The 57,671-nt window shown below is 41.2% G+C and carries 43 protein-coding genes, 2 tRNA genes, 2 rRNA genes, 1 pseudogene and 3 riboswitches (1 of these 51 running past the window's edge); of the genes and pseudogenes, 16 read left to right on the top strand and 32 right to left on the bottom strand.

The genetic code is table 11. From position 1 onward, the window contains the following. The 5 genes from ACIQXQ_RS18875 to ACIQXQ_RS18855 form a co-directional block, all read right to left on the bottom strand. On the bottom strand, positions 1-211 hold the 5' portion of the coding sequence (locus ACIQXQ_RS18875; protein WP_402875544.1) for an NCS2 family permease. The gene continues 1,121 nt to the left of window position 1, outside the view; 211 of the gene's 1,332 nt are visible here — the first part of the coding sequence; its start codon is at positions 209-211; its stop codon lies beyond the left edge, outside the window. A 109-nt stretch (positions 212-320) separates the two neighbouring features. After that, positions 321-422, bottom strand: a riboswitch (purine riboswitch). A gap of 206 nt (positions 423-628) precedes the next feature. Then, positions 629-2,185 (bottom strand): glutamine-hydrolyzing GMP synthase, encoded by a 1,557-nt coding sequence (gene guaA / locus ACIQXQ_RS18870; protein WP_402875551.1) that lies wholly within the window; start codon positions 2,183-2,185, stop codon positions 629-631. 140 nt (positions 2,186-2,325) lie between these two features. Further along, positions 2,326-2,427, bottom strand: a riboswitch (purine riboswitch). Between the two features lie 27 nt (positions 2,428-2,454). After that, complete coding sequence (locus ACIQXQ_RS18865) at positions 2,455-4,662, bottom strand: transglutaminaseTgpA domain-containing protein (RefSeq protein ID WP_402959486.1); 2,208 nt, start codon at positions 4,660-4,662, stop codon at positions 2,455-2,457. After that, a complete protein-coding gene (locus ACIQXQ_RS18860; protein WP_402875540.1) occupies positions 4,652-5,839 on the bottom strand; it encodes a DUF58 domain-containing protein in 1,188 nt (395 codons plus the stop codon). Before ACIQXQ_RS18860 ends, ACIQXQ_RS18865 begins: the two co-directional genes overlap by 11 nt. After that, on the bottom strand, positions 5,839-6,795 hold the full coding sequence (locus ACIQXQ_RS18855) for an AAA family ATPase (RefSeq protein ID WP_402959484.1): 957 nt from the start codon (positions 6,793-6,795) through the stop codon (positions 5,839-5,841). The genes ACIQXQ_RS18860 and ACIQXQ_RS18855 overlap by 1 nt, the downstream gene beginning before the upstream one ends. A 188-nt stretch (positions 6,796-6,983) precedes the next feature. Beyond that, positions 6,984-7,203: riboswitch (cobalamin riboswitch) on the top strand. A gap of 162 nt (positions 7,204-7,365) precedes the next feature. On the opposite strand from ACIQXQ_RS18855, the gene ACIQXQ_RS18850 reads away from it, so the two are divergent. Both ACIQXQ_RS18850 and ACIQXQ_RS18845 read left to right on the top strand, forming a co-directional pair. Beyond that, on the top strand, positions 7,366-7,911 hold the full coding sequence (locus ACIQXQ_RS18850; RefSeq protein WP_402959482.1) for a hypothetical protein: 546 nt from the start codon (positions 7,366-7,368) through the stop codon (positions 7,909-7,911). A 3-nt stretch (positions 7,912-7,914) separates the two neighbouring features. Then, positions 7,915-8,865 carry an ABC transporter substrate-binding protein gene (locus ACIQXQ_RS18845; protein WP_402959480.1) on the top strand — a complete coding sequence of 317 codons (951 nt, stop codon included), beginning with the start codon at positions 7,915-7,917 and terminating at the stop codon, positions 8,863-8,865. Positions 8,866-9,003: 138 nt separating this feature from the next. Here ACIQXQ_RS18845 and ACIQXQ_RS18840 read toward each other — a convergent pair whose 3' ends face one another. From ACIQXQ_RS18840 to ACIQXQ_RS18810, 7 genes are all read right to left on the bottom strand, one after another. Then, entirely contained in the window at positions 9,004-10,398 is a 1,395-nt protein-coding gene (locus tag ACIQXQ_RS18840) for a VWA domain-containing protein (protein ID WP_402875532.1), read from the bottom strand. Positions 10,399-10,686: 288 nt separating this feature from the next. Then, a complete protein-coding gene (essA, locus tag ACIQXQ_RS18835; protein ID WP_402959478.1) occupies positions 10,687-11,169 on the bottom strand; it encodes a type VII secretion protein EssA in 483 nt (160 codons plus the stop codon). After that, positions 11,156-14,086, bottom strand: a complete 2,931-nt coding sequence (esaA, locus tag ACIQXQ_RS18830; RefSeq protein WP_402959476.1) for a type VII secretion protein EsaA — start codon at positions 14,084-14,086, stop codon at positions 11,156-11,158. The genes essA and esaA overlap by 14 nt, the downstream gene beginning before the upstream one ends. A gap of 18 nt (positions 14,087-14,104) precedes the next feature. Beyond that, positions 14,105-18,553 (bottom strand): type VII secretion protein EssC, encoded by a 4,449-nt coding sequence (gene essC / locus ACIQXQ_RS18825; RefSeq protein WP_402959474.1) that lies wholly within the window; start codon positions 18,551-18,553, stop codon positions 14,105-14,107. Positions 18,554-18,586: 33 nt separating this feature from the next. Further along, positions 18,587-19,957: a type VII secretion protein EssB gene (gene essB, locus ACIQXQ_RS18820; protein WP_402875526.1), complete on the bottom strand. Its 1,371-nt coding sequence runs from the start codon at positions 19,955-19,957 to the stop codon at positions 18,587-18,589. A 70-nt stretch (positions 19,958-20,027) separates the two neighbouring features. Then, complete coding sequence (yukD, locus tag ACIQXQ_RS18815; RefSeq protein WP_402875549.1) at positions 20,028-20,267, bottom strand: ESX secretion system protein YukD; 240 nt, start codon at positions 20,265-20,267, stop codon at positions 20,028-20,030. Positions 20,268-20,358: 91 nt separating this feature from the next. Continuing rightward, a complete protein-coding gene (locus ACIQXQ_RS18810) occupies positions 20,359-20,649 on the bottom strand; it encodes a WXG100 family type VII secretion target (RefSeq protein WP_402875524.1) in 291 nt (96 codons plus the stop codon). Between the two features lie 644 nt (positions 20,650-21,293). Between ACIQXQ_RS18810 and ACIQXQ_RS18805 the strand changes: the two genes are divergently transcribed. From ACIQXQ_RS18805 to ACIQXQ_RS18795, 3 genes are all read left to right on the top strand, one after another. After that, positions 21,294-22,238, top strand: coding sequence for a DUF1672 family protein (locus ACIQXQ_RS18805; protein ID WP_402959472.1), 945 nt, complete (start codon positions 21,294-21,296; stop codon positions 22,236-22,238). A gap of 12 nt (positions 22,239-22,250) precedes the next feature. Then, positions 22,251-24,335 (top strand): SA1320 family protein, encoded by a 2,085-nt coding sequence (locus ACIQXQ_RS18800; RefSeq protein WP_402959470.1) that lies wholly within the window; start codon positions 22,251-22,253, stop codon positions 24,333-24,335. 200 nt (positions 24,336-24,535) lie between these two features. Then, positions 24,536-24,730 carry a hypothetical protein gene (locus ACIQXQ_RS18795; protein WP_402875518.1) on the top strand — a complete coding sequence of 65 codons (195 nt, stop codon included), beginning with the start codon at positions 24,536-24,538 and terminating at the stop codon, positions 24,728-24,730. Positions 24,731-24,885: 155 nt separating this feature from the next. On the opposite strand, the gene ACIQXQ_RS18790 is transcribed toward ACIQXQ_RS18795, so the two are convergent. Together ACIQXQ_RS18790 and ACIQXQ_RS18785 are read right to left on the bottom strand one after the other, a co-directional pair. Further along, positions 24,886-26,613: a glycine betaine ABC transporter substrate-binding protein gene (locus ACIQXQ_RS18790; protein WP_402959468.1), complete on the bottom strand. Its 1,728-nt coding sequence runs from the start codon at positions 26,611-26,613 to the stop codon at positions 24,886-24,888. Further along, positions 26,610-27,830: a quaternary amine ABC transporter ATP-binding protein gene (locus ACIQXQ_RS18785; protein WP_402875515.1), complete on the bottom strand. Its 1,221-nt coding sequence runs from the start codon at positions 27,828-27,830 to the stop codon at positions 26,610-26,612. The genes ACIQXQ_RS18790 and ACIQXQ_RS18785 overlap by 4 nt, the downstream gene beginning before the upstream one ends. 1,040 nt (positions 27,831-28,870) lie before the next feature. Here ACIQXQ_RS18785 and ACIQXQ_RS18780 point away from each other — a divergent pair. From ACIQXQ_RS18780 to ACIQXQ_RS18750, 7 genes are all read left to right on the top strand, one after another. Next, complete coding sequence (locus ACIQXQ_RS18780; protein ID WP_402959466.1) at positions 28,871-29,632, top strand: 2-keto-4-pentenoate hydratase; 762 nt, start codon at positions 28,871-28,873, stop codon at positions 29,630-29,632. 303 nt (positions 29,633-29,935) lie between these two features. Continuing rightward, positions 29,936-30,985 (top strand): 2,3-butanediol dehydrogenase, encoded by a 1,050-nt coding sequence (locus ACIQXQ_RS18775; RefSeq protein WP_402959463.1) that lies wholly within the window; start codon positions 29,936-29,938, stop codon positions 30,983-30,985. 336 nt (positions 30,986-31,321) lie between these two features. Further along, positions 31,322-33,289, top strand: a complete 1,968-nt coding sequence (locus ACIQXQ_RS18770) for a sigma-54-dependent Fis family transcriptional regulator (protein WP_402959461.1) — start codon at positions 31,322-31,324, stop codon at positions 33,287-33,289. Positions 33,290-33,560: 271 nt separating this feature from the next. Continuing rightward, entirely contained in the window at positions 33,561-34,913 is a 1,353-nt protein-coding gene (gene lpdA / locus ACIQXQ_RS18765; RefSeq protein ID WP_402959459.1) for a dihydrolipoyl dehydrogenase, read from the top strand. Between the two features lie 24 nt (positions 34,914-34,937). Beyond that, positions 34,938-35,885: a thiamine pyrophosphate-dependent dehydrogenase E1 component subunit alpha gene (locus ACIQXQ_RS18760; RefSeq protein ID WP_402875505.1), complete on the top strand. Its 948-nt coding sequence runs from the start codon at positions 34,938-34,940 to the stop codon at positions 35,883-35,885. A gap of 17 nt (positions 35,886-35,902) precedes the next feature. Beyond that, the gene (locus tag ACIQXQ_RS18755) at positions 35,903-36,958 is read left to right on the top strand and encodes an alpha-ketoacid dehydrogenase subunit beta (RefSeq protein ID WP_402875503.1); all 1,056 of its coding nucleotides are present in this window, start codon (positions 35,903-35,905) and stop codon (positions 36,956-36,958) included. Positions 36,959-36,972: 14 nt separating this feature from the next. Continuing rightward, positions 36,973-38,211, top strand: coding sequence for a dihydrolipoamide acetyltransferase family protein (locus ACIQXQ_RS18750; protein ID WP_402875501.1), 1,239 nt, complete (start codon positions 36,973-36,975; stop codon positions 38,209-38,211). A 118-nt stretch (positions 38,212-38,329) separates the two neighbouring features. Here the strand turns inward: ACIQXQ_RS18750 and ACIQXQ_RS18745 are convergent, their stop codons facing one another. The 6 genes from ACIQXQ_RS18745 to ACIQXQ_RS18720 all read right to left on the bottom strand — a co-directional run bounded on the left by ACIQXQ_RS18745 (position 38,330) and on the right by ACIQXQ_RS18720 (position 46,739). After that, positions 38,330-38,962 carry a DUF305 domain-containing protein gene (locus ACIQXQ_RS18745; protein ID WP_402959457.1) on the bottom strand — a complete coding sequence of 211 codons (633 nt, stop codon included), beginning with the start codon at positions 38,960-38,962 and terminating at the stop codon, positions 38,330-38,332. A 259-nt stretch (positions 38,963-39,221) separates the two neighbouring features. Continuing rightward, positions 39,222-40,418, bottom strand: coding sequence for a M14 family zinc carboxypeptidase (locus tag ACIQXQ_RS18740; RefSeq protein ID WP_402959455.1), 1,197 nt, complete (start codon positions 40,416-40,418; stop codon positions 39,222-39,224). 304 nt (positions 40,419-40,722) lie between these two features. Continuing rightward, positions 40,723-41,559 carry an aminoglycoside 6-adenylyltransferase gene (locus ACIQXQ_RS18735; RefSeq protein WP_402875493.1) on the bottom strand — a complete coding sequence of 279 codons (837 nt, stop codon included), beginning with the start codon at positions 41,557-41,559 and terminating at the stop codon, positions 40,723-40,725. Positions 41,560-41,924: 365 nt separating this feature from the next. After that, positions 41,925-42,170, bottom strand: coding sequence for a hypothetical protein (locus ACIQXQ_RS18730; protein WP_402959453.1), 246 nt, complete (start codon positions 42,168-42,170; stop codon positions 41,925-41,927). Then, entirely contained in the window at positions 42,158-44,818 is a 2,661-nt protein-coding gene (locus ACIQXQ_RS18725) for an endo-1,4-beta-xylanase (RefSeq protein WP_402959451.1), read from the bottom strand. The genes ACIQXQ_RS18730 and ACIQXQ_RS18725 overlap by 13 nt, the downstream gene beginning before the upstream one ends. Positions 44,819-45,182: 364 nt before the next feature. After that, positions 45,183-46,739: an ABC-F family ATP-binding cassette domain-containing protein gene (locus ACIQXQ_RS18720; protein ID WP_402875489.1), complete on the bottom strand. Its 1,557-nt coding sequence runs from the start codon at positions 46,737-46,739 to the stop codon at positions 45,183-45,185. Between the two features lie 246 nt (positions 46,740-46,985). Between ACIQXQ_RS18720 and ACIQXQ_RS18715 the strand changes: the two are divergent. Beyond that, positions 46,986-47,230 (top strand): annotated as a pseudogene (locus ACIQXQ_RS18715) (hypothetical protein). A 193-nt stretch (positions 47,231-47,423) separates the two neighbouring features. Here ACIQXQ_RS18715 and groL read toward each other — a convergent pair. Then, positions 47,424-49,055 (bottom strand): chaperonin GroEL, encoded by a 1,632-nt coding sequence (gene groL / locus ACIQXQ_RS18710; RefSeq protein WP_402959449.1) that lies wholly within the window; start codon positions 49,053-49,055, stop codon positions 47,424-47,426. A 61-nt stretch (positions 49,056-49,116) separates the two neighbouring features. After that, positions 49,117-49,401, bottom strand: a complete 285-nt coding sequence (gene groES, locus ACIQXQ_RS18705; protein WP_402875451.1) for a co-chaperone GroES — start codon at positions 49,399-49,401, stop codon at positions 49,117-49,119. Positions 49,402-49,730: 329 nt separating this feature from the next. On the opposite strand from groES, the gene ACIQXQ_RS18700 reads away from it, so the two are divergent. Next, positions 49,731-50,453 (top strand): CPBP family intramembrane glutamic endopeptidase, encoded by a 723-nt coding sequence (locus ACIQXQ_RS18700; protein ID WP_402959447.1) that lies wholly within the window; start codon positions 49,731-49,733, stop codon positions 50,451-50,453. Then, complete coding sequence (locus ACIQXQ_RS18695; RefSeq protein ID WP_402875447.1) at positions 50,450-50,662, top strand: YdiK family protein; 213 nt, start codon at positions 50,450-50,452, stop codon at positions 50,660-50,662. Before ACIQXQ_RS18700 ends, ACIQXQ_RS18695 begins: the two co-directional genes overlap by 4 nt. A 29-nt stretch (positions 50,663-50,691) precedes the next feature. Here ACIQXQ_RS18695 and ACIQXQ_RS18690 read toward each other — a convergent pair whose 3' ends face one another. Continuing rightward, complete coding sequence (locus tag ACIQXQ_RS18690; protein ID WP_402875445.1) at positions 50,692-51,351, bottom strand: redox-sensing transcriptional repressor Rex; 660 nt, start codon at positions 51,349-51,351, stop codon at positions 50,692-50,694. 36 nt (positions 51,352-51,387) lie between these two features. Continuing rightward, a complete protein-coding gene (gene moaC / locus ACIQXQ_RS18685; protein WP_402875444.1) occupies positions 51,388-51,885 on the bottom strand; it encodes a cyclic pyranopterin monophosphate synthase MoaC in 498 nt (165 codons plus the stop codon). Between the two features lie 134 nt (positions 51,886-52,019). Between moaC and ACIQXQ_RS18680 the strand changes: the two genes are divergently transcribed. Beyond that, positions 52,020-53,939, top strand: coding sequence for an ABC-F family ATP-binding cassette domain-containing protein (locus ACIQXQ_RS18680; protein WP_402959445.1), 1,920 nt, complete (start codon positions 52,020-52,022; stop codon positions 53,937-53,939). A 257-nt stretch (positions 53,940-54,196) separates the two neighbouring features. Here the strand turns inward: ACIQXQ_RS18680 and tsaD are convergent, their stop codons facing one another. The 8 genes from tsaD to rrf (ACIQXQ_RS18640) form a co-directional block, all read right to left on the bottom strand. Then, entirely contained in the window at positions 54,197-55,213 is a 1,017-nt protein-coding gene (tsaD, locus tag ACIQXQ_RS18675; protein ID WP_402875442.1) for a tRNA (adenosine(37)-N6)-threonylcarbamoyltransferase complex transferase subunit TsaD, read from the bottom strand. Continuing rightward, positions 55,210-55,662 carry a ribosomal protein S18-alanine N-acetyltransferase gene (gene rimI, locus ACIQXQ_RS18670; RefSeq protein WP_402959490.1) on the bottom strand — a complete coding sequence of 151 codons (453 nt, stop codon included), beginning with the start codon at positions 55,660-55,662 and terminating at the stop codon, positions 55,210-55,212. The genes tsaD and rimI overlap by 4 nt, the downstream gene beginning before the upstream one ends. A 25-nt stretch (positions 55,663-55,687) precedes the next feature. Then, on the bottom strand, positions 55,688-56,380 hold the full coding sequence (gene tsaB, locus ACIQXQ_RS18665; RefSeq protein WP_402959443.1) for a tRNA (adenosine(37)-N6)-threonylcarbamoyltransferase complex dimerization subunit type 1 TsaB: 693 nt from the start codon (positions 56,378-56,380) through the stop codon (positions 55,688-55,690). Beyond that, positions 56,377-56,832 (bottom strand): tRNA (adenosine(37)-N6)-threonylcarbamoyltransferase complex ATPase subunit type 1 TsaE, encoded by a 456-nt coding sequence (tsaE, locus tag ACIQXQ_RS18660; RefSeq protein WP_402875439.1) that lies wholly within the window; start codon positions 56,830-56,832, stop codon positions 56,377-56,379. Before tsaE ends, tsaB begins: the two co-directional genes overlap by 4 nt. Before the next feature lie 220 nt (positions 56,833-57,052). Then, positions 57,053-57,126 (bottom strand) — tRNA-Met (locus tag ACIQXQ_RS18655). 34 nt (positions 57,127-57,160) lie between these two features. After that, positions 57,161-57,276 (bottom strand): 5S ribosomal RNA (rrf, locus tag ACIQXQ_RS18650). Positions 57,277-57,469: 193 nt separating this feature from the next. Beyond that, positions 57,470-57,543, bottom strand: a tRNA-Met gene (locus ACIQXQ_RS18645). Positions 57,544-57,576: 33 nt separating this feature from the next. Beyond that, a 5S ribosomal RNA gene (rrf, locus tag ACIQXQ_RS18640) occupies positions 57,577-57,671 on the bottom strand; the annotation flags it as partial.

Here is a 57,671-nt window from a genome sequence, read left to right as displayed (position 1 = left end):
TGGAACCAATTGCGGCAGCCAATGCCGTTGCGGCAAACACTGCTCCATAATCCATTCTCAATTCATCAGGGTAATCCTCTATGCCCTGTAACGTTAACATCACTGGATTCACAACCAGTATATAAGCCATTGAGAGGAATGTAGTTAAACCGCCGAGTATTTCCCGACGATAGCTAGTACCCAGTTCATTAAAACGAAAGTAATTTTTCATAATGAGTCTCCCCTATCATAAGTTCGTATAACACAAAATGAAAATACCCCATTCGCTTCCGAACGGGGGCTCAACTACTAATATGTAAAGAATGCGCGCGTGACCTACCCCACCCATTCATTCACATCGTAGTCAAGCTGTTAACGGCAGCTTGGTAGAAACTTTCGGGCCATATTCCCGATATTATACGACGATTATGTTTAATTTATTATTATAGGTATAGTGTACCAGTGCGTAAAACAGCCGTCAATATAAAAAGCGAATAATTTTAATTAAAAAATATAGAACGTTCGCCTTTTAGTTATCATTTCCATTTCACGAAGAATATCCACCCTCTATCATCCACAAATAAACCCAAAAAGATAAATACCAAAAAAAACCAGCGAAGGTAAAACCCTCACTGGTTCGATGTATATACTATTCCCACTCAATCGTTGCAGGTGGCTTAGACGTTATGTCATACACAACGCGGTTAACATGGTCCACTTCATTGACGATTCTTGTGGAGATGATTTCAAGTACTTCCCAAGGAATTCGAGCCCAGTCGGAAGTCATTCCATCAATTGATGTGACAGCACGGATACCGATTGTGTAATCATACGTACGGGCATCTCCCATTACCCCTACACTACGAATGTTAGGAAGGACTGTGAAGTATTGCCAAATTTCACGTTCTAAACCATTCTTCCTGATTTCCTCGCGTAAGATATAATCAGACTCACGGACGATTTCAAGCTTTTCATCTGAAATTTCTCCTAATACACGAATTCCCAAACCAGGACCTGGGAACGGCTGACGCCAAACGATTTCATCAGGAATGCCCATTTCGCTTCCTAATGCCCGTACTTCGTCCTTGAACAAAGTATTCAATGGTTCAATCAATTTGAATTGCATATCTTCCGGTAGACCGCCGACATTATGATGTGATTTAATCGTTTGTGCCGTTGCTGTACCGCTTTCAATGATATCTGTGTAAAGCGTACCTTGTGCAAGGAAATCGATGCCTTCTAGTTTCGTTGCTTCATCATCGAACACGTAGATGAACTCGTTACCGATGATTTTACGTTTCTGTTCAGGATCGGAAACGCCAGCAAGTTTCGATAAGAAACGTTCTTTTGCATCCACTTTAATGACGTTCATATTAAAGCCATCACTGAAAGTTTTCATAACACTTTCCGCTTCACCTTTACGAAGTAAGCCATGATCAACGAAGATACATGTCAGCTGATCGCCAATCGCTTTATGGATCAACACAGCCACTACGGATGAATCCACTCCACCGCTCAATGCGCAAAGTACTTTTTTATCCCCGACTGTTTGACGGATTTTTTCCATTTCAATTTCAACGAAATTTTCCATGGACCAGTCACCTTTACATCCACAAACTCCGAATACGAAGTTCTTCAAGATTTCATTGCCGTGTACGGAGTGACGTACTTCTGGATGGAATTGAACGGCATATAATTTACGTGACTCATCACTCATTGCCGAAATCGGACAAGACGGATTCGTTCCATCGACCGTGAAACCTTCAGGTGTTTCGACGACCAAGTCACCGTGGCTCATCCAGACGATTTGTTCTTTTGGAAGATCACTGAATAATTTAGATTCATTTTGAATCGTAAGAGTCGCTTTTCCATATTCACGGTTTTTGGCGCGTTCCACTTTTCCGCCAAAATGTTTCGTCATCAGCTGCATGCCATAACAAATTCCGAAAATTGGAAGACCTAAATCGAAAATACGTTCATCGCAGCCAAATGCACTTGCATCATATACACTGTTAGGGCCACCTGAAAAAATGATCCCTGTAGGATTCATTTCCTGTAGTTCCTCCACTGTAATGGTATGAGGATGAAGCTCACTGTACACACCGAATTCACGAATACGTCGCGTAATCAATTGATTATATTGGCTTCCGAAATCAAGTACTACAATCATTTCTTGGTTTTTCTGCAATTCTGTTTTCCCCGGCACAAACGTCACCTCTATCAATGTAATTCACCCAAAAACGAGTGATTTTTCATATAAAAAAATAGTATCATAAAAAAAGGAAAACTAAAAATCCACCCACAACGATATACGGAAAAAGTATATACGAAGGCAGATTTTCAGCTTTCCTGTAAATCTGCCTTCATAGTCAAATCATTTACGGTGATTCGGTAGAAACTTTCGATCCATATTATCGAGGATATATGAAGGACAGTATTAGTTTAAGTTATTGTATCAATATAATAAAAACATGGTCAAGAGCTAGTTTTTTTCATAAGCGTTTCCCAGTCACTGCGAAAGCGCTCCCACTCCTCTTCTTCTGGATCACCACGGTAAGTCATTACTTCATATCGAGCTGTCATTTCCTGCATTAAATTCGTCTCATAAACCGCATCTACATAGGCTGCATATTCCCGCAAGGTTTGTCCTTCAGGCCGCTCTAACCCTGCCCGGACCAACTGTTTCAATAATAATTGGTACGCCTGTACAAAGTATGGACCGGTTTTCTTTTTTAACCGCAGGATTTGTACAAAAGGGAGCCATTTCCTTCTATACAAATACCCTACAACAAGAAGTAAAGCTATGCATAAAATAATACCGGTACTCCACATTATTAAAGTATTTTGGCTTAAAAGGACACTTTTCTTAGTTGATCCAGGTTCATTTTCGGGTGTATCCGGGCGCTCTCTAGTCTGTGTCTCATCTTGCTCCACTAGTTTTTTGTCTTCCTGCTCGGTTTCCTCCGTATTTTCCGAATTCAAATCCGAATTGTAAAAATCCATTTGCCCATTGAATCCCTTCGTAGGCTCAAATGGTACCCATCCCAATCCTGAAAAATAAACCTCCACCCATGAATGGGCATTATTATTCGTCACTTTATAGGCGGATTCACCTTTATAAATTGATTTCTCCCCTTCCGTATATCCCTTTACCCATCTTGCCGGAATGTTGGCGGCACGTAATAAAATGACCATCGCCGTTGAATAATTATCGCAATACCCAATTTGGGTCTCGAACAAGAATTGATCCACATAATCCTGATTATCGCCTGGATACGGAATGTCTTCTTTGGAATAGCTGAATTCAGGACCGTCGAAGTGATTTTCTATCGCCTTTGCCTTATCGTACCAATTATCCTCATTCGCCGTAAGTTCGTTGGCCAGTTCATAGATACGGGTTGGCAATCCCTCCGGAAGCTGTGTATTGCTTTCCATGAGGACATCCATCGTTTCATCCTGTTCCGTAACTTTCCGTAAGTCAGCCAGATCATAGCTAGGCATTTCATAAACCAGTTCATATTCTTTCGTGCTAAGGGGCTTACTGCCTTCGTCTACCGAAATGTACTTGTCCATATTTGTATAATATTTAAACCAATCTCCGTTCTCAGCCTCTACCTTCTTCAGGTACCCTGATTGGGGATGAAGAAGGTGAGAGTAACTTTCCATCATGGTTACCCTTGTATTCATGTCTTCCGTTTTCAACACTTCAGGAATCTCAAATTCTTTTATATCCTTCAAATCCTGACCATTAGAGAAACTGATATAGTCTTCCATTCCCTCAACGGAAACCCACCCTTTTCCGGTATAGATATCTTTGTTCTCGACTTTCCAATAGTGTCCGGTATTGGTCGTATTATAAAAAATGACCGTATTGTCCGGCTCTATCGACCCACCAAGTGATGAATCATCTTCGTCATACCCCACCCGTTTTTCAACGGAGCTTTCATCACTTCCTGTCACCTTATCGGAATAAGAAACAATGAACGGTACAGGGTCCGGCCATTGTGACGCGAACTTCGGAGCAGTGAAACCAACGAGGACGCTTACTAACAGCATCCCCGCTAGCATGATGGCCCATTTACTGAATGAACCTCCTGAAAACACCAATCTCTCTTGTATGGACAAGCGTAGCATGGCCAACACACCAAGCATCGAAAACCCGATGATGATGATCCTGATCATGGCCATATCCCCATCATATGGTGTGAATGTATCGAGAATCGATAGGAAAATGATCGTTAATATATAAAGTAAAAATATGTTTCGTCTCACCGTCACCCAGTAATGAATCAAGTATGTCACAAGCCAAAGAAGCACGAAAAACAACAGCGTTCTAAAGGGGTTGGAAAGCAGCTCCCACTTCCCCTCATACATATTCGAAACGTTAGCCGTTATATCCAGCAAATCACCAGTAAGCCATTTGAAGGTCAGGAAAGGATCTGACGAATACAAGAAATGGACCGCAATTAATATAAAGGCACTTACGAGGATGAAACGCACAAACCAGTGGATACCAAAATAGTGTAGGAGCAAGGAAAATAACACAAAGATAATGAAAATCAAGATATTTCCTGTATCCGTAAGCTTCTCTACGGGTCGTAACCATTCGGTAATCAATAGAAGACCAAATATATATAAGAGAACATGCATCCACCTTTCCGATTTGGTAGAATCAGCGTTCATTTGCCTTCACCTCGGTTCGTTCATTTTGAAGGTGACCCTGTTCAAAGAAGACCAACTTTATTCCACGAGCCAACGCCACCGACTTCGCACGTATTTCCTCACCCGTGAAGTCTCCCTGACTTTTCACGCAAAATACCGTCATCGCTTTATTCCCGGTAAATGCATTCCAACCTTCTATCTTTTCCATCGTTAATTCGGACACAATGAATATTACAGAAGCGTTTGATGGTACAACTCCCTTGTTCTTCTTTCCATTCCAGACGTTTGTATGTGTGGCCCTTGATTTTGCAAGACGGTAAAAGAGTCTTCTCCTCTGTTTACTGCCTCCTTTAGCCGGTACGGCCTCCATTGATCCCGTACTGGTTAACCCAACATCCATACCCTTCTTTATCAAGGCATGCACCAAAGAGGCCGCAAGTACGATAGCTTCTTCGAAGAAGGGAGAGGCGTACTCATCAAGCATAATAAATACATCACGGTTTTTCTGCACTTCAAATTCCTTCGTCATGATTTCACTTGTTCGGGCCGTTGCCTTCCAATTTATCCAGGATAATTGATCACCCGGCTGATACTCCCTGATTCCGGACACGACCGAATGTTCCCGCTGTATTTTTTTCGTCGTACCAACTTGTCCTTGATCGAAGACATGCTCCAACTGTTTATAATTCAACTCCTGATAAGCCGGGAAAACGGTGAGTTTCAAAGGGGCATGCACTGTCGCTTCTTTTTCATAGAGTCCAAAGAAGTCCCCTATTTTGAAGCGAACCGATTGGATGACATGTTCTCCTCTTGGCAGATTCTCCAGGGTATATGTCAATTGGAAGGATTGTTTAAATCCTGGAAAAACCAATGTTTTCTTTTCCAGTTCCATCGGCAAATCCTCTTCTACCACCATATATAAAAGAGGCAGTCTGTTTTTCCGGGAGAATACCAATGTCATATCTACCGACTCTCCGGCCTGGCATTCGTGTTTACTAATTCTTCTCTCCACTTCAAAAGCCTGAAGTGGATAAAACAGCAGAATCATAGAGTACGCACCGAACGGCAAAAAGGTATAGAAAATGAACCAACTGATAAACCCGCCTTGAAACATCGCAAAACAAAAGGAAATGAGCATAAGCACTATGATCCCACAGACATTCCTGTTTTTCTTCAGTATGGTAAGCACATTCCTCATTAGGTCACGGCCCTCTTCACGGGTACCTGCGTCGTAGCCACTACCTCATGTATCACCATCTCAGCATTCACCCCCGAGTAATTCGCTTCCGGATTAAGGATTAGCCGATGGGTAAAAACGAACGGTACCAAATGCTGCACATCATCAGGTAAAACGTAATCCCTTCCCTTTAGGAGCGCATAGGCTTGGGCTGCCTTCATTAGGGCAATCGATCCACGTGGGCTCACCCCAAGATATACACTTTCATGCTTACGTGATTGATTAGCTAACTCGACGATATACGTCTTTATCGTATCATCCACGATCACGGCCTTTGCCTCTATCTGCAAATCTATCAGTTCCTCTAACGAAATCACGGATTCCAATTCTTCAATCGGAGCCGTATATTGGGCCCGATGCAACACTTCTATCTCTTCTGCCACTTCCGGATACCCCATCTTCATTTTCAATAAAAAACGATCTAGCTGTGCTTCTGGAAGTGGGTATGTGCCTTCGTAATCAATTGGATTTTGAGTGGCCATGACGAAAAACGGTTGTTCCAGTTTCCTTGTCACACCATCCACCGTCACGCTTGCCTCTTCCATTCCTTCAAGTAGGGCGGATTGCGTTTTCGGTGATGTCCGATTGATTTCATCGGCCAAAATGATATGGCCCATGATTGGCCCCGGTCTAAAGATGAACTCTTGTTCCTTCGGATTGAAAATCGATACCCCCGTTACATCGGACGGTAGCAAGTCAGGCGTGAATTGAATCCGTTTGAAATCCGCCCCGATGGACTTCGCTAGCGCCCTGACCAAGACGGTCTTCCCCACGCCCGGGACATCTTCCAATAAGACATGTCCACCAGAAAGGAGCGCCACAAGACTTAGTTCTGCTATATCTCTTTTTCCAATAATGACCTTTTCAATGTTTTCCAAAATCATATCCAGTTTCTGATTCACTTGTTTATAAACCATTCTCTACCTCCCATGATTATGTAAATCACTCATGCTTAACCCTTATTTATTCGACATCCATTTTACATTAACCTCCAATTTATCCTTACAAAGTGAGTTTACTAGAATAATACCCCTATAAAAGAGATTTCTTGAAATCTTTTCACTATTTAAGTAATTAATTATGATAGACTGGTACTAAGTGAATATAAACCTTGCAGAAAATAGGTGCTGACTTGTCAGCTTAATAGGGAATTCGGTGTAAAACCGAAGCTGTTTCCGCAACTGTAAGTGCTAATGAAATAAGAAATATGCCACTGTTTGTGAATGAATCCGCACGCACGATACCATTCATTCAATCCAAATGGGAAGGTTCTTAGAGTAAAATGATGCACGAGCCAGGAGACCTGCCTTTTTTTTATCGTATTTTGCTCTTCGGAAGTTAGGAGGATTGTACGGCAATCTTCCATCTTTTTTTCCGTTCGAGATACATAGATGATTGTTTGCCGACCAATACCTTTGGTCGGCTTTTTCTTTTGCGCCGAAAAGCAATACGAAGGTCATTCACATTATTAAAAAGGAGGAAAAATCATGGCAAAGAAGGATGCCCGCTTTTTATGCTACCCATTCATGCGCGAATCAGTTTCAACCGTTGATTATGAAATTCGCACCGATTCATTGACGACTCAAATGGGACTGGCAGCGTCGTTCACGAAAGAGATTCCTGAAGTCTACAGGGATTTAATGGAACTGTTGCCGATGGCTTATCATTTAAATGGTTCTGCCCGGGGGAAATTGGCCATAACCGAAGACGGTCTAAACCGCCTAAGTGAAATCTATGACTATTATGTCGCTGAAGTGAAAGAACGCATCGAAACATTTGTGCTACCCCAAGGATCGACGGCAGCCTGTATTTTGCATACTTGCCGTAGTGAAGCCAAGAAATCCGTCCGTGCCTTGCAAAAAGTCAGTACGGAAAAAGATGTGCCCGCGATTCTTTTTGATTATGCTCATTTGCTTGCCAATGTTCTATTCGTGATGGCTGTCTATGTCAATAAACAACTGGGTGTCGAAGAGATTCCCTTTATCAGCAAATCCTATCCAACCAAAACAATGAAAAAGAAAACGGAGGAATAAAACATGATAAGAACAGTAAGATCCAGTTGGATTGCCCTTCTGATGGTCGCCCTTTTCCTTACAGGATGTGCCTCGAATGATGATCAGAAATCGATAGAGAAAAAAGATCCTGCAACAACTGAAGAAGTCAAATCCTATACCGTCACCGATGATAGTGGAAAAGAAATCACATTTGATAAGGTTCCGGAAACGGTCGTTTCACTTCAACCCAGTAATACGGAGATTTTATATGCCCTTGGTGTAGGGAATAAGGTGATTGGAGCGACAGATTTCGATAACTATCCTGAGGAAGCTAAAGATGTCGAGCGTGTCTCTGATTCGATGACGATCAATTCCGAAAAAATCATCTCTTTGAAACCGGATGCCATCATTGCCTACACAATTGGCGATGAAGCAGCATTAAAGCCGCTTGAAGATGCGGGAATTCCCATTTTCATTATTAAATCAGCCGTGACCTTTGATGATGTATATAGCGATATTGATCAAATTGCCAAAGTCATGGGCGTAACGGACCAAGGGGATGACCTAGTCAAAAACATAAAAAAACAAATCAAAGATGTTGAAGAAAAAGTGGCGAGTGTTGATTCTAAAGAAAAAACATATTTCGAAATCAGCCCTTCTCCGGAAATCTATACAGCGGGAGCTGAAACCTTCCAGCAAGAGATCTTGGCGTCTGCCGGTATCGAAAATATCTTTGCCGACCAAAAGGGCTGGGCGAAAATAGCAGATGAAGAAGTCGTCAAGCGCAACCCGGATGCCATCATCACAACCGTAGGCTATGTGGACAATGCTGTGGATGAAATCAAATCCCGTAAAGGTTGGAAAGATGTCAGCGCCGTGAAGGAAGACCAAGTATATCAGCTTAGCGAAGACGTCATGTCACGTCCCGGACCGCGTATCGGAGAAGCCGTAGAACTAACTGCAAAGACCATATATCCGCAATTATTCAAATAAAGACACACTCAAAAGGGGTAATTACGCCGAAATCGTATATATAATAAAAGGCGGAAACGTTGATTTAACAACATTTCTGCCTTTTATTTTGTGCATGAATCCTCTTGAAAGAGGGCTATTAGACAGCCCCTTTGATTATTAATCTTTATATTTCTCTTTCATTTCTTCTTCTTTCTTTTTAATTGATTCTTTTAAACCCTCCCCTTCATTTTTCACTGTCGTGTTCAATTCTTCATATTTTTCGTCATAATACTCTTTTATTATTTCACGGCGTTGTTTGACTAAACTGCGAGCTTCCTCCCAAGTCTCATAATTTATTTGTTTCTTATCCTTTAAATAACTCGTAGCCTCATACATGCGATTGCTTTCATCAGAGGAAAGCCTAGAAAAACTGTTTTTTTCATCAAGTAAAGACGATGTCTTCTTATTTTGTTCATCCCGAACGGTACTCCAATTTTCATTGCCCCAATTCCACCATTGGTTCCACAGATCTCTACGCTCTTCATCCCACATCTTATTGAAATCATCGGCATTATTGACCATTTCGAATTTCCCTCCGCCAGCTTCAGCAACTTCACGTAATTGTTTTTGCCCCTCACTATCCATATCGAACCCTATGATGTTAATCACTGGTTCAATATTGGAATCATGCAAGTCTTTAGCTGCTTTCACTGGATCACCGTCGCAGGTTTCGATTCCATCGCTGACGACATAAATGATATTTTGACCTTCTGAACCCGCTTTTTCAAAATCTTTCTTTGTTTCCGAAATGGTCTTGGCAATCGGTGTCCATCCTGTCGGTTTAAATTTATCTAAAGCTTTCCTGAAGTCCCCTTTATTATATGGGGCCAAATCATAAACCACTTCCGTACTATCACAGGATATCTTCTTATCTTTATCATCGTTGCTTCCTTTATGCCCATAGACACGGAGCATGACATTTGCCTCTTCCGGAAGGGAAGCTACAAATTCATTAATCGCTTTTTTCGCCAGCTCCATTTTTGTTTTCCCGCCTACTTTTTGGTTCATGCTCCCACTTGCGTCAAGCAAAATTGCAATATTCACGTCGATTCCCAATTCACCACTGCCGTCGATGGTGATTCCACCTGGCATCTCTGTTACCGCCGTTTCAATGGAAGGGTCGAATGCTTCGAAAAACTGATACTTTTCTTTGTAGTTTGCACCTTCGCCCATTAGTTTTAATAAGCTCTGATAAACTTCGAAGCTATCCTTTTCCTGAAAGTCCTGATTGTCTAATGCTCTATGTATAATGGCTTTATTGTATTTATTCCCTGTGTACTTCCCAGGGTTTTCTTTAGTCATTTCTTCAACGGTGGTAGCAATCTCGAAATCTTCTTCCAGCTCTTCATCTTCTTCTGAACGCCCTTTTTTTTCGGTATTCTCACCACGTACTTCTTCCTTTTCTTCTCCGTTCATCTTTTCATCTTTCGTATTACAACCAGAAAGAGCAAGCAAAACGAAGAGAGTGGCCAGACATATCATCCCTAGCTTCCACTGTTTTTTCTCCACCATCGCACCTCCAATTTTACATTTTTATCCACAACATCCATTACCCTATTTTTTCATTAAAAAACCCATTCTCTTTTAACACTAAAAATCTTTTGCTTCTATCCAACTTCGGTTCTTTCCCCATACATATGCTAAAATGAATTATCACATTTTGACGATTCGAGGTAATGAATATGTATAAAAAATTCTTTATATGGGTCTTTACCATCGCCCTTCTTTTAGGTCTCCTGATCACCCTTTCAAAATAAGGAAAAAGAAAAACCCGACTCCTAAATCTGGAGTCGGGCTTCTTCATTTCTTATTTCCTTCTTGATTCAACTTACCCATTCTTGGGATAAGGATAACAAACAGACACACCACGGCAACTCCTAAAACAATCGCCAGTAACAATGATAGATCAAAGTTCAGAAAAGAGTTCTCTTCTTCCCTATCTCTCTTTCGAATGGGGACTTCTGAAGAAAACAACCCCATTTCTTCCGCTTTGGAAGCAATGATATTATTATCCTCCGTCATAGGAGAAAGAAAAAGGGAATCTTCTATCGAATCTATGACATCATACTTTCCTCTTTCAAAAGTAAGTCCTTTTACTTCTTCCGGAATTTTCTCCTTCTGTTTCAATAACTCCTCATCATGAAAATATTCAGTTTGGATATTGATATCCTTTTCCTGATACACATTCGGCTCCACGATGGGTTCCTCTTCAGCTTGCCCATCAATAGGCTGGCTGAAGAGGATGAAGAACAACACGAGAATTACCTGTTTACTCCGCTTCATGGGCCATCTCTCTTTTACCTGCAAGACGCTTCATAACATAAGGAAGGAGCGCAGCAACCAGCGTGAGTATAATCAGAATGGTAGTGGCCGGGATAAAGGCCAACTGATTCCCGAATTGAATGGACATATAGACATTGGCTACCGGATGTTCGACATTGAAGTTAGGCATGATCAGGTCTAATAATGGAATCGTAAAGAAACTGATTAAACCAATGACCAGAATTGCCCCGACAAATGGTCCTATCGCAAAGGCAAGCTGTGTGAACGCTGAGCAGAAGAATAGAAGCAGGACAGTGAAAACGGTCCATTTAATCGCCTGCATATCGCCAAGCGGATAAATCTTCAGCCCATACATGCTAATGATCAAGCCGACGATCAAGTTCAGTAATGCGAATAAGGCTGCATGCACCAGCATCGGAACGGATGCATAATGGTGCAGGAAGAAACCAATCAATAATCCTGAGATAAGGATGATCACTAACATCACGATTGGTGGGATATTAACCTTTTCTTGTTGCAATACTTCCCCGCTGATTTGAACGGGATTCGCCAAATACTCGTACACATACCCGTTCGACTGATCATCCACTAACGTATTATTCAAAACACTGTAAACATCGGTTTTGATTTTCTTCGTGGAATCCACGTTTTGAGCCCAATTTTCATTAAGCTGATCGGCTCTTTCCTGAACGGATCCCACTTTTGCTTGAAGGTCTGATGTATCTTTCGTAACGGTATCTTGACGCTCTGCGACAGAATGGACTAGCTCCGAAATATAACCGACAGTGGTTGCCGTAGAATCCTGAAGAGATACAAACATTTCTCCGTTAAGACTTCCAACAGGGGCCTCCTCCATCTCGGGAGTCTCCATATTACCGGTCAGATTTGCCGTTACTTCTTGAGCCCTCGCTGATATGGCTGCTAATTCCTCCAGCGTGGCTGCATGTTCCACTTCAACATTTTCGTCATATTCTGATATAAAGTCGAGCATCGAGCTAGATAAAGCCCCAAAGTCTTCTTCCACTCCCAAAAGGCTTGATTGGACAAGTTTCGCCTCTTCATCGACGATACCAGAAACGCCATTTTTCATATTTTCTAATTCGTTCATATTGGCGGTAAACACTTCGTCCAAACTTTCTTTCGTTTCATTGACTCGTTGAACAAGTTCCCCATAGGAAGAAAGCGAACCATAATAAGCTAGAAGTGCATTTGAGTCACGGCTCAGGATGGATCGATTAAAGACATCCACTAATGCCGCCCGTCTTTCTCCTCCCACTTTTTTAAGTAGCTCGTCTTCTGTTTTCTTGATTTCCGTAAGGGTCTCATTGATGGTCATACTTTGGATATCCTGTAATTTTTGAATATCCTCCTGTGATTGCTCCCATTGATTACCCAAATCCTTATAATCTTTTCCCAGCTTTTCATATTCAGTTTGTAGTTTCTTATAATTTGTTAGTAACGTATTATATGAATCTATCAATGCATTGAATTGTACGACAACTTGATTATAGTTTTCCGTTCTTTTATTCAAGGTCCCGCTCAGACCATTGATTTCCTCTTGCAGACTGCCTGCAAGAGAGCTAATTTGATCTTTTGCCCCTTCACTGCCTTCTGCCGGCACCAAACTTTCAAGGGTCGTATTCATACCATTAATTTTATCCAGTAACACTTGAAGTGAGATATCATCGATTGCTTCCTTTTTTGAAGGCGCTGCCTCTGAATCCCCTTTTCCTCCTGTATCAACATCTTCTATCGGTGTATCGCCTCCACCGATTTCATCTTTATCCCCCGAGCTGTTGGCCAAACTTCCACGTTGCTCCAATAAAGTTGTCTGAAGCTTGTTTAGTCCGTCCTCTTCCGATTGTTTAAATTGATCAATCGAACTTTGTTGTTCATCCTTTATTTTCGAGATTTGTTCCACCTGTTTTTCTTTCATGTTGCTGGAGAAATCCTCCAGGTTACTAGTGCTGCTCTCGATTTTTTCTTGCATCATCACCACGTTCTCATTCATGCCTTGTTCATTCAGACTAAATCCCGGTTTGGTATCCTTTTGGATATTCGGTATCGTCTGGACTCCCTCATTCAGCACCCCATCATACGCTTGGATGCTATCCATGATCAGCTGTTGATTTTGGGTGGATGTCAAAGCAAAAAGAGCACTTTGCGCTTTCTGGTATTCCTCAAACGTCACAACTTCCTCCACGAAAGAGGCCATTTGTGCTTTTGTTTTTCCCATTTCACCTAATGTTTCATTGGTGGTTTCCCCTGCACTCTTCGTGGAAGCGAAAACCCCTTTGAGCATATCTTTATGTTGCTTGATTTCCCCAGCCAGGCTTTCGGAGCTTGGGGTATAAAATTCATACATCGTGTTTTGGAAAGCGATTTCCTTCGTCAAAACTTTATCGAATTTTTTGCGGATATCTTCTACCGATTGAGATACATAGCTCCAGTATTGCGTGGAAATATGCTTATTCATTTTATTCTTGGTCTTCTCTAACTCTTTTTGGACCTTTTCCATATTTTCCGCATTTAAGCTTGTCTGGACCTTATATTTAACCCCCGCTTTGACTGGTTGTTCTTCATTAAAGGTATAAATGTTCTTGGAAAAGTCCGATGGGAAATAAATGATCGCATCATACTTTTTATTAGCCAATCCACTTTCCGCGGCACTTCTGTTGACGACGACCCAATCATATTCAGAATCCTTGTCCAAAGTCGTGACAAGTTCTGATCCGACTTGAATCTGGTTCTTATGATATTCCGCCCCATTATCTTCATTGACAATAGCAATCTCACGAGAAGCCGTTTCTGTTTTCTTCATTGGGTTTTGACCGATATAAGAAAAAAACAAGATGGGCAGAGCAATGATCACAAGTATCTTCCCAATTAATAACAACGGCTTTATTGTCTTATTCAACGTCTTTCTCCCTCCTTCTTATTCACTTAGTGGAATCTGGATTTTACTTTCCCTGCCATTTAGAACAAAATAACCGTACCCTGGCTGAATTTCTTCTTCTTTTCTTGAATACGAGAGCGTATATAAACTCTGATCCGATTTTTTCAGAAGCAAGATTGCCTGCCTGATCTGTTTCAATTCCGTTGTCAGGGAATCATACCCCTTCGTGAAGTCATTCGCATTTCCAGCCGCGAGCATGGAAAAACCTAAGTGGCTGTATTGTTTCATTAAACCGCTTATCTTGTCCTGAATTCTTCCATCAATCGCTTGCTGGAATCTTGAAATGCTGTCGATAGCAAAGATGACGGATGAAAAATCAAGCTGTTTCATTGGCTTCTGTTCCAAGGCCTCTAAATACTGGCGTTCACGAGCCTCAAATATTTCCGTGATGTGATCGAGCCATTCTGTAATTTGGTCTTTCGTTTCTACGTAACGTACTGTCTCCCTGCTTGCATAAGGTGATAGACCGCGATCCACTCCATCAAATACGCCAACTTCACCGACCGTCTGGGTAAGAAGCGTTTCTAAGACCACTTTAAGCATGTTCGTTTTCCCTTTACGTGACTGACCGACAATAAGTAAGAATGGGTTGGCATGCAAGTCTACCCATACAGGGGATACGCTCTCTTCTGAAAGCCCGATTGGTATGAGCCCTGTCTTGGTAGATGGTGAATAGTACGTCTTGAATGACGCCAAGTCTAGGCGATTTGGCAACATTGGAATGGCTGGCGGCTTAGCCAAATCCTTGTATCGAGTCTTGTTTTCAGCCACGACCTGTTTCATTTCTTCCAAAACGGCTACATCGTCTTCTCCATCTGCTGGCAGATACACCTGCATCAGATAGGTCTGGTCTGTCTTCACCAATGCCCGCCCAGGTACTGGTTCATTTTCATAAGGCGTCCTGCCTAAAACGGAATATTGTTCCGAACTGTCCATTAGGTAATGAACGACCTTCGTTTTTAAACTATTCATCAACGGCTGACGGATGGCATTGATTCTTGTAGCGGTCAAGATCATAAAGATTCCAAGTGATTGCCCATCACGGGCAAACTGGATGAATTGCGCTTCCTGGTCTGGCATTTCATCCTTCACCAAGTCAAAATTGTCGATGACGATGTATATAATCGGCAACTTATCTTCTACTAGGGCGTTATAGAGCTTGATATTGCTAAGTTCCCGTTCAGAGAAAAGCTGTTTCCGCCTTTCCATCTCCGTCCTCATGAACAACATGAATTTCTCGATTTTCCTCATCTCATCCAATCTGAAATAATCTCCTGTGTGTGGCAGCTGTCGAAGTGGCAGCAGTGCACTATTTCCAAAATCAAAAATGTAATAATGCAGTTCTTCAGGTGAAAATTGATCGATGAAATTGAATAGAAGCGTTAATACCGTCGTTGACTTGCCATAGCCGGAAGATCCGAAAATCCCGATGTTTCCGTCTTCTATCCAGTTGTAAACATAATCCGTCTGGCTCTGCAATTCGGGCTCGTCTTTCATTCCTAGATGGAACTGGTTTTCCGTTTGGCTTCTTTGATCAATTCGTGATAGTCGATTTGAAAGAGGAGGCAGCCAAGGACTAGCCAGTTTGGGAATTTTCATTTCTTTCTGCGTCGCTACAATCTGATCTGCCACAGCTTCAATTTCACTGATTTTCTCTTTACGTGTGCGAGAGACTTGCTCCGTTACATTGGATATCTGGACAAGCCCTAGATCCGTGACGAGTGCTACTTCATCCTCGGATCCCACTGTATCCTCCATATAAGGGGCGCCGCTCCATGCCGACTGAAACAGTTCGTACACCTCATTATTGCCTACTTGTAAATAACCGCGACCGGTGACGGTAATGTTCGCAGCATCGCTATTTTTCAAGATTTCCTTACTATCATTGGCATCCTGCACCTTTAAGGAAATCTTAAAACGGGCATTACTCCAAATCTGGTTATCAATCACACCACCTGGCTTTTGCGTGGCCAGAATCAAGTGAACACCCAAGCTCCGGCCGATCCGTGCCGTACTGACCAATTCCCGAATGAAATCAGGTTCTTCATTCTTAAGCTCGGCAAACTCATCCGAAATCAGGAATAAGTGTGGCAATGGCTTATCGGCTTTTCCTTCTTTATATAAATCCGTGTAATCATTGATATGATTGACCTCATAACGATCAAACAGGCGCTGGCGTTTCTTCAGCTCGCTATTGATCGAGGCAAGTGCCCGGGCACTGAAGTTCTTGCTTCCCTCAATATTCGTAATCACTCCAAGTAAATGGGGAATTTGCTTGAAAGGCTGTGCCATTCCTCCCCCTTTATAGTCAATGAGCAGGAAGGCAACTTCATGGGGATGATAGTGAACAGCCAATGAAAGAATATAGGTCTGCAACAATTCACTCTTCCCTGAACCCGTCGTACCGGCAACCAGACCATGGGGACCATGTGCCTTTTCATGTAAGTTCAGCTCCACCCTATCTGTCTTTCCTTTCAATCCAATCGGCACCGCTAACGACTTGGAAGACTGATTCGTCAGCCAATTCTGGCTGATTGGCAGCTCCTCCACTTCACGGGCTTTTAAAAGTTCCAGGAACGAAACGGTTTCAGGGATGGAATTATTCATCCCTTTTTGATGGTCAAGCGACCGTAATAACCGGGCGTACCGCTCATTTCCTTCCTTACCGTGCTCATCTAGCCGGAAAGGCGTATGAACGGCTTTTGTTTGCTGAATCAAGATTTCTCCCTCATGATCATTGATATACTTCACTAATGTATGGACATTTTCCGATAAACTCTCCTTGGCATCGGCTGCAAAGATGGTTGATATGCCCAGCTCTTCGGTCTTCCCTTCCAAATACTCAAGAATGACATGTTCCGCAATCAATGTACGGTCGGTGACAATAAATACAAAATGAGGGGTGAATCTTACTTTTCCTTTATTCTCGTCAAGGTCCCTTTCTCTGAGTAACTGGTAAATGGAAGATAATAGTTGATCGCGAGATTGTTCATTATAGATGAAGCCTTTCGCGTATGCATGTGGCAGCTGGAAATGAGGCAACCATTTCATCCATTCCCATTCCTCATAATCCTTTTCTGGGAAAATCGCCACAAACCGGACATCATGATAGCTATGGAAGAAAGACAACTGGCCAATCATCTGCTGCAGCTCGCGTTTGACGACTGTTTCCTTTCCAACTAGGCCCATGGAGCCGCTAGACAAATCAATCGTTAAGGGTAGATCGTCAAGGCTTTTGTAAACATCGACAAGTTCCTGGGACTGTTCAAGTAGATCATCAATATCCCGATTTGACATATCACTGCTGTTTACCTTGACCTCATAACTGGAGGGAATGGACGCCGTACCGACCCTGAAGTGGAGAAAGTCTTCACTTTCCATTGTGCGCTCCCATATTCGATCGCTAATCTGATTCGTCAGTTGCTTCATTTTCTCAAAAGAAGGGTAATGGTAGAGTAATACTTTCTTTTGCTGTGCCGATAACTCGCCCAACTCTTCTCGCTTTTGTTCTAGATACCTTGAATAGACGCGTAACCGTCTTTCAGCTCTTAGCTTCTGTTTCTTTTTATCTTTAAAGTACTGAACCGTGGAAGTCACCATGGTGGTGGTGAACATCACAATCGATATGAGGATGAATATTCCACGCGGCTGAACAATCATGACGACTCCCATGACGATCAACATCATTAATGGGGGCATTAGGATCAGCCATAGCCCACGATTCTGGTCTTCCGATTCCTGACTTGGGAATGAGATGGTCACTTTCTCATCCGGCAATTCATAGATCATCCGTGGAGTCCTGCGGTACTCGGGATAGCTTTTTTTCATTTCGGATATAGGCTGCATGATTTCGGATAAGGACGTTTCATAATGATCCGCACTTTTGACCATTAATATGTCGCCTTCTAGTAACCTCAGTACCATATATGGGCAACAGATCAAATCGCCATTTTCCAGTGCCGTCATTTCTTCCACCTTTTCACCATTTAAAAAAAGCCGGTCCGCTGTAGGTTCGAGCAACCATTGTCCCTGACGACGAACAAGGGAAAAGCCATTTCCACTTGGTTCCTGCTTGCATATCGTCGCTCCTGATTGGGCGGATATCGATATTTCTTTCAAACTATCTATATAATAAAGGCTTTCATTCAGTTCTCCGGGAGCATAAAAGATTTCCACAGCTTCTTGATTTTCGTGAAAAATATAGGACTGGAAAGGCTTTACCTCCCCAATCTTCTCTTCGCCTCTGAATACCATATATTCATCAAGCTCTTCATCTTTCCTCAACTCAATGTGTCCCTCGTTAAAGGGAAGCGAATAAATCGTGATTGTATCCTTTTGTGATGATCCAATCGTAATTGGGTCCAGTTGCTTCTCCCTAATCGTATAAGATTGGTATGTCTTCTTACAGAAAATCCATAGTGAACTCATTCTTTCTCACCTCCGCAAAGGGCACATACGTACTCAATCTTTGCTATTCTCTTTCTCTTTTTGTTCAGCTGATTTTCCCGAGGCTTCCTTGCTATCAGGTTCTTCTTTAGAAGCAGGTTCCTTTTTCTTTTCCTCTTCTTTTACAGCTGGTTTGGCTTCCGGTTCCACTACGCTTTCTCTATTTGGCTCTGTAGTAGGCTGCTCCTGTTCTTCCAATTGCGTGGCCTCTTCAAGCTGTTTTTGATATTCATCCATTTCCTTTTTATATTCCTTAAGCTCCGTATCCACTTCTTTCACTTGTGTCTCCTTTTCTTCACCGGACAAATCCTCATTAGATTTAATTTGTTCCTTTTGTGTCAAAAGTCCATACATAATCAATTCTCGATCTTCCATGATTCTCGCTAAGTTGATTGCATCCTCGCTTATGCCCCGGCCAATGTATATCCAATAGAGAAGATACTGACTATCGGTCTGTAGCGTAATGGCCTTTAAGATATTTTCCTTCTGAAAGTCCATCAATGACCCATGGGTAGTGACATAAGATTTAGAAAGCTCATACTGAACAACATATGGCATTTTCTCAGGATTGAAATGTTCCAATCGATCAATGACTTGGCTATATTCCTGTTTCAGGAAATTCTCCCCACTTTCCACATAAGCCTCTTGCCTTGGTTGGGAAAAGAATAGTGTATAAATCGTAAAGAATAAGAGAGGGACTAAGATTATGCCTATTCCCCATAATGTGTAACGCTCCATTTTCCACTTTTTTTCTGGAATATGCACAAATGTTTTATGTTCTTTTTCCAGAAACTCTATTTGATTCTGGACATACAAGATCAGCCCTTCCCAAGTCTCTTCCGCTAAGATACTTTGGGTTTCTTTCGATAGTTTAAGAGTTTTATGGTAAAGAAGGTACTGATCAAATGTATACTGACTATCAACAAGAGCTGCAATCGTCGCCTTGGTTTCCTGAAACAGCTGGTTGGCGTTCTCCTCATACGGCGGCAGGCTTTCTTTTACGCCATAATGAAGAAAATAGGGAGTAAAACTTCGATCGAAAACCAGATTCTCCGGGCAGACGATTACCCGTAACCGAGTTAACTCATGTCTCCTGATCTTGTTAATCATTTGATGGGAAGCCATCCATCGATTCAAAGAACTTTTATTGCGTGCCTTGTTAAAAGCAAAAAAAGAGGTGGGCGGTACAATGCTGATCTGCACCTCATCCTCTGAAACCTCTATAGTTTTATGAAGAATCGAATCCACTTCCTGAATCAGCTGTAATTCCAAGGGATTCTGCATCAGCAATTTAGCACGTTGGAAAACGAATATATATCCATCATCATTCTTCTTCATTACCGCTTCCATTTGCTTTTCCAAATATGATGATTTTTTCTCACCCATTCTATGTACTCCTTTACCCCTGCTAAAGGGCTTTAGACTTTTTTCCTATATGTAGGACATGCCTCTTCCATTAAAGAATCTCGAGCCGATCCCCCGTCGTGATGCCACTATCCACTAATGTGTCATAACCGGAACAAACAAACTCCTTATTTTGAACCCGCACCCAATACCCTTCCCGTGGCACTTGTGCAATCCCCTTTACCTCCCAGACAATTTCCACAACCTTTTTGACGGAGCGGTAATTGGACACTTGGAGATCAAAGACCTCGCCCGTATATCTTTTTAAATCAATGGTTAATTGAATATAAATGCCAATCACCTCATTAAAAGAAAAAAACGCCACGATCTACAATCAGATTCACGGCGCTTTTCCCTAAAGCTTCTATCTCGTTTTTATCTAATTATCCGCGAATTTGGCTAGCAATTTGATTATCTGTATCTTCAAGGATTTGAGCAGATTTCGTCAATTGTTGAGATACTTCATTTAATAAACGAGCCATATCATTAAATGAAGGTTTTAATTCTTCATATTGTCCAACGAAGGCTTGACTAGAAGAACCTTCCCAAATCCCTGTTAAGTGATCCCTCATTTTATCCAAACGGCCAATAATATCAACGACCTGCTGGCTTTCATTATCATATTGTCTAGCTACATCCTTAAGTTCCGATGGGGTTACGCGAATTTGTGACATAACAATTCCTCCTTTAATGTGTTTAGTTACATTTTAATAGAACTATACAAATTCTGCCATAAAAATTAACAAACGGGTCATAAAATGGTAAATTATGATTATACAAATAATCCTAAATCTACCATCATAGAAGTCTAAGTACCTGTTTCCATACATTTCTAAACCACTTTGGGTGAAATATATATCATTTTTTTCCATATTTTCAAACAAACCGCTCTATATACCTACTATTTTTTCCTTTAATAGGATTAAATCGTCCTTTTCATTATAAAAAGGTGACTTTAGAACCCCCATCGTTGTTTTAATCAATCGTTTGATTAAAGACTTTAGGTCCGGCTAACACTAACTTGGGAGGAAATGTAATATACTTCTTTGAACGATGTTCACTATAAACAACCCGGATTTCATGATCATGATTGTAAGCTTCTGCTCACAAATAGGCCAAAGGACTTCAAACTTACGAACATCCCGTTCCCTTCTACCTATTTTTTTAAAACATTTGATGATTTCAGAAGTAACATTTCCCGTTATGATAGAATTATTTACATTAGTTGGGTAATGTGTAAAAAACGAGTATAAGTGGAATGCAAAATAGATGATTGGATATTCAAATCGTACAGCATCTTTGAAGGGGGGATATTTAAATGAAGGGCAAAAAAGTCATGGCGCTAGGAATAGGTGTAACCGTATTGCTGGGAGGATGCTTAAATATGAATCTTTCAAAAGATAAAGAAGTAGAAAAGGAAATAGTCGCCACGAGTGGTGAAAGAAATGCTTATGAAAAAGATCACTTTGTAAGAATTCAAGACTATCATGGGGCTGGGTACACCCTGCGCAATAGTGGAAAGGAAATCCGTCACCTCGCTGCAAGTCACCGGGAAGAGATTCAAAAGGCAGTAAAGGCATTCTTCCTCGATACATATAAGACGGAAGTTATGGTCCATAACATAATCGGTGCGGTTGATGGGGCATCTGTTTTTGTTGAGTCAATCGGCGAACCTCATTTTTATACCTTTGCCATCGTCCCCATTGATCTCGATAGGAAAAAAGTAAAAACAGATGAAGTTTGGTCTCAAGAGGGACAAGTGGAAAACGCCCTTTCTGGTGCACTATACGCCATGGCTTTTGATGAGGATTTCACAAACTTAGATCGCTACTTAAAAGAAACCACAGCCAGTTACCCTATAGTGGGAACACCAATAAAGGCCATTGAAAAAGTAGGCGCTAAAGGATACGCAACCTCTCAATACTATGTAAATCCAGTAGGAGATACATTTGATTCCCTCTATAAAATGTATCTAAAAAACCCGGATATCAGTAAGGATGAATTGAGGGATTTTCTTCAGAAAGAGGCATTTGGACCAGAGGATATCATTTTCACCATTTATTTATACATGAAAGACAAAGATAAGGCCCCTGATGAAGCCATTTTCAATAAAATCGTCTCCGACATCGAAAAGATGGAAGGCATCCCACGTGGTTCATATTCCATCATATTGAATGATAACTTAATCGACCGAAGACGAGCAATTGGGACGAAAGAAAACTCGTTAAAAAGAACAGCACCAAATGAAATCATGAAAGATTAGGGAGGATCTTCTATGGCTGTTGTTAATACCCTTTCAAGCCACGCCACCGATGACAACGATTTAGTCGAGCTTGCCGGATACCATTCTTATGTTCACTATGATATAGATGAAGTGTTCAAGGTTAATGAAAAGAAATTCAGGGTGATAGATACCATCTATAACACGGATACCGGTCTTGATGCACTTACTGTTCAAAATGTTAAAACAAGAGAGCTGACCGTGGTATTCGTTGGCAGTGAGCAGATGGATACGGATTGGATTGGAACGAATACAAAACTGCTTAGCGATGCCCCCCCTGCCCAGGTCCGAGAAGCCGTAGCCTATTTTGAGCATATAAATGATGAAGTGGGTGAGGTATCTTCCGTCTCTGGAAATTCCCTTGCTGGTGCTTTAACCAATGCGGTCGGAATCGATAATCCAGGAGTAAAAGCCGTTACCCTAAATCCAGCGATCCTTCCTGCTGGTATGGTTGATCCGGATAAAGAATATGCTAATATTACAAATTACTATAGTAAGTTTGACTTTCTGACGGGGACGGAAGAGACCATTAAGATGGGCGACCGGATTCCTGGTAAGAAGTACGGAATAAATAACGGCGTCCCCTCCTTTTCCATGCTTGGCTCCAACCATACTGGATATATCAAGCAAGATGCAAATGGAGAATTTACATTAGAGATAGGAATAGAAGGAGAACCAGGTCACGGCTTTGTCCATATTGGAGCTGACGATCATATCGTCACAAGTCTCTGGACAGGCGCCCCTTTGTATGGGGGCCAGAGTGAGCGAATCGAAATGAACCAAGAAAACATGATGCTACTGTCCCATGGAATACGTGATAATGTGAAAGGCCGTCTTGGCAAGGTCAGGGAATATGTCGGTAACTCAGTCCGTATCGTCCATACCGAAAATGAAAAATTCAATCAACGGGTAATAGGACTTCAGGATGCCTTTCAACAAAAGTTCGAGGAAACTGCCGGGGAACCTGTCTTTATGGGTATCACCACAACGGGTTTTGTCATGAAGGCATGCATAGACGAACTAATCAGGCTCTTGGATAAGGCAGAAGACAAATGCAGGATTCTAAATAATGTCCTGAACTCTAAGCCTGTTGAGATAGTCGAATATATCACATCCGTGAATCTAAGCGTCGAGACTCTTTTCGATGCTCCAAAAGAGTACTTGGAGCAATTGAAAGCGGATATCGATGACTTAGTGGCAAGTGCAGGGACTATTATTTCGAATGAAATCCCGGAGTTATTTAAAGGCGGAAAAGACCTTTTTGTAGATGCAGTTGTAGGAGAACTTGACGCGCACTATGACATACTCGAAAGAAATAAGGAAAGCGTCTATAAACAATTACAGGATTACGAGCGCCAAGTTCAGGACATTGCCGATACGTTTCACGATAAGGACGCCAGTATAGCAGGAGCCATACAAACCAGCGCATCCCCGACAGATGGAATAGGCTCTGTCCAGAAAACAGCTCTTATCACTTTAGAGCCCTCCCCCTACCTAAAGATCGGCATGAAAATCAAAGAGATTCAAGTCCAAATGGCACATAATCAAATCAACACTTTAGGGATGACGGTATTAATGCCGATCCTCATAAGCGTAAAAACAGTACTGACACTGATCGAGGCAGCATTAGACGCCATCATTCTAGCTGTTAATGCCGTTTTGGCAGTAGGAATTTACGGTAATCCTGTGAGCTTGCTTATAAGTTTATTTACGGATTATGAACAGAAAATAAAGAACGCCGTCCAAGAAGTATTGGAGCCTATCATAGAAATGGAAACATCCATAGAAGGCATTCGTCTAGGAATGGACCGTATGATCATCAATCTTCCTGAAATGCTTAGTAATTTTAAACCATATATCGATACAGCGATTTTCGAACCTGGAAAATTTAGTGATGTTCGTCTATACAATGTTTCTGCTCTAGCCGTTCTGGATGACATGGAAGTTTTATTCGAGGATATTACCTTTCAACTATCAGGTCAAAAAGCAATGGCAATTGAAGCCACCTTGGAAATATCGAAGAACGTATTAGGAAACATCCAGCTCTTAAAAGAACAAGTCAATCGGGGAACACTATAATCCATGAGATTGACAAGGATACAATCCCACTGCCTCTACTACTTCTATCATTCAACCGTTGGGATTGCTTACTCCTCATTCGAGTTTTATCCACGTTTTGCATTTCCCCCTATTTTAAAGAAGGAAATCTCTTTATAATGAAAGCATCCTGTTCTCCATCCTAATAATGACCATTCAACAACAGCCAAGGTGGAAAAAAGATGAAAATGTATAAGTTAACGGAAGACTTTTCCTCACTTTATAAAAAAGGAGCAAGATTCTTCGTCGTTTCTGACTCGGAGTTTATCGGTGTCAAAAGCTATGTATTGCTATCCGAAGACTTGAGGGGCAAAATTGAAGTAACGGACGATGAGTTGAAGAATAAATTTGTTTCCATTAAAGGGAAGCCTCACTAGTTTATAAAACAAAAAAAAGGGGCTGTCCCAAAAGGTGTAATTACCCCGTAATTGAATAAATAGTAAAAGGCAGAAACGTTGATTTAACAACATTTCTGCCTCTTTGTTTTTGCGAAATTCAATGGAATAAGGACTTATTAGACAGCCCCTTTCCTTTATTTCAAGTCTTCAACAGAATCAATATCGACGTAATCTGGCACAACCAAACCATTCTTCGTTCCTTTAAGGTTTGGTCCTAAATCGATGATATCTTCTTTATATTTATTGTAATATTCAAGATGCGTTCCTGGAAGCCATGCCGCAACAAATGCATCCGCACTTCCATTTGCAACGCCAGCAAACATTGGTCCCACTTCAACTTGGCTTAGTGTTACATCATAGCCATTCTTTTCGAGAACCTTGCCAATCACATTTGTACTGGCTATTTCCGTATCCCAGGCCACATACACAAGATTGATACTTTCACCATTTCCTGCTTTTGTACCTTTTGTCCATTCAGACACTTTATCAGGATTTGCACTGATCCATTTTTCCGCTGCTTCAGATGGAGACTTGCCCCCAGCAACTTCGACCATCACATCTTCCATATCACCCGTTTCCCAGAAGAATTGATCTAGGATTTTATACGCCCCAGGCGCATCCTTTTCGAGTCCTTGTCGAGCAATGGTATTAATGTTTTCAGCACCGCCAAAGGATTTATTCGGATCGTCAAGATACTTCAAATCGTATGTTGAGAACATCCAATGCGGTGACCAACCCGTAACGATAATCGGTTCTTTCTTATCAATCGCTTTCTTCAATTCCGCAACCATCGCGGCTGAAGAACCTTCGACAAGATTCCAGTTGTCCAAATCGTAATCTTCGATAGCCGTTTTGGTTAATTTCATCAAACCGGCTCCCGGCTCGATACCGATGATTTCATAATTGGTCTGTTCACCAAAGTTATTTGTACCGCCTTGCATGACTTCTTCTTTTTTCAAGATTGTAAATAACGCCGTACCGACCACAAGGATCGCAAGAACTGAGAAAAATACTTTCTTGCTAAGAAGCTTGCCATACGCTGGTTTACGCAGGTTTTGCGTGATGCGATCGAGAATGATGGCAATGATAACAATCGACAAGCCCGCTTCAAAGCCTTGTCCGACGTTAATTTGGCTTACTGCCCGGTAAACATCTGCCCCAAGGCCAGGTGCACCGACCAAGGAAGCCGTAACGACCATAGAAAGGGCAAGCATGATGCTTTGGTTAACTCCCGCCATAATTGTTGGCATCGCCAATGGCAATTGTACCTTGAATAGCTTTTGGCTACTCGTTGAACCGAAAGCATCCGTTGCTTCAATCAAATCATTGGGCACTTCCTGAATGCCAAGACTCGTCATTCGAATCGTTGGTGCGATGGCAAAAATGAACGACGCGATGATCCCTGGCACGACCCCTATTCCAAAAAACAGGATGGCCGGAATCAAGTAAACGAATGCAGGCATCGTTTGCATGAAATCCAGAACGGGTGTCACGATTCTTCTTACCGTCTTACTCTGTGCACTCCAGATACCGACTGGGATCCCTATCAGAATGGTGAGGAACCCTGATAATAAAACGATAGCAATCGTTTGTATGCTTGAGTCCCAATATCCTAGATTATCAATTAATAATAAGCTAACGAACGTAAATATTCCTAACGGCCATTTGCTTGTATAGGCAACTAAAAGAGTTAAAACAATAATCAATACGATGGAAGGTCCAACACTCATCACATCTACTAAGAGGTTCAATAACCCTTCGATCGCATTCGTTATAAGAGTAAATAATCCGGCAAATGCAATCGTTATCCAGTCCACTAAAGAGTCGACCCAAGCGCCTAATGGGATTTTGGGTATATTCATTGAACTTCACTCTCCATTTCTATCAGTTCATTCAATGAATCTTTATTACCTGCCAATGCCCCAATGACGGCACCACGGACAATGATTCCTTTTATTCTTCTCTTATCATCAATGACTGAAATCGGCAGACTGGAAGTTGCCATCACGTCCATAAGGTTTACAAGTAATTCTTCCTCAGGAACCGTCGGGATATCCGTTGACATCACCTCAGAAATAGATTGGTCATTTCTCAATGCCTGGCGTGCTTGCTCTGCCGACAAAGCCCCTAATAAGACTTGCTTACGATCTACGACGAATATGCTGGAATAACCTTGTTTGCGCATGATCTCAAGGGCAACCCTTGGACCACGGTCCACTGCGATTTTCTCAGGCCGCTTCATCACGTGAGATGCGGTAAGCACCTTGGATAAGTCCACATCTTCAACAAACTTCTCGACAAACTCATTAGCCGGGTTCATCATGATTTGTTCTGGTGTTCCCAGTTGGATGACGCTTCCGTCTTTCATAAGCGCAATCCTATCCCCGATTCTTAATGCCTCATCAAGATCATGGGTAATGAAAATGATCGTCTTTTTGTATTGCTCTTGAATTTCTAGCAATTCATCCTGCATGTCTTTACGGATCAACGGATCAAGCGCACTAAAGGCCTCATCCATCAACAAGACATCAGTATCGCTTGCAAGCGCACGTGCAAGACCGACCCTTTGTTGCATCCCGCCGCTAAGTTGTGAAGGCATCTGTTCTTCATATCCCTTTAACCCAACCGCTTCTAGCGCACTCATGGCTTTTTCACGTCGGATTTTCACATCCACCTTTTGAATTTCCAGCCCGTACTCGGCATTTTCCAGTATCGTTTTATGAGGGAATAAAGCAAAGTTTTGAAAAACCATGCTAATTTTCTGTTGCCTAACTTTTCTTAAGCGGGCCGCATTCATCTTTACAATATCTTCATTTTCGATTAGGATTTCGCCTAAAGTTGGATCAATCAATCGATTGAACATACGGATCAAAGTCGATTTTCCACTTCCGGATAACCCCATGATCACGAAAATTTCACCGGGATAAATTTCAAAATTGACGTTATTCACACCAACCGTTTGACCCGTTTCTTTCAAAATTTCCTTCTTTGACTTGCCTTGCTTCAATAAATCCGTAGCTGCTTTTGGGGATTTCCCAAAAATTTTCGAAACATTTCTGACCTCTACATATGGCTTCATTCAGTCACCTCGTTAGTTTGTTGACCATATGATGTTCAGTTCTGCTGTTTTCCTCATCTTGTGATGAGTCATCATGATTGTATAATTCTACTCTCTTAAGCTAGTCCAACCTGCACTTTCACACGAACGTCAAAAGGGGGAATGACGTAACATAATGGGTAAAACGTTACACTGTATACCAAAACGAACGCACTGAAAAATACTTAACATTCACATAATTAGTCCTGGTCATATGTGTAAAATAATTGAGTTTTTTTAGTAGAAAAAAGAGGTGCGATAGTAGAATACATGGTTATCATTTAGAGTTTTCCTTAGACCACAATCAAGTATGTGTCCCTAATAAAGACAGAAGTGGCCAAATTAAGCGGTGGTTGTCCTAAACCACAACACATTAAGAAAAACACGTTTACAATGACCATGATTCATCGCTTGATCATTTACGTGTGATTATTTGAGCATTTCAAGTAGAAAAAAAAGGAGTAATCACAACTGAGGATAGTTGCAGAAACGGTGTATACCGACTGACATTTAAATGGTTTTTTACTTGGATTTTTTTGTTCGTCCCATCCCTAGGACTAAACGTTTATCCCTAAAGTACTTAATAACCTTAACAAAGATTGAAATAAGATTCAAATGAAGCGTAGTGTAAACCGTGATGATACCTGGCTTAATTGCATGATAAGATCCCACTATTCTCACGCGGATAATTTGCTTCGATTACCCTCGGTTAACTTTGACGTACCAACGGTGTAAGCCCTTACCGAAAAACCGCGTAATTGGTTCCGTACCGAAGACGTAAAAAGTTTTTTTAAAAAAATGAAATTGTTTCACATTTTTGGGTAAATCCTACGGGTTGATTTGGATAAAATTAGTAGGCGATTAGATGGATTCTACAACCCATCTAACCAGGTTTTTCAAACAAAAACGTTTAAGGCATTCCATGATTTCTATTTCACTGGTTTTCTGGCAGAAAGAATAAACTCTTCCTTTTAAAAAATGTTAGAATAGTATTAATATTCAATTAGAAGGGATGGGATAGAATGATTAAGGAAGTCTTTTTGAACAAATTGTCTGACTCCTACATACACGTAAAGGCATTGAAAAAGGACGTTTTTTCATCACATATCAGTTTGGAAGAAGCCTATCGAATTCAACATGCTTTCACTGCCGCAAAAAGAGCAAATGATGAATGCCTGAAAGGGTATAAAATCAGTATGACTAGTCCCGAAACACAAGCCTTGTTTAACGCCAAGGAACCGTTGTATGGACAGTTAACCGATAAACAAATAACCAATAAGATTTCTTTAAGTAAGCAAATGCTAAGTCCGCTGATCGAACTGGAGTTAGTCTTTATTGTCAAAGAGCCCTTGACTGCCGCTTCTACTGAAGAAGAAATAATCAACAAAACACAAATTGCTCCAGGATTAGAAGTTCCTGATTCCCGCTTTGAGGATTGGTTTCCTAAAATGCCAAAAGAACAGGTTTGCGCAGATGGGGCAGTTGGCGGAAAAGTAACCATCGGGGAAGCAAAAGACTACACCTACACTGATATAGACAATATCAATGGCAAGTTGCTCTTCAATGGACAAACCATTGATGAAGGTACATCTTCGGTTGTAATGGGGCATCCGCTCAAGGCCATCATGTGGCTACTTGAAAAACTCGGGCAACATAATTTAACACTCGAACCAGGCATGTTCGTATCATCTGGCACATTCATCCTACCAAAAACACTAGAAATCGGGATGTATACTGGTCAATTCGAAGGAATCGGCTCCGTTACGTTATCGGTTACGGAATAAATAAGGACCGCAATGTCTCAGTGAAAAAGGGAAAGGCCTCAAAAGCCTCTCCCCTCTCCATGTATCTAATTCGAAAACGCCTCTCCCATATTTTTTCTCAACATACCCCTATCCAGCAATTTGATTGAACCCGTTCAATAACTCTCGTAAGATCACTTTCGAAGTGCTTAAGACTACTACCCTATCATCCAAAACTTCTCGTTTACTAGACTCTACTGAGAATTGAAAGAAAATTACGATAATAGTATACTGATTTTGAGATTCAGTGGTAATAAAATCCATACTACAAAAGGAAGTGTCAATATGAAAGCGCTCAGATGGCATAATACTAAAGATTTAAGATTAGACAATATCGAAGAGCCACATGCAAAAAAAGGCGAAGTTAAACTTAAAGTCGAGTGGTGTGGAATTTGTGGGAGTGACTTGCATGAGTATACGGCAGGACCCATATTCATCCCAGCGGAAGAACCACATCCTTTAAGCGGGGATAAAGCTCCGATTGTTATGGGGCATGAGTTCTCTGGAAAAGTCATTGAAATTGGTGAAGGCGTCACTAAAGTAAAGGCCGGGGATCGCGTTGTTGTGGAACCCATCTATTCATGCGGTGAATGTGATGCATGCAAACAAGGGAAATACAACCTTTGCAACAAAATGGGGTTCTACGGACTTGCTGGAGGCGGAGGCGGATTTTCCGAATACACTTCTGTTCCAGAACATATGTTACATAAACTTCCTGAAACTGTTTCATATGAGCAAGGAGCACTTGTCGAGCCCTCAGCTGTGGCTCTTCATGCTGTAAAACAAAGCAAACTACAAGTTGGCGATAAAGCTGCCGTCTTTGGAACTGGCCCAATCGGTTTATTGGTTATTGAAGCCCTTAAAGCAGCCGGAGCGGCGGAAATCTATGCGGTCGAGTTATCGGAACAACGTAGACAGAAAGCAGAAGAACTTGGAGCCATCGTAATTGACCCAAATAACGGAGATGTTGTAGAACAAATTCAAAACCTTTCAAATGGTGGAGTGGATGTTTCTTATGAAGTCACAGGAATCCCACCAGTCTTAACACAAGCCATCAACTCCACTACATTCAATGGTGAGACGATGATTGTAAGTATTTTTGAAAAAGAGGCCCCCATTCATCCGCAAAATATCGTTCTGAAAGAACGTACAGTAACGGGTATCATTGGCTATCGTGATGTATTTCCAGCTGTCATAAGCTTAATGGCACAAGGATACTTCCCTGCCGACAAACTAGTAACTAAGCGTATCACGCTTGATAATGTAATCGAAGATGGCTTCGAAGGTCTATTAAAAGAAAGAAACCAAATAAAAATATTAGTCCAAGCTAAATGAGATGAAAATCCGTTAAAGAATGTTCGGATAGATGAACTGGATAGTCTAATGACTATCCAGCAACATGATCTTTATTCATTCCTTCCTGTTTTATCTATATGTAATTGCTTAACTTCTTCGTTATTGAACACTTCACCAAGTTTACGATGGACCAAAAGAAGCTAAACGCTTGTCTACTTCATTCAATACCAATTCTTCATCTTCTATAGATCTAAACCCGCTTTAGTTTGGTCCTTTTTGATAATATCTTCTAGCTATCGTTAATTTAAATGGCTGGAACAAGTTGTTTTAAATTAACGAGATACACCTAAGTAACTATATGATGGAGGACATTCAATGAATCAGACACTTAGAAGAGCTATTGTTGAATCCCAAGAATACAACCTTTCCACGAAAAGCGCTTGGAACCTTTACCAAGAAAAAGGACAGTATCCTGATAAAAGCATCCGGGCTGAGATTTTCGATTCATGGGAAAATTCCAAGAAACTAGGCATCAGCCCATTCCAGAATAAAATTAATGAGATCATTAGCCCAAACACTTTGAAGACTCGGCTCGATAAAAACGAGCAATTGCTTTCATTCGCTACCCCGAAAATAAACAGTTTGTCAGATATCCTACATGACTCTAAAACGATGCTTTCCATTACGGATAAACATGGTACTATTCTGCATTCCTCCGGTGAAAAGGGTGTCTTGGAAAATGCTGAGCGGATTAGTATTTTCACGGGGGGCACCTGGAGTGAAACATCTGCAGGAACAAACGCGGTAGGAATGGTGTTGAAGACGAAACAACCTTCTCGAGTTTTGTTTTCTGAACACTTCTGTGAAAAAAATCATGATTGGTATTGTGTCGCCTCCCCCATTTTGGATCCTTTTACAAACGAGCTAATAGGAATCATCAATATTGCAGGTTGCTCTAATCAAGTGCATCAACACACGATTGGGCTCGTCATTTCAGAAGTGAACAATATATCGAAATCTATTGATCGGCAATATCATGAGTATATTCTGCGTAATAATTTATTTTTGAATACAGCACTAGAAGGTGTGGAGGATGCCGTATTTGTAGTGAATACCGGAAAAAGCATTATAGAAAAAAATAGAGTGGCCAAATCGCATTCCATCCTAAAAGATGTTCAATCAATCATGCATCTCCCTGAATTAGATAGACTTGTTGATTCTGTCTTACTCTACGGACTGAGAATAAGAGAAGAAAAAGTAAGTCATGATGAAAACAAGCAAAAATTCATTTGCTCCATCTATCCCGTTACTTTCCAAGACGAACGGCTAGGTGCAGTCATATTTCTAAGAGAGAATTCAGCCTATCCATCTTCCATCGGACATACGCCTTCATCAGGCCGTTCCTTACATACTAAATCTACACGCTATAGCTTTGATGATATGGTCGGTTCCTCCAACGATTTTGTAGATGTCGTGAAAAAGGCGCGAAAGGCATCGTTAATCGATGCCACACTTTTCTTAACAGGAGAAACCGGGACGGGAAAAGAAGTTTTCGCGCAGGCAATCCATCAGGCAAGCAACCGCCGAGATCAGCCTTTCGTAGCGATTAACTGTGGCGCCATCCCTCATGGATTATTTGAAAGTGAACTATTCGGTTATGAATCAGGGGCCTTTACCGGAGCTAAGGCGAAAGGCAATCCCGGGAAGTTCGAGCTGGCCCAAAAAGGGACAATCTTTCTTGATGAAATTGGAGATATGCCGCTTGATTTACAAGTTCATTTACTTCGAATACTCGAAGAGAGAGTCGTCACAAGAATTGGCGGAGATAAACCAATACCTCTCGATGTTCGTGTCATCGCTGCTACTCATAAAAATTTAGCGGAAGCGGTCAAAAAGGGAGAGTTCCGCGAGGATTTATATTATCGACTTTGCGTAATCCAAATGAGAATTCCTTCTTTGCGGGAAAGAATCCACGATGTTCCTGAGTTAGTCACCCAATTCATGGAGATCATGGGTGGTAAATTCGGAAAACAAGACATTCGGGTACACCCCGATACCATGGACTGCCTGACACAATACACATGGCCAGGAAACATAAGAGAATTAAAAAATGTTATCCAGCAAGCCCTATTCAATACGGAAGGAAATATAGTATTCCCCTTCGACCTTCCTCCTGAATTGGTTGAAAATATAGGGGAAAACGAGAAAGAGGCGCTTATTGAAGCCATGATCAGAGAAAACGGAAACATTACCAACGTTGCAAAGACCCTTTGCATTTCCCGCTCTACCATCTATCGAAAAATCAAGCAGTATCAACTGAAACCAGAAGATTGGCTTGGATAATTAAATAACATGCAACGACAAAAGCCCAAACTTATCCACTCACTGATAGAGTGATACAGTTTGGGCTTTTTCTGTGAGACATTGATACACTTACTTGTTTCATTGGAACAGTTCTATATAGGAGATGATGATCAAAATAATGGGTGATAACCATTGATATTCATGGAGATGAACGAAATTCCACCCCCCTGCTCTATGTTGGCACGCCACTTGCATAATGTATTAGTGTAGGAAAAATTCCACTTCAAGATGAAAGTCAGGTGATGTAAAGATGAAGGAATTTGACGTGATTATAATTGGCGCAGGTCCTGGAGGATATGTTTCTGCCATTCGGGCTGCACAGTTAGGAAAAAAAGTCGCCATCGTCGAGAAAAAGAAAATTGGCGGGGCCTGTCTTAATGTTGGCTGTATCCCTTCCAAGACACTATTAAAGCATGGAGAAATGATTGAAGAAATAAAAAAGGCAAATAGCTGGGGAATTGAAACGGGAGAGTTATCCATTAATTTCTCAAAACTGATGAAGCGTAAAGATCAAGTAGTGCAATCATTGACGAGTGGTGTGGAACATTTGTTAAAGACAAATAAAATCACTTTATTTCAAGGAGAAGCATCCATAACGGAGAACTTAATCGTTTCAATCGGTGATGACAAAATAAAAGGCCAAGATATTTTATTGGCAACCGGAAGCAAGCCCTTCATCCCTCCAATCAAAGGGCTGGATCAAGTGGATTACCTTACTACCGATTCATTTTTTGACCTGAAGGAATTGCCGAAAGCCATGGTGATCATTGGTGGTGGAGTCATTTCGGTAGAACTGGCTTTTGCCATGGCGCCATTGGGAACGAAAGTGACAATTGTCGAAGTTGCTCCTGACATTCTATTAACCGAAGATGTGGACGCACGAAAAATCATCAAAAAGGAATTGAAAAGGAAAAACATCCAAACCATCGTTAAGGCCGATATCCGGGAAGTGAAAAAAGATCAGGTTATATTAGCAGACCAAGAAATCTCCTATGATACCCTGCTAGTCGCAACCGGTAGAACCCCTAATATTGAGTTGGTACAAGACCTAAAAATAAAAATGGATGATACCAACAAGTTTGTGGCAGTCAATGAATACTATAAAACTAGTAAGAAACATGTTTATGCAGTAGGAGATTTAATCGGAGGCTATCAGTTGGCTCATGCGGCGAGTGCAGAAGGTCTAGTTGCAGTACATGCAATGAATGGCGAAGCTCCCCAACCCATAGATCAGACTGAAATCCCTAGATGCGTATATACTCATCCCGAAATTGCTTCATTTGGGCTAAGTGAAGAGCAAGCCAAGAATGCCAATTATGATGTAAGCGTCACCACCTCTCCCCTTTCTGGAAATGGAAAAGCCATTGCCATGGGAGAAACAGAAGGTTTTGTTAAAATCATCTCCGATCGTACATATCAGGAAATTTTGGGGGCGGTTATTGTCAGTGCCCACGCAACCGAGTTAATCGGGGAAATTTTGGCTGTGAAACACTCAGAAGGAACGATGAATGAGCTTGCAAGCCTTATACATGCACATCCTGCAGTGGCTGAAGCAATTGGAGAAAGCGCAAATGCATTATTCAAACAAGCGATTCATATGTAAACACCAAACAAGGAGGAATTACGAATGGAAAAGAATGAAGCACTTTGGATTTATCAAAAGATGAATGAAATCAGATTTTTTGAAGATGATGTACACCGCACCTTTGGAAAAGGTTTAATACCAGGATTTGTCCATTTATACGCGGGTGAAGAAGCCGTTGCAACCGGAGTGATGAGTTTATTGGATGACGAGGATTATATTACAAGTACTCACCGTGGACATGGACATGCCATTGCAAAAGGTTGCGATATCAATGGCATGATGGCTGAAATCATGGGAAAAAAAGATGGCCTGGGTGGAGGAAAAGGCGGCTCCATGCATGTTGCCGACGTTGATAAAGGAATGCTAGGCGCCAACGGGATTGTTGGTGGTGGGTTTGGACTAGCTGCCGGTGCAGCTCTTAGCATTAAGACATTAGGTCGAGACAATGTAGCTGTTTGCTTCTTCGGCGATGGTGCTTCAAATGAGGGTACGTTCCACGAAGGGCTAAATCTTGCTTCCATCTTAGATCTACCTGTTATCTTTGTGTGTGAAAATAACCAATTCGGCGAAGGCACGCCTTTTAGATATGCAAGTGCCTCTAAAACAGTGGTCGAAAGGGCTCCAGCTTATAATATGCCAGGTGTACGTGTGGATGGCATGGATGTCGAAGCCGTATACAACGCAACAAAAGAAGCGATTGAACGGGCCAAATCCGGTAAAGGTCCTACATTAATTGAATGCGACACATACCGGCAATATGGTCACTTTGAAGGGGACGAACAAAAATACAAGACGGATGAAGATCCCAATAAAGACCGTGATCCCATTCCTGAATTCCGTGAAAAAGCGATTAAAAATGGTTGGATGACTGCAGAAGAAGCGGATTCCATTGAAGCAGCGGCAGAAAAAACAATCAAAGAGGCAGCTGCTTTTGCGGAAGCGAGTCCATTACCGGATGAATCCACTCTATATACGGATATATTTGCATAAGAATAGGAGGAATTATAATGACGAATAGACAAATTACTTTTATGTCCGCTATTACAGAAGCGATGGCACAAGCGATGCGAAAAGATGAAACGGTTATATTAATCGGTACTGACGTTGCCGGGGGTGCTAAAGTAGACCACTTAGTTCAAGATGATGGTCGTCATGATGATGCATTTGGCGGTGTTTTCGGTTTATCTAAAGGACTGGTTTCAGAGTTCGGCCGTGGACGTATCATTGACACGCCTATTGCGGAACATGGTTATTTTAGTGCAGCGGTCGGTGCTGCCGCTACAGGTTTGCGCCCTATTTCTGAATTGATGTTTAACGACTTTATCGGGTTTGCTTTGGATCCCATTTTAAACCAGGGGGCCAAGATGCGGTATATGTTTGGCGGAAAGGCAAAAATCCCGCTTACTGTCCGGACCGTACACGGTGCGGGAGCAGGTGCTGCGGCTCAACACTCCCAAACATTATATGGAATGTTCGGTTCTATTCCAGGCGTTAAAGTGGTCGTTCCTTCCAATCCCTATGATGCCAAGGGTTTGATGTTAGCAGCAATTGAAGAAGATAATTTAGTCATTTTCTCAGAAGATAAATTGCTATATGGCATGAAAGGCGATGTGCCTGAAGAATACTACACGATTGAAATTGGTAAAGCGAATGTGACTAGAGAAGGAACGGACCTTACCATTGTAGCCATCGGCAAAATGGTTCAGGTAGCTCTTGAAGTTGCAGAAACATTAAATAAAGACAGAATCTCAGTTGAAGTAATTGATTTAAGAACGGTGGCACCATGGGATCAGGAGACCGTTTTGAAGTCTGTCAAAAAAACGGGACGGCTCATTGTCATTGATGAATCCAATCCACATAACAACACGGCTACGGATATTGCCTCGGTAGTTGCAGATAAAGCTTTCGATTATCTTGATGGCCCAATCAAAACCGTTTGTGCACCAAATACACCAGTTCCATTTGCTTCTAACCTAGAGAAAGCCTACATTCCAGATGCAAAAAAAGTGTTAACAGTTGCCGAAGAATTAATAGCTGATTTGAAAAAATACGTAACGAACTAGGAGGTGAACCTACTATGAGTGAAGCGATCGTAATGCCTAAATTAGGAATGACCATGACAGAAGGCACAATTGTGGAATGGTATAAAGAAGTGGGAGACTCAGTTAATAAAGGCGAACCCATTTTAATGATCAGTTCGGAAAAATTAAACCAAGACGTTGAAGCCCCGATAACGGGCGTTTTGTTAACTAAGAATGGTGAAGTGGAAGATGAACTGGAAGTCGGTGCCACGATCGCCGTGATCGGAGACGAGGGAGAAACGATTGTAACGGATGATTTACAGGCCGTTCAATCGGATTCCCCTGCTACCCCTGAAAGTTCGGAGGCTAGTGGTAATACAGCCGTATTAGTGAAAAACGAAGAAAAGACAAGTAAAGGCGACCGGACTTTCATTACTCCACTAGCTAAAAAGATGGCCAACGCTGAGAATTTGGATATTGATTTAATTAAAGGTACCGGTGGCAATGGTAGAATTACCAAACGGGATATTCAGCATGCATTAGCAAGCCGAGTGGACGATACTCCCCCTGCCCCACCTTCACCTACACCGGCAATTGCGGAAAATGTAGGGGAAGGACTTCCTCCAATGCGAAAAGCAATTGCTCGGAATATGCGGAGAAGTTTGGCACAGACGGCACAATTGACTTTACATCGTAAAGCCAATGCAGATCACTTGATCGATTTCCAGAAAGTGTTGAGGAAAGAAATTGAGTCAAGTGAATTAGATGTCAAACTCACTTTAACCGTGTTAATTGCAAGAGCAACTGTACTTGCTTTACAAGAGTTGAAGAAAATGAACTCTCTCTATCATGATGGCCAATTGACAGAGTTCGATGAGGTTCACCTAGGAATCGCCACTTCGCTAAAAGATGGCTTGTTAGTCCCTGTTATTAAGGATGCCCATCAAAAAACAATCGGCAGCCTAGCGAAAGAAATAAAGGAATTATCGGAAAAAGCCAAAAATGGAGAAGCGGGCGGAGACTTGCTTTCCGGCTCTACATTCACCATTACCAACTTAGGAGCCAGTGGAATCGAATACTTTACACCAATTTTGAATTCGCCAGAAACAGGCATTCTAGGGGTAGGAGCTTTTCAGGATGAACTGACCCTAACAGAAAATGGCACAGTCAAATCGGTTAAGAAAATTCCATTCAGTATAACCTTTGACCATCAAATTCTAGACGGTGCAAGCGCCGCAGAATTCTTAACAATTTTGATTAAATATATTGAATCTCCTTATCTATTAGTTCTTTAAGTTTTAAAAACATATAAAAATGTTTTCCAATTTCATCTTATCCCCTTCCATTTTCCCTATGGACCGGTGATGAAGCATAAAAGAGAAGCTGACCATAAAAGGTCAGCTTCTTGTACTTTTAGTGAATCGTCTTTACTAGATCTTTCATTTCTAAAAGTTGTTTTTGTTGAGTCGTGATGATGTTTTGGAGAATGGTTTTCAGTTCGGCATTTTGTGTATACTTCAAGATACTCTGGGACATTTTGATGGCACCTTCATGATGCGGAATCATTTCTTCCAGGAAGTCTTGATCGATATTCCCCGTTGGTTTGGCCTCTTCCATTGAGGCAATCATCGTTTTATAAATCGTTTGATAAGCTTTTAAGTAGGCGGCTTCTGCCTTCTGGTTTACTTGCGGATTCGTTTTTATTTTATTTCTAAGAGCTTCCATTTTCCCTATACCGGCAAGCTGATCTCGTATGATGTTTGCAGCTATCAGCTTGACCTGTTCATCATGGCCATATTTCAAGACATTTTCAGCCATCGATATCGCTGCTTCGTGATGGGGAATCATTTCATATAGAAAATCAAGACTAGGGTCACCTGTCTTAGGTGCTTGCTCCATTCCTTTTTTCATGACTTGCAGGATCCGTTGATAATTATCGTAATACGCTTTTTCCTCTAAACCTACCTCTGCATGTGCCTGAATGCTAAACATGCAGAGTATCAGTGTAAGAAAACCTATAGTGGCTGTTCGAGTACATACCCTCATGATTGTCCCCTCCTATATGTATGCATATTTTTATTTTGCAAAATGGAGGCTTATTTTATTCAAGGTAGAATGGCTTCTTCCATTCAGTCGGGGTCGGTTAAACGCTGGCTCTAGAGTAAATATGGTGTCTAAACTGGACCGAAGAAAAAATAAAGAGGCAGAAATGTCGTTATAACAACATTTCTGCCTCTCACTTCTTAAACGGATTGCTTATGACGGAACTACTTGTTCCTGAACGATAGGGCCGTCTTCCATATAATTAGATTCCCGGTTTAGACGAACTTTTAGGGATTTTTTCATAGTCTGTTGGATTAAGAGTATGAACCGATCCATCTGTCACACCAGAGATTATTCCCATAAGACCTGTTTCAACCGTTTTCACTAACTGACCTTTCTGTTTTTGCCCAAAGTTTTGTGTTTGTCCACTCACTTCAAATAGAACCGTACCACTTCCATTTAACGCAAACGCTCCTAAAGCAGTACCTGGCAGATCAACGGTTTGATCGTACAGTGAAATATTCGTAAACACAGAATTTCCTTTTGTTTGTAATGCATTATAGGCAGTAAGAGTTAACTGACGGGAGAAATCATATTTAAAGTTATCTGCATACTCTTTATACTTAGCCCCTGCAGGTGTGCTAGGATCGTTGACGAATTTTCCTGATATAGACATCGTCACACGGTCATCCGTTCCTTCGATATACGGGAACCCTTGGTGATGAAGATCGATAAAAACATCCACTTTACCGAATTTCGATTTTAACCCTTTATATATGTCACGTACCGTTTGTGATTCAGGTGTAATGAACCAGCCTGGCTTTTCAGATGCCCCTGGGAAGTCTTGAGGCTGTGGCACATAGTTTAAGTTTGGATTAAAGTCACGATTCACATCAAATCCCGGTTTGCTAGCATAGTCGTCTCCGGATCTTGGAGTCGTGTAATAATTCCAAGTTGGTTTAGCATTCGAGAGTTGTGGGAATTTCCCTACCACCTCTGACCATGTCATCTCATTTCCACGACGATCAAGCTCTGATCCATCTACGTTCATCATTGGTATAGCAACGATTGTTAGTTCATCAAGCATTTTTTTCACATCAGGTGAATTACTTTTACCTAGGTTTTCAAGAATGTTTAATAACGCAACCGTTCCTGTTTTTTCATTTCCATGAATTTCACTTTGGATAAGAACAACTTTTTTACCATGCCCTACCGTCACTTTGTGAATGGAACGACCTTGATTTGTTTGTCCAGCCACTTCCACTTTCACTTTCCCCTTACTCACTTGCTCAAGCTTATTTAACTTTTTTACAAGCTCATCATAATTAAGGAATGCTTCGATAGAAAGATTCGTTCCACCGGTCGGATTTGGTCCTCGTTCAGCGAAGCCGACATTCGGGCCAAGTAATGTTGCAGCTACTATTGTTGAACTTAGAACCTTTATAAACTTCTTTTTCACTTCCATTCCCCTATTCTGAATATTATTTATTAGTTAGTACATTCTATTAATCCCTCATTTTTCCTTTTAAACTATGATAAACACCTAGAAAGACCTACCTGTTTTAACGGCACCTATGTCCTTTTTCACAGAGACTAACTTTTTACGATAAATAAAAAAGAATCCATTTTGAGCAAAGGTTGATCAAAATGGATTCTTATCTATTCATGTTGTGCTTATTTAGTTCGAGCATTTTCCTTACCTGTTTGCTTTTCAATCGTGCATATATGACGAAAATATCCCACCTGTTAGTAGATACCTTAGTTTAGTTTTTAGTAAGGTATTGTTTTACCTTATTCGCATCTTTATAAGGATATTGATATTCAAGATTACTAGCTACTTCAATCGCTACTTGCTCAAACAAGGCAATGGTTTCAAACAATGCATGCCACACCTGTTCATAATCTCCGGTAGGATAGGTTTTCATCAATCTTTTCCACATCTCATTATTAAGATAACGCTTCAAATACTTACTATTTTCCCCTACACTCAAAGAAAAATTTGTTTCTATACCAACTTTCCACTCAAGCATGGTTAGTAACATTTCTCTTACACCGTTTAAGTGGTCATAAGCGTAGAGTATCTCTTGTCTCCATAACCCTTTTGCTACATAAGTGGAAACCCACCAAAATTCATTACAACAATCTGCAAAAAATTCAGCCGAAGGCTTTTTTACCCAGTACTCTTTATCCGTTGGTTCAGAGAGCTTAGGCATATTCCCATCTTTATCTAATAAAATAACGGTTAATCCTTCTTCTAAACAATATTTCTCTTTTTCCTCAATCGGAACCAGCATTAAATCAAGTCGATTACCATCCTCGAATAACATTAAGTAGGTGAATCTCCCATCCAATTCAGGTGGAAACATCACCATATCCTCTGGTGTTTGCATGATAATTCTTTTCCCAAACACATTTACCCAATCAGGATTAAAAAGAAACGATTGTACGTCAGATACAAGATAGACCATATCATAATCTCTTAAAGTATCTTTCGGTACATTAGAATTTGTCCGAGAACCATTCATGGCAACAGCTCTTACTCTCTCATCTCTCTCAGCAACTCGTAATATCAATTCCATCATTTCTTTTTCTGAACGCATTTATTCTCCTCCGACTATTTTATTCTTTATACGCATTCCTTATAGATGGGCCTCACTATTAAAGTACAGGTTAGCAGATTCTAGCCCCCATAACAAAAAAGGCCATCGTCAATCAGAGAGATCTTTCTCTTTTATTAACACGCAAAAGGGCGCGCAAATGATATTAAGGGAGATAGCGAGACTCCAAAAAGTTTAGGACATTCCATTATAAATAAAATGATGAATATTTACGTTCATATACAAAGAAACCTCCTATCAGTTCATTAAACTGATAGGAGACCTTCCACTTAAAAAGCTATTTGGGTAAGCATCATTTCTCATTACCCATTGCTTTATCAAGAAATACAATTTTCCCTGATTGCTGATTAATCCTTCACAATATAACATTTTCGAATCTTGTCGTTGCCTTTAGTCTCCACGTAAACCTTATAAGGTCCCACTTGATATACGTCTGTGGCATTGTTCTTGATTAGTATCTCCTCAGTGAAGTTCTCCGTCGAACCATCGGAATATGACTCTTTAACGCTGATTTTCAGCCTGTTCTGCTTACCATTCAGTTTCCCTACCGTAGCCAACGGCGTCGCCTTGTCGACAGTGACTACCGGCAGCATTGCGCACCAAGTATTTTGGTGCCATCATAGATAACGACTGCATAATTCGCGCCGGGGTCAACATCGCTGCCTTTAACGCTGATTGTCGCTTTGCCTTTTGCGAATTTCGCGGTAGCTACTGAAACACCATCCTTTACCAATACTGCTTTGGAACCGTCAGGGACATCCGCTGTGACGGGGATTTTGGTGTCACGATCTCTCACGATACGCTCCACCGGTGCTAGGCTAATTTCCACGCCCAGATTGGTTGAGTCTTCGTATAAATAGTTGGACACGTACTCATACAGCTTCACACGACTATTGTCTGCATAATTTTCCAATGGCTCCGTTCCTCCTTGGCCAATGAAACCGTTTTCATTACCATGCAGTGCATAGGTGTAATGGTTGGAACCCGTATGGGAAAATAGTGTCGTCTCACCTGTATCGGGATCTATGCTGGTATTAAACCATACCGCCCGATCTAGTGCACGATCACCAATAGTTGTGTCTGTCCGTAAAGGAGCCGTATCGTCATTGCTCAAATCCCGCCACAAAATAGTGGGGGCGACAAGTCCGCCGTGAACTAGACTCAACATTGTGTATCCCTTGTATCCCTTCGCTTTTGTGTATGGTCCCGGGTCGGGGCTGGCACTCTCTTTAAAGATAAATCTCATATTATCCTGAATCTGCTTCGGCTCTTTAATAATGTCGTCCTCTATCGTGACAGGAGTACCCGCAATACCTCGTTTGGGGGTGGTCACACCGCCAGTGGCCGGGATAGATGGTACATTCCTATTGGTCAGGGCCAAGCTTGAGTTGGATGAGACAACGATATATGTCTTACCGGATTCAATCGTTTTGGCCAATCTCCAAAAATTTTCCGGAACATTGAAGTCTGTAACACGCGCTGGAATAATGGGAACCCAGTTTTGATCCCAAAGAGATTTCTTCAAGGTCATTGTTTTCAAATCATCAGCGTCTATACTTTTATCTGTTTGAATAGTGAGCGTGCCACCTGTATGTTTTGGTAAGGGCTTAAATTCCTTACTGTTGAGCATGGCTTGCTTACCGTTGTCCTTATTATAGAACGCCTGAAATAATTTGAGTTTACTTTTACCATCACTAAAGCGGATATTGACGGAGGAGCGGAAGCCCGTATCCGTATAGTTTTGGTCCTTCTCCCATTCAGCGGTCATATGCCCGAAGTGTATTATATACTTCGTTGATCTATTCGGGTTTTCCTTCCTGGCTATCTCTACCGTCGCCACGGCTGGCTTCCCGTTGCTCACCGCTCCACTTGCAGGGTCGAGCTTAACTTTGACGTCAACTTCATCGTTGTCGTATTGATGTGCGACATTGGAAGCGGAGAAGTCAATGTTTGATACGCTCTTTGGTACGTTAACATCCAATTTGGTTTTACCCTCGACATTGAAAACATCATCCCCGAATTTAAATGAGGTGAGCTTTGGCGGCAACTCATCAAGTCCTAGATAGGCCTCCGGATTTATTATGGCCCAATACGCTTCTTTAGGGGCACGCTTGGAGTCGAATGGCAACGGGTAACCCGTGCTGCGCCAGCTGTTATTATCGGCCACACCCCAGAATGTAACACGTTCTATATTATCGGAATACTTCTTATATAACATGAACAGCTTGGCGTACAATACCGCTTGCTCCTTCAATTGCTCTTTGGTAGGCGGAACCTCGGATGAAGTACCGTTAAATTGTACGTCGAGTTCAGTTATACTAATCTCCAACCCGGTTTCACTATATATCTTTAATACTTCCTCTAAATTATCCACATTGAGTCTGAGGTTGTAATGCCCTTGTATCCCGATGCCCTCAATCAGTTTCCTGCCATTTGCCTCAGGGTGTTCATTCGCATATTTTTGGTTGAGTTCCTTGGCCATTGAGGCAATAGCGATTGCTTTGTTGGGGATTTCTTCGTCGTTAAAATCATTGTAGTAGAGAATGGCGTCCGGATCAGCCTCACGCGCGAACAAGAAGGAATCATAGATATAATCCCAACCATTTCCGCCGTTAGCGTAAGCATCAAACCATCTTGATGGACGTTCTATTGGATTAATGTCAGAGCGAAGCGCCTTCCGCCAGTCGGTCGGGTTTTCTGGATTATCCCTCATTGCTTCGTTAACAACGTCCCAGGTGTCGAGCTTATAAGAGCCCTGACTAAAGTGCCCGGCGATTGTCGATATATACTTTTGTAAGCTCGCCCGGGCCTCGGTATAATTCAGACCAGCAGGCGGCCAGCCAGCCGACTGATTATGCCACGCCAACGCGTGTCCAATCGTATAGAAACCGTCAGCATTAACTTGGGTTAACAATTTGTCGGCTGTTGTGAATGAAGGTTCGCTAGTTGCATTGGGCCAAATGGAGTCCGGTTTCGTAGCATTTTCAGGCGTCAGCGCATTATAGTGGAATTTCATAAAATCATACTTCGCTGAATCGGTTAAGTCGCCCGGACTTACAGTATTCCCAATAAGGAAATAGTCTTTGTAGACATCTTTCAGTGACACGACCTCTGCCTTTGAAGCATCCTTAACCTCAGCCGCTGAAGCATGGTTTACCTGCATTGCGGTATCGATAAAAAAAATTATGGTAAAAGCCAGCGTTAAAAAATACGTCAGAAGCTTTCTAGCTTTTCTCTTCAAAAAATCATTCCTTTCATAATTTAAATTTCTCTTTTTTTATTCTCCATTACCCCAAGTAGCCAAATAGTCGATACATGACATGACATGTCCTTTGCCTCTTTGTGGTCCCCTATTTTGCTCTGCATGATAGACAGTTCCATGACAGGTTCTACATTAAATTAACGGACTAGCTTCATCTCCTCTACTGTTATTTCTAGTTTATCTTGTTAACTCACATGCAAATGGTAGTATTTGACATAATAAAGTTAATCCCTTTCTTTTACCAAAAATAATAAATAAAAAAAGGAAGGCCTCCCATCAGTTCAGTAAACTGATGGGAGGCCTTCCTTTTTAAAATGGCGACTCCTACTCGGATCGTTCAAGTTTAGATGGTTTTCGTTGTCCATGATTCTACGTCCCAAATATCTGTTACTACGTCTTGGTAAAAATCAGGTTCATGAGAGATAAGGACTACGCTTCCCTTATACGATTTCAAAGCTCGTTTTAGCTCAGCTTTTGCATCTTTATCCAAATGGTTGGTTGGCTCATCAAAAACAAGGATATTGCTTTCTTGGTTAAGGAGTTTGCATAACCGGACTTTCGATTGCTCTCCACCACTTAATACGGATATTTTACTTTCAATATGTTTTCTAGTTAACCCACATCTCGCAAGAGCAGCGCGTACCTGTCCTTGGCTTAACTGAGGAAACGTATTCGATATTTCTTCGATGCACGTGTTTTGATTTTTCGTTTTCACTTCTTGTTCAAAATATCCAATATACTGATGTTCACCGCGTTCAAGTGAACCAGAAAGAGATCTTATTTCTCCGAGCATGCTACGAAGGAGTGTAGTCTTACCAATCCCATTTGCTCCAACTAAAGCTACTTTTTGTCCACGCTCTATATAAAGATTTAACGGCTTTGAAAGTGGCTCATCGTATCCAATGACAAATTCTTTCGTCTCAACAATTAATTTACCTGAGGTCCTTGCTTCTTTAAAGTTGAAATCAGGTTTTGGTCGTTCCTGTGCTATTTCAATAACATCCATTTTATCGAGTTTTTTCTGTCTCGACATGGCAAGGCTGCTGGTAGATGCCCTTGCCTTATTACGAGCTACAAAATCTTTTAAACTAGCAATTTCTGATTGTTGTCTCTTAAAGGCAGCTTCAACTTGTATTTTTTTAGCTTCATAGGCAATAAGGAAATGGTTGTAATCACCCACGTAGCGATTTAATTTCTGATTTTCTAAATGGTAGATCACATTTGCAACGCTATTAAGAAATGGAATATCATGAGAAATTAATAAAAAAGCGTTATCGTATTCTTGCAGGTAACGTCTTAACCACTCAATGTGTTGTTCGTCTAAATAGTTTGTAGGCTCATCTAAAAGAAGAATATCTGGTTTCTCAAGTAAAAGCTTAGCTAATAAAACCTTCGTTCGTTGCCCACCGCTTAAATCATTAACATCTTTTTCTAATCCTATACCATCAAGTCCAAGGCCACGTGCCACTTCGTCTACCTTAGAATCAATAATATAGAAATCATTATTTGTTAATATGTCCTGTAATGTCCCAACTTCCTCTAACAACTTTTCCATTTCTTCAGGTGTAACATCTGAAATCTTTTCATAAATGGTATTAATATTCGTTTCAACGTCAAAGAGATATTGAAAAGCCGTTTTTAATACGTCACGGATTGATATTCCCTTTTGTAAAACCGTATGTTGATCAAGATAACCGACTCGTTGGTGCTTTGACCACTCTATTTTTCCATCGTCAGGCTGAAGTTTCCCTGTAATGATATTCATAAACGTCGATTTACCTTCGCCATTTGCCCCAATTAAAGCTATATGTTCACCTTTTAACAAGCGGAAGGAAACATTATCAAAAATCGTACGATCGCCAAAACCATGGTTTAGGTCTGTAACCGTTAATACACTCATATATTTAACCTCATTTAAATTTTATTTTGTTTCGTTTAGTTTTAGGAAATAATTATAAAATCGTTCATCTGATTTTTATAGTTCAATATTGAACTATAACATAGAAAATGGAATAGTCGTATGGGATAAATTTGAAAAAAAGGGATGGGTGTATGCTAATCTTGTTAAATCCTTCAAAGGAGTATTTATATGAATCAGAAATAATTGGAAGAAAAAATCATCGAAAACTGCCAAGGTCAAGAAAAGATGATGATCCTCGTCTTTTCGCAGTGGTGCATCAATCATGATCTCGAACCTGGCATTGAGCCATCGAATTAACCGTAACAAAAGATGAAGCCGGTGAAGTATCGGATGAAACCATTATGGGGGTATAATCCTTATTCGGAAATGATGATCTTGCTTTTGTCGTGACAGAGGAAATACAAAAGAGGAAAAATAAAGATAAAGACGAAATACGTTGTTTCAATATTGTTTTCGCATATACGGCTTGATGCCCTCTCTTAGCTGAGGCAGGGGTAAGTCTTTCACAAATAATGAAACGATTCTGGCACAAGAATGAAGACATGTTTATCTTCATGTGAAAAAAGAGGCTTCCCAAAAAGTTCAAAGAACTCATGGAAAACCTCTTTTTCAGATCTTATTCAGGAAAACATTACTATTTTCACTGAATTTCAAGCGGAGTTATTACATCATGCCGCCCATTCCGCCCATGTCAGGCATTCCCATTCCGCCGCCAGCGCCAGCAGGTTCTGGTTTATCAGCAACAACTGCTTCTGTTGTTAAGAACATAGCAGCCACGGATCCAGCGTTTTGTAGAGCTGAACGAGTTACTTTAGTAGGATCGACGATACCCGCTTCGATCATGTTCACCCATTCTCCAGTAGCGGCATTGAAGCCAGTACCGATTGCTTCGCCTTTAAGGCGTTCTACGATTACAGATCCTTCAAGTCCAGCATTGTGAGCGATTTGGCGAATCGGCTCTTCGATTGCACGAAGAACGATTTTCACGCCTGTTGCTACGTCGCCTTCTGCTTCGATTTCTGCCACTTTATTGTATACGTTTAGAAGAGCTGTACCACCACCGGCTACGATTCCTTCTTCAACAGCAGCACGAGTAGAGTTCAATGCATCTTCAATACGAAGTTTACGTTCTTTAAGTTCTGTTTCAGTAGCTGCTCCGACTTTGATTACTGCTACTCCACCAGCTAATTTAGCAAGGCGTTCTTGTAGTTTTTCGCGGTCGAATTCAGAAGTTGTTTCTTCTAATTGAACACGGATTTGGTTTACACGAGCTTGAATTTGAGCTGTGTCTCCAGCACCTTCAACGATTGTTGTGTTCTCTTTTGTAACAACGACTTTAGAAGCACGTCCTAAAGAATCGATTGTTGCAGATTTAAGGTCAAGGCCGATTTCTTCCGTGATCAATTCGCCGCCTGTTAGAGCTGCGATGTCTTCAAGCATAGCTTTACGACGGTCACCGAATCCAGGAGCTTTAACTGCCACTGCATTGAATGTTCCACGAAGTTTGTTCACAACAAGAGTTGCAAGTGCTTCGCCTTCCACGTCTTCAGAAATCAATAATAGTGGTTTTCCTTGTTGTACAACTTGCTCAAGTACAGGAAGGATTTCTTGAAGGTTCGTGATTTTTTTATCAGTGATTAAGATATATGGATTTTCAAGAATCGCTTCCATTTTATCTGAATCAGTTACCATGTATGGAGATGCATATCCGCGATCGAATTGCATACCTTCTACTACGTCCAATTCAGTTGTGAAGCCTTTTGATTCTTCGATTGTGATAACGCCGTCGTTACCTACACGTTCCATAGCTTCTGCAATCAATTGTCCTACTTCTTCATCAGCTGAAGAGATAGCAGCAACTTGTGCAATCGATTCTTTGTTTTCAACAGGTTGAGAAATGGCTTTTAATTCTGCAATCGCAGTATTAACCGCTTTTTCCATCCCTTTACGGATACCCATTGGGTTAGCACCAGCTGTTACGTTCTTAAGACCTTCACGGATCATTGCTTGCGCAAGAACCGTTGCAGTAGTCGTTCCGTCACCAGCTACGTCATTTGTTTTGCTTGCTACTTCAGCAACCAATTTCGCACCCATGTTTTCGAAAGCATCTTCTAATTCGATTTCTTTAGCGATTGTTACACCGTCATTGGTAATAAGCGGTGAACCGAATTTTTTCTCCAGAACCACGTTACGTCCTTTTGGTCCAAGCGTTACTTTTACTGCATCTGCAAGAGCGTCAACGCCACGAAGCATTGAACGGCGAGCTTCTTCACTAAATTTAATTTCTTTAGCCATGTATAAGTACCTCCCTAATCATTTTAAGAAAAATTTTCGTTCAGTTAAGTATGATGTATAATTAGCCAATGATAGCTAAGATATCGCTTTCACGTAAGATTAAGTATTCATTATTTTCGTATTTAACTTCAGTACCAGCATATTTTGAGAAGATAATTAGATCGCCTTGGGCAACCTCTAAAGCAACACGTTCGCCATTTTCAAGGACACGGCCTGTACCAACCGCTACGACTTTACCTTCTTGTGGCTTTTCTTTTGCAGTATCAGGAAGAACAATACCGCTTGCCGTTTTTTCTTCAGATTGAACTAATTCAATAATAACGCGATCACCTAATGGTTTTAACAAGTGAAACAACCTCCTCATTTTCTCTTAAATCAATTGCCTGATTTATTAGCACTCATCAACACCGAGTGCTAACACATTTATAATATTAAATAAATCGAGCCCTTTTTGCAAGTATCTTGTTGAATTTTTTTTATTAATTTCTGATAAATTTCGGGTATACTACTCTAGGATAATGATTCCTAAAATGTTTTTTGGAAATGTTCTCTTTTTATATACCTATAAGTGGTGTTATGGGCTGTTTTTTGATACCCTTTTTATATACGTTTATAGATTGTCCCCATGTCAGGACTCTAAAAAAATGGCGGACTTAATTAAAGGAGTTTTCATTTTTGAAAAAAGAATATTGGTTCGTCATCATTACTTACATTGCCATGCAATTATCGGGTATTGTCGGAATGCCGATTTTCACGGTGATTGGTTCTGCAATGGGCATACCAAGTGATGAGCTCGAAGTTAAATCGGCCGCTTACTGGATCGTCTTCAGTTTTCTTGCAGCACTAATAGTGATTCTATTCTTGTTGCGAAAAGATATGAAGGAAAATACTGAGCTTACACAGACTTCGGTTCCCGTGTCCTTCCTATGGGCAATAGCGGGTGTCTTCCTAGCCTTTTTCGCTCAAAATATAGCTGGGAACATCGAACAAATGCTTGGGGTGGAGACTGAATCTGAAAATACTCAAAATCTGGTTTCACTCATTTATAAAGTTCCGATGGTCATATTCGTTACCTCTGTGATCGGTCCTATTTTGGAAGAAATCATTTTCAGGAAAATTATTTTCGGATCGCTTTATAAACGCTTTAATTTCTTCATTTCGGCTTTACTCAGCTCGGTTATTTTCGGCTTGGCACACGGTGAACTCGAACATCTTCTTTTATATGCAGCAATGGGCTTCACTTTTGCCTTCCTATATGCCAAAACGGGCCGTATTCTCGTATCCATAGCCGCACATGTCGCTATGAATACCCTTGTTGTCATTATCCAGGTGGTATATAGAGAAGATATCGAGAAATTGTCAGATACTGCACAAGCCTTTATCGGAGGTTTATTATGAAACGTCAGTCACCTTTATTCATCGGAATCGTATACGCAGGCTTGGGCATTCTCTTTACAACGATTGCCGTCCAGACAGTCAATTCTTCCGGATGGGGATTTTTCGCCTATATCCTTGTATTGATTGCGACTCTTGACTTGGGATCCGGGATCCGTATGATTCTCATCCACTTTAAGATAAAGTCTATACAAAAGAATAACAAAAAATAAAAAACACGCTGCATAATCGCAGCGTGTTTTTATTCTTCTAGAACAGCTTCTTCTACTACAGGATAGTGCTTTAAAAAGTAGATCAGCGATTGAAGCTCAACCGCCAGATCAATATGATGAACCCTTATGGATGGGGGTACAGTCAGCCTGGCTGGAGTGAAATTCAGTATCCCTTTTATATCGGCCTGAACCAAACGATCGGTTATCGTCTGGGCCTCTTGGGCAGGGACCGTCAAAATCGCTACCGTAATATTGTTTTCCTGCAAAAGTGTGTCTATTTCGTTCATATGATAGATCGGCACATCAGCGATGGTCTTTCCGACCTTGTCTTCAGAAACTTCAAATGCCATTTCAATTTTTGTATTATTGTTTTTCATGAAATTGTAATTTAAAAAGGCAGTCCCTAAATTCCCCACTCCAATCAAGGCTACTTTTGTCAGTTCATCTTGATCCAATGTTTTTCTGAAGAAAGACAATAAATAATTGACATTATAGCCGTAGCCCTTCTTTCCAAGTGCTCCAAAGTAGGAAAAATCGCGGCGGATCGTTGCTGAATCTACCTTTACAGCTTCACTCAGCTCAGCTGAGGAAACTCTTTGTTTACCTGAGGAATGTAAGTTTTTTAAAAATCGATAATACAAGGGCAACCTTTTAGCCGTTGCTTGCGGTATCTTTGGGTCATGGTTCATTGTTCTTCCCCGCCTTTATACATGCTTTTAAAATGATTACATTTGATTTAGCTGCCTTTTGTAATCACTGCTGGACACGCCACCTGTTTTCTCCACTAAAAATGTAGGCCCGATAATCATTCCTTTATCCAGTGCCTTACACATGTCGTAAACCGTTAATGCGGTTGCAGATGCTGCTGTTAACGCTTCCATTTCAACACCTGTACTACCCTTTGTCTTAACCTGTGTTTCAATTTTAAGCCGGTACCCTTTTTCTTCTTTTTCCCAATCAAAAGCTATATTGACCCCTTGTAGGGAAATGGGGTGACACATCGGAATGATATTGGATGTATTTTTGCTGGCCATGATGCCTGCAACCTGTGCTACCGCCAATACATCACCTTTTTTCATTTGTTGATTCGTGATTTTTTCATATATTTCTTCGTTCAATAAGATGCTGGATTGAGCTGTTGCCGTCCGGATTGTCTCTGGCTTCGTGCTCACATCAACCATTTTGGCTCTGCCTTGTTCATTAAAATGCGTTAAATCGCTCATAAAATTACCCCTCCTAAATCATACACTATTATCCTACATTATGTAACAGCTTGTTTTTCACCTTTAAAACCAAAGCTGTTGCCGTTAAATACTATAATACGTTACACTAACAATAATCAATTGAGGTGAAATCCATGATTCTATTACAAATCAATCAACTATCGAAATATTATGGTGCTGAGCTAATCTTATCAAATATGAAGCTTGAAGTTCAAAATAAAGACCGGATTGCCCTAGTCGGTCGAAATGGAGCAGGAAAGTCGACCTTGCTAAAAATTATAGCCGGTCAAATTTCTCATGATGGTGGCGAAATCATCAAGCCAAAAGACATTACAATCGGTTATATGGCCCAGGATACTGGATTGGAATCCGAACTATCCATTTGGGACGAAATGCTGACTGTATTCGAAAAACTGATTGGACAAGAAAAAGAACTACGGCGACTCGAGGCTGCCATGGCCGACCCCGCAACATTTGAAGATGAAATACGTTACCAAAAGGTGTTAAGTGAATATGATGCCCTCCAGGTTACATTCAAAGAACAGGGCGGGTATCAATATGAAGCGGATATCCGCTCTGTCTTACATGGTCTCCAATTTGGAGATTTTGATCATTCCACTTTAATTTCCACATTGAGCGGTGGTCAAAAGACACGCCTTGCCTTGGGGAAATTACTTTTAAAGAAACCTGATATTTTAATACTGGATGAGCCTACAAACCATCTGGATATCGAGACACTCTCTTGGCTTGAACAATATTTGCAAAGCTATCAGGGTGCAGTACTTATTGTGTCCCATGATCGCTATTTTCTTGATAAAGTTGTCAATCAGGTCTATGAAATTTCAAGGAATAACATGAAAAAGTACTATGGAAATTACAGCTCCTACTTGGAAAGAAGAGCAGAAGACTATGAACGTGAAATGAAACAATTCGAGAAACAGCAAGGGGAAATAGAAAAACTGCGAGATTTTGTCCAACGTAATATAACTAGGGCATCGACGACCAAAAGAGCCCAAAGCCGTCGTAAACAGCTGGAAAAGATGGACGTATTGGACAAGCCTCAGGGTGATGAGAAATCCGCCAATTTTTCCTTTCAAATAGAAAAACAAAGTGGCAATGAAGTGCTTCATCTTCAAAACTTGGCCATCGGCTATGCGGGGGAAGCAGTGTCTCAAAACATTAACTCCCGGATGACAAAAGGCGAAAGCATTGCCCTCGTCGGACCGAATGGTGTCGGTAAATCTACATTATTGAAAACCGTCATTTCAAAGCTCCCTCCGATTTCCGGGGAATTCCGCTTTGGAACCAATGTCGAGGTCAGTTATTACGATCAAGAACAAGCCAATCTCATTTCTAATAAACGCGTCCTGAATGAAATATGGGATGATTACCCGACTAAACCGGAGAAAGATATCCGGACAGTGCTCGGCAATTTCCTTTTTAGCGGGGACGATGTGTTGAAAACCGTTTCGACTTTGAGCGGTGGGGAAAAGGCTCGCCTTGCTTTAGCGAAAATGATGATGGAAAAGGGAAACTTTTTGATTCTGGATGAACCGACTAACCATTTGGACCTGGAGAGCAAGTTAGTCCTTGAAAATGCTTTGATCGATTATCCTGGAACCATTCTTGTTGTCTCGCATGACCGTTACTTCATTAATCGAATCGCTACAAAAATCATAGAGCTATTCAAGGACGGCAATGAAGAATTCCTCGGGGATTATGATTACTATGTAGAGAAAAAACAAGAGCAAGCTGAAATTGAAGCCCTTGAACAACAGGGTAAGGCAAATACAGTAGAAATAAAGGTCGAAAAAACAAATTATAAACTGGATAAAGAAACGAAAAAAGCAGAACGGCAACGCAAACGTCGAATCGAAGAGATTGAATCGGCGATGGAATTGCTGGAAACAGAAATTACCGAATATAATGAGCTTCTATGTGACCCAGCGGTTTTCCAAGACCATGAAAAAGTGATGGACATACAGACGAAACTGGACAAGGCACAAGAAACATTAGATCAGTATCTGGAAGAATGGGCCGAATTAGAAGAGTAAGATGAAGGCTGGGTCATGTGACTCAGTCTTTTTCTTATGAAGCAATAAGTTATCCACAGTCTTATACACATAACAAGCACGACTGAATCAACATTATTTTAGTTTACCCACACTATCCACAAAAATTTATCCACTTATCCACAAAATTACTATTTATACACAGGTGTTTTGAATAGTGAAAAAATTTTATCCACAAAATAAGCATGATTTGTAAAAAACAGAAAAACAAGATACCAAAGTTCGGTATCCTGCCTTCATTAGAAAACTTCTATATCCAACCCAGGATTTCCGTTCAAATCTAGTCCTGAGCGTTTTCCCTTTTCAAACATGATGCTGCCTGCAGCACCGATCATCGCCGCGTTATCCGTACAAAGATGCAAGGGTGGAATGACCAGGTCCATTGACAAACCTGAAAAAGCATCCGTAAGAGCATTTCTGAGCCCTTTATTGGCAGCAACTCCTCCAGCAAGTAATACCTGTTTCACTTCATATTCCTTGGCAGCCTTGACGGCCTTCTTCACAAGAACCTCAATAACACTCGCCTGGAAGCTTGCCGCTAAGTCCTGCGGCTCAATATTTTCGCCACGTTGTTCTGCATTATGCAAGGTATTAATGACAGCTGATTTCAAGCCGCTGAAAGAAAAGTCATAGCTTCCTTCTTCTAACCAAGCCCTTGGCAGTTTCAAAGATGGTGTCCCCTCATGAGCAAGTCTATCGATATGTGGACCCCCAGGATACGGAAGCCCCAGTGTTCTTGCGACTTTATCGTAAGCCTCGCCTGCCGCGTCATCTCTTGTTTCCCCAATTACTTTAAAGGAACCAGGCTCAGTCAATAACACCAATTCGGTATGTCCACCTGATACGACTAAAGAAAGGGCAGGATACTGTATTTCTTGTACCAGTCTATTCGCATATATATGTCCTGCAATATGGTGCGTTCCCACAAGAGGAATTCCATGCGCGAAAGCAATGGCTTTGGCTGCATTAACGCCTATTAACAAGGCTCCTACTAACCCTGGGCCTTCAGTGACAGCTATGGCATCCAAATCCTCATATGTCACACCAGCTTGAAGCAGGGCCTCCTCCAATACGATGGTGATCTGCTCAACATGATGACGAGACGCTATTTCCGGAACGACACCACCAAACCGTTTATGGCTTTCTATTTGTGAAGCCACAACATTGCTTACTATCTCTGTTCCATTCTTAATGACGGCTGCAGCTGTCTCATCGCAGCTCGTTTCAATACCCAATATCAATTGATCTTTTTTCATCTGAAATTCACCCACATAACATAAGCATCTTCTTGATTATCTGTATAATATCTTTTCCTTATTCCACCCTTTTGAAAGCCCAGTTTTTCATAGAGGGAAATGGCTACAGCATTGCTGACCCGAACCTCTAGCGTCATCCGGACCACCCCCATGCTGATCGAGATTTCTATCATTTTTCTTAGCAGGGCTTCACCAAGCTTTTGCCCTCGATACTCGGGTAAAATGGCGATATTGGTAATATGCGATTCATCAATGACAATCCAGGCCCCGCAATAACCGGCAATTTTCCCCTCATCTTCAATAACCATATAAACAGCATATTCATTATGATTCAGTTCATTAAAGAAAGCTTCCCGGCTCCAAGGCAAAGTGAAGGACTGTTTTTCCACGTTCAAAACTTGCTCGATATCTTCCGTTTTCATCTTACGAAACGTCATTGTTTTGCTCATCATAATCGGTCGCTTTCCTTTTATTTTATTTACCCTGCTGTTCAAGCCACTTTGCTTCGGCTTCAGCCATACGAATATAGTTGGGAACGAAGTGGTGTATATCGACTTCATCCTTATTCAAACCAATAAAAGCAAGTTCGCTTGGTCTCGCATTATACAACTGTACAGGAGCAAAGACAGCTAAATCCCCCAGTACTTCTGTAATGGCCTCACGATGAATCTCCACGTCCTGGCCAACAAACAATACTGGTCGATTGTATTCCTTTACCTTCATCGCCCATTCAGAGCTTAGAATATTACAATCTTCCGTGACCGTTTTTAACGTGCCATGATCAAATTCATATAAACCTGTATATACCTGGCCACGTCTAGCATCGAACAATGGGGAAACCAAACCATCAAAATAACGGCCATTCGCTGCTAGCACTTCTAAACTAGAAACAGCGGATAATGGAACATTCAGTGTCCAGGCCAATGTTTTTGCTATCGTTACGCCAATTCTAACTCCTGTATAAGATCCAGGACCCTGAGCGACAACGATTTTCGTCAGCTCTTTAGGAGACGTATCACAGTCCTTCAATAAAGACTCGATTGCAGGCATCACCCGAACGGAATGGTTCTTCTTTAAATTCGTCGTGTACTCTCCGATCACTTGGGTACCATTTATTAAAGCAACCCCTAAAGTAAAGTTCGATGTATCTATCGCTAAAACCTTCATGAAATTATCTCCTTACATAACATAACATACCGTTCGCCATGAGCTTCCAAAACAAATCGGCGACTCGTATCACCAAGACGATAAATATTAATGGTCAGAATGTCCTCGGGGAGTTGGTCTTTTATTAAATGGGCCCATTCCACGACTGTCACACCATCGCCATCAAAATATTCATCAAAACCTAAATCCTCTTCTGACTCTCCTACCCGATATACATCCATATGATATAAGGGTAAGCGACCGTTGTATTCCTTTATAATCGTAAAGGTAGGGCTATTCACCGTACGTGAGACCCCTAATCCCTTAGCAAGACCTTTAGTAAATGCAGTTTTCCCTGCCCCTAAATCTCCCTCTAAAGCCAGTACATCGCCACTGCGAAGCCTCTTAGCCAATTCCTGCGCAAACTGTGCCGTCTCTTCCTCATTTTCAGAAATCCATTCGAAATGTTGCATATATCCGTCACCTTTATCATTCAATTAAGTAATTGATCCCCAGTTAAAAAAGGGCTAAATTCTACCTATAAAAAACGCATTCATTCACCATTGATTAAAAAAAAGATTCTATATGTAGTGTACCTTGTTTCAAAAGAAGAAACAAATAAGTTATGGATATTATAAGATGAAAATCCGGTAAAACAAAAAAAACGAAACAAAGGTTTCGTTTTTTTCATGATTGCGGGGACAGGATTTGAACCTGCGACCTCCGGGTTATGAGCCCGACGAGCTACCGGACTGCTCTACCCCGCGACGGTATGAATGATACATTTATATAAAAAGTACAGCTTGGCGACGTCCTACTCTCACAGGGGGAAACCCCCAACTACCATTGGCGCTGAAGAGCTTAACTGCCGTGTTCGGAATGGGAACGGGTGTGACCTCTTCGCTATCGCCACCAAACATTATACTTTTTCTTTAAGACTTATATTATTATAATACAAATCGTTCTGATAAGCAAGGAATTTCTTTTCCTTTTTTAAAGAGATGGATTAATAAAACATAACATTAATTATAGTATGGCTTATTTCACAAAAAAATATTCAATTGATTCGTAAAAATAAAAAAACGAAACATCGTTTCGTTTTTTTCATGATTGCGGGGACAGGATTTGAACCTGCGACCTCCGGGTTATGAGCCCGACGAGCTACCGGACTGCTCTACCCCGCGACGGTATGAATGGTACATTTATTATAAAGTATAGCTTGGCGGCGTCCTACTCTCACAGGGGGAAACCCCCAACTACCATCGGCGCTGAAGAGCTTAACTGCCGTGTTCGGAATGGGAACGGGTGTGAC

Source organism: Peribacillus sp. NPDC097198, from assembly GCF_044762055.1.
Classification (GTDB): domain Bacteria; phylum Bacillota; class Bacilli; order Bacillales; family DSM-1321; genus Peribacillus.
The sequence above is the reverse complement of the archived record's forward strand: the minus strand, read 5'-3'. Positions and strand labels throughout refer to the sequence as shown.

Bases quoted from the DNA above. Each gene is read 5' to 3' on its own strand.
- ACIQXQ_RS18865 (WP_402959486.1), bottom strand. From the start codon at position 4,662: ATGAACGCTGATTCTACCAAATCGGAAAGGTGGATGCATGTTCTCTTA.
- ACIQXQ_RS18860 (WP_402875540.1), bottom strand. From the start codon at position 5,839: ATGAGGAATGTGCTTACCATACTGAAGAAAAACAGGAATGTCTGTGGG.
- ACIQXQ_RS18855 (WP_402959484.1), bottom strand. From the start codon at position 6,795: ATGGTTTATAAACAAGTGAATCAGAAACTGGATATGATTTTGGAAAAC.
- ACIQXQ_RS18850 (WP_402959482.1), top strand. From the start codon at position 7,366: ATGGCAAAGAAGGATGCCCGCTTTTTATGCTACCCATTCATGCGCGAA.
- ACIQXQ_RS18845 (WP_402959480.1), top strand. From the start codon at position 7,915: ATGATAAGAACAGTAAGATCCAGTTGGATTGCCCTTCTGATGGTCGCC.
- ACIQXQ_RS18840 (WP_402875532.1), bottom strand. From the start codon at position 10,398: ATGGTGGAGAAAAAACAGTGGAAGCTAGGGATGATATGTCTGGCCACT.
- essA (WP_402959478.1), bottom strand. From the start codon at position 11,169: ATGAAGCGGAGTAAACAGGTAATTCTCGTGTTGTTCTTCATCCTCTTC.
- essC (WP_402959474.1), bottom strand. From the start codon at position 18,553: ATGAGTTCACTATGGATTTTCTGTAAGAAGACATACCAATCTTATACG.
- essB (WP_402875526.1), bottom strand. From the start codon at position 19,957: ATGGGTGAGAAAAAATCATCATATTTGGAAAAGCAAATGGAAGCGGTA.
- ACIQXQ_RS18810 (WP_402875524.1), bottom strand. From the start codon at position 20,649: ATGTCACAAATTCGCGTAACCCCATCGGAACTTAAGGATGTAGCTAGA.
- ACIQXQ_RS18805 (WP_402959472.1), top strand. From the start codon at position 21,294: ATGAAGGGCAAAAAAGTCATGGCGCTAGGAATAGGTGTAACCGTATTG.
- ACIQXQ_RS18800 (WP_402959470.1), top strand. From the start codon at position 22,251: ATGGCTGTTGTTAATACCCTTTCAAGCCACGCCACCGATGACAACGAT.
- ACIQXQ_RS18795 (WP_402875518.1), top strand. From the start codon at position 24,536: ATGAAAATGTATAAGTTAACGGAAGACTTTTCCTCACTTTATAAAAAA.
- ACIQXQ_RS18790 (WP_402959468.1), bottom strand. From the start codon at position 26,613: ATGAATATACCCAAAATCCCATTAGGCGCTTGGGTCGACTCTTTAGTG.
- ACIQXQ_RS18785 (WP_402875515.1), bottom strand. From the start codon at position 27,830: ATGAAGCCATATGTAGAGGTCAGAAATGTTTCGAAAATTTTTGGGAAA.
- ACIQXQ_RS18780 (WP_402959466.1), top strand. From the start codon at position 28,871: ATGATTAAGGAAGTCTTTTTGAACAAATTGTCTGACTCCTACATACAC.
- ACIQXQ_RS18775 (WP_402959463.1), top strand. From the start codon at position 29,936: ATGAAAGCGCTCAGATGGCATAATACTAAAGATTTAAGATTAGACAAT.
- ACIQXQ_RS18770 (WP_402959461.1), top strand. From the start codon at position 31,322: ATGAATCAGACACTTAGAAGAGCTATTGTTGAATCCCAAGAATACAAC.
- lpdA (WP_402959459.1), top strand. From the start codon at position 33,561: ATGAAGGAATTTGACGTGATTATAATTGGCGCAGGTCCTGGAGGATAT.
- ACIQXQ_RS18760 (WP_402875505.1), top strand. From the start codon at position 34,938: ATGGAAAAGAATGAAGCACTTTGGATTTATCAAAAGATGAATGAAATC.
- ACIQXQ_RS18755 (WP_402875503.1), top strand. From the start codon at position 35,903: ATGACGAATAGACAAATTACTTTTATGTCCGCTATTACAGAAGCGATG.
- ACIQXQ_RS18750 (WP_402875501.1), top strand. From the start codon at position 36,973: ATGAGTGAAGCGATCGTAATGCCTAAATTAGGAATGACCATGACAGAA.
- ACIQXQ_RS18745 (WP_402959457.1), bottom strand. From the start codon at position 38,962: ATGAGGGTATGTACTCGAACAGCCACTATAGGTTTTCTTACACTGATA.
- ACIQXQ_RS18735 (WP_402875493.1), bottom strand. From the start codon at position 41,559: ATGCGTTCAGAAAAAGAAATGATGGAATTGATATTACGAGTTGCTGAG.
- ACIQXQ_RS18730 (WP_402959453.1), bottom strand. From the start codon at position 42,170: ATGCTGCCGGTAGTCACTGTCGACAAGGCGACGCCGTTGGCTACGGTA.
- ACIQXQ_RS18720 (WP_402875489.1), bottom strand. From the start codon at position 46,739: ATGAGTGTATTAACGGTTACAGACCTAAACCATGGTTTTGGCGATCGT.
- groL (WP_402959449.1), bottom strand. From the start codon at position 49,055: ATGGCTAAAGAAATTAAATTTAGTGAAGAAGCTCGCCGTTCAATGCTT.
- ACIQXQ_RS18695 (WP_402875447.1), top strand. From the start codon at position 50,450: ATGAAACGTCAGTCACCTTTATTCATCGGAATCGTATACGCAGGCTTG.
- ACIQXQ_RS18690 (WP_402875445.1), bottom strand. From the start codon at position 51,351: ATGAACCATGACCCAAAGATACCGCAAGCAACGGCTAAAAGGTTGCCC.
- moaC (WP_402875444.1), bottom strand. From the start codon at position 51,885: ATGAGCGATTTAACGCATTTTAATGAACAAGGCAGAGCCAAAATGGTT.
- ACIQXQ_RS18680 (WP_402959445.1), top strand. From the start codon at position 52,020: ATGATTCTATTACAAATCAATCAACTATCGAAATATTATGGTGCTGAG.
- tsaD (WP_402875442.1), bottom strand. From the start codon at position 55,213: ATGAAAAAAGATCAATTGATATTGGGTATTGAAACGAGCTGCGATGAG.
- rimI (WP_402959490.1), bottom strand. From the start codon at position 55,662: ATGAGCAAAACAATGACGTTTCGTAAGATGAAAACGGAAGATATCGAG.
- tsaB (WP_402959443.1), bottom strand. From the start codon at position 56,380: ATGAAGGTTTTAGCGATAGATACATCGAACTTTACTTTAGGGGTTGCT.
- tsaE (WP_402875439.1), bottom strand. From the start codon at position 56,832: ATGCAACATTTCGAATGGATTTCTGAAAATGAGGAAGAGACGGCACAG.